General features: G+C 54.8%; 54 protein-coding genes and 1 pseudogene (1 of these 55 only partly in view). 26 read left to right on the top strand and 29 right to left on the bottom strand.

Features of this window, described 5'->3' with window-relative positions; genetic code table 11:
- Both ptsP and rppH read right to left on the bottom strand, forming a co-directional pair.
- Positions 1-724, bottom strand: the start of a protein-coding gene (gene ptsP / locus F3J29_RS18190; protein ID WP_166868201.1) for a phosphoenolpyruvate--protein phosphotransferase. It extends 1,523 nt beyond the left edge of the window; 724 of the gene's 2,247 nt are visible here — the first part of the coding sequence; its start codon is at positions 722-724; the stop codon falls past the left edge of the window.
- A 12-nt stretch (positions 725-736) separates the two neighbouring features.
- Complete coding sequence (gene rppH / locus F3J29_RS18185) at positions 737-1,267, bottom strand: RNA pyrophosphohydrolase (RefSeq protein WP_008458467.1); 531 nt, start codon at positions 1,265-1,267, stop codon at positions 737-739.
- Between the two features lie 688 nt (positions 1,268-1,955).
- On the opposite strand from rppH, the gene mutH reads away from it, so the two are divergent.
- The 3 genes from mutH (at position 1,956) to F3J29_RS18170 (ending at position 4,205) form a co-directional block, all read left to right on the top strand.
- Positions 1,956-2,642 carry a DNA mismatch repair endonuclease MutH gene (gene mutH / locus F3J29_RS18180; RefSeq protein ID WP_166868199.1) on the top strand — a complete coding sequence of 229 codons (687 nt, stop codon included), beginning with the start codon at positions 1,956-1,958 and terminating at the stop codon, positions 2,640-2,642.
- Positions 2,643-2,800: 158 nt separating this feature from the next.
- Positions 2,801-3,019 (top strand): YgdI/YgdR family lipoprotein, encoded by a 219-nt coding sequence (locus tag F3J29_RS18175; protein ID WP_008458470.1) that lies wholly within the window; start codon positions 2,801-2,803, stop codon positions 3,017-3,019.
- 142 nt (positions 3,020-3,161) lie between these two features.
- The gene (locus tag F3J29_RS18170) at positions 3,162-4,205 is read left to right on the top strand and encodes an NADP(H)-dependent aldo-keto reductase (protein WP_166868197.1); all 1,044 of its coding nucleotides are present in this window, start codon (positions 3,162-3,164) and stop codon (positions 4,203-4,205) included.
- 33 nt (positions 4,206-4,238) lie between these two features.
- On the opposite strand, the gene lplT is transcribed toward F3J29_RS18170, so the two are convergent.
- Positions 4,239-5,435, bottom strand: coding sequence for a lysophospholipid transporter LplT (gene lplT, locus F3J29_RS18165; protein ID WP_166868195.1), 1,197 nt, complete (start codon positions 5,433-5,435; stop codon positions 4,239-4,241).
- Positions 5,428-7,587, bottom strand: coding sequence for a bifunctional acyl-ACP--phospholipid O-acyltransferase/long-chain-fatty-acid--ACP ligase (gene aas / locus F3J29_RS18160; protein WP_166868193.1), 2,160 nt, complete (start codon positions 7,585-7,587; stop codon positions 5,428-5,430). The genes lplT and aas overlap by 8 nt, the downstream gene beginning before the upstream one ends.
- 661 nt (positions 7,588-8,248) lie before the next feature.
- Here aas and galR point away from each other — a divergent pair.
- A complete protein-coding gene (galR, locus tag F3J29_RS18155; protein WP_166868191.1) occupies positions 8,249-9,271 on the top strand; it encodes an HTH-type transcriptional regulator GalR in 1,023 nt (340 codons plus the stop codon).
- Here the strand turns inward: galR and F3J29_RS18150 are convergent.
- Positions 9,256-9,705 carry a GNAT family N-acetyltransferase gene (locus tag F3J29_RS18150; RefSeq protein WP_166868189.1) on the bottom strand — a complete coding sequence of 150 codons (450 nt, stop codon included), beginning with the start codon at positions 9,703-9,705 and terminating at the stop codon, positions 9,256-9,258. The genes galR and F3J29_RS18150 overlap by 16 nt on opposite strands.
- A 150-nt stretch (positions 9,706-9,855) precedes the next feature.
- Between F3J29_RS18150 and F3J29_RS18145 the strand changes: the two genes are divergently transcribed.
- Complete coding sequence (locus F3J29_RS18145) at positions 9,856-10,887, top strand: LacI family DNA-binding transcriptional regulator (protein ID WP_166868188.1); 1,032 nt, start codon at positions 9,856-9,858, stop codon at positions 10,885-10,887.
- On the opposite strand, the gene lysA is transcribed toward F3J29_RS18145, so the two are convergent.
- Entirely contained in the window at positions 10,879-12,141 is a 1,263-nt protein-coding gene (gene lysA, locus F3J29_RS18140) for a diaminopimelate decarboxylase (RefSeq protein WP_166868186.1), read from the bottom strand. The two genes, F3J29_RS18145 and lysA, sit on opposite strands and share 9 nt — an antisense overlap.
- A 301-nt stretch (positions 12,142-12,442) precedes the next feature.
- Here lysA and F3J29_RS18135 point away from each other — a divergent pair, with 301 nt between their 5' ends.
- Positions 12,443-13,366, top strand: coding sequence for a LysR family transcriptional regulator (locus tag F3J29_RS18135; RefSeq protein ID WP_166868184.1), 924 nt, complete (start codon positions 12,443-12,445; stop codon positions 13,364-13,366).
- Between the two features lies 1 nt (position 13,367).
- On the opposite strand, the gene F3J29_RS18130 is transcribed toward F3J29_RS18135, so the two are convergent.
- The 4 genes from F3J29_RS18130 to F3J29_RS18115 all read right to left on the bottom strand — a co-directional run bounded on the left by F3J29_RS18130 (position 13,368) and on the right by F3J29_RS18115 (position 17,955).
- Positions 13,368-14,534, bottom strand: coding sequence for an MFS transporter (locus tag F3J29_RS18130; RefSeq protein WP_166868182.1), 1,167 nt, complete (start codon positions 14,532-14,534; stop codon positions 13,368-13,370).
- A 204-nt stretch (positions 14,535-14,738) separates the two neighbouring features.
- Entirely contained in the window at positions 14,739-15,437 is a 699-nt protein-coding gene (locus tag F3J29_RS18125) for an aspartate/glutamate racemase (protein WP_166868180.1), read from the bottom strand.
- Between the two features lie 93 nt (positions 15,438-15,530).
- On the bottom strand, positions 15,531-16,652 hold the full coding sequence (gene wzz(fepE), locus F3J29_RS18120; RefSeq protein WP_166868177.1) for an LPS O-antigen length regulator Wzz(fepE): 1,122 nt from the start codon (positions 16,650-16,652) through the stop codon (positions 15,531-15,533).
- 352 nt (positions 16,653-17,004) lie between these two features.
- Entirely contained in the window at positions 17,005-17,955 is a 951-nt protein-coding gene (locus F3J29_RS18115) for a LysR substrate-binding domain-containing protein (RefSeq protein WP_286175436.1), read from the bottom strand.
- A gap of 242 nt (positions 17,956-18,197) precedes the next feature.
- Between F3J29_RS18115 and F3J29_RS18110 the strand changes: the two genes are divergently transcribed.
- The 4 genes from F3J29_RS18110 to F3J29_RS18095 are packed head-to-tail and all read left to right on the top strand — an operon-like array spanning position 18,198 to position 22,584.
- The gene (locus F3J29_RS18110; protein ID WP_166868175.1) at positions 18,198-19,559 is read left to right on the top strand and encodes an MFS transporter; all 1,362 of its coding nucleotides are present in this window, start codon (positions 18,198-18,200) and stop codon (positions 19,557-19,559) included.
- 26 nt (positions 19,560-19,585) lie between these two features.
- The gene (fae, locus tag F3J29_RS18105; RefSeq protein WP_353620561.1) at positions 19,586-20,089 is read left to right on the top strand and encodes a formaldehyde-activating enzyme; all 504 of its coding nucleotides are present in this window, start codon (positions 19,586-19,588) and stop codon (positions 20,087-20,089) included.
- Between the two features lie 9 nt (positions 20,090-20,098).
- Complete coding sequence (locus F3J29_RS18100; protein WP_166868171.1) at positions 20,099-21,142, top strand: aldo/keto reductase; 1,044 nt, start codon at positions 20,099-20,101, stop codon at positions 21,140-21,142.
- Positions 21,139-22,584, top strand: a complete 1,446-nt coding sequence (locus F3J29_RS18095) for an NAD-dependent succinate-semialdehyde dehydrogenase (RefSeq protein ID WP_166868169.1) — start codon at positions 21,139-21,141, stop codon at positions 22,582-22,584. Before F3J29_RS18100 ends, F3J29_RS18095 begins: the two co-directional genes overlap by 4 nt.
- A gap of 48 nt (positions 22,585-22,632) precedes the next feature.
- On the opposite strand, the gene F3J29_RS18090 is transcribed toward F3J29_RS18095, so the two are convergent.
- A complete protein-coding gene (locus F3J29_RS18090; RefSeq protein ID WP_502706569.1) occupies positions 22,633-23,760 on the bottom strand; it encodes a multidrug effflux MFS transporter in 1,128 nt (375 codons plus the stop codon).
- A gap of 93 nt (positions 23,761-23,853) precedes the next feature.
- Here F3J29_RS18090 and F3J29_RS18085 point away from each other — a divergent pair, with 93 nt between their 5' ends.
- Positions 23,854-24,627, top strand: a complete 774-nt coding sequence (locus F3J29_RS18085; RefSeq protein WP_166868167.1) for an AraC family transcriptional regulator — start codon at positions 23,854-23,856, stop codon at positions 24,625-24,627.
- On the opposite strand, the gene F3J29_RS18080 is transcribed toward F3J29_RS18085, so the two are convergent.
- Both F3J29_RS18080 and F3J29_RS18075 read right to left on the bottom strand, forming a co-directional pair.
- Complete coding sequence (locus F3J29_RS18080) at positions 24,624-25,244, bottom strand: LysE family translocator (protein WP_166868165.1); 621 nt, start codon at positions 25,242-25,244, stop codon at positions 24,624-24,626. The two genes, F3J29_RS18085 and F3J29_RS18080, sit on opposite strands and share 4 nt — an antisense overlap.
- Before the next feature lie 64 nt (positions 25,245-25,308).
- Positions 25,309-25,947 carry a TetR/AcrR family transcriptional regulator gene (locus F3J29_RS18075; RefSeq protein WP_166868163.1) on the bottom strand — a complete coding sequence of 213 codons (639 nt, stop codon included), beginning with the start codon at positions 25,945-25,947 and terminating at the stop codon, positions 25,309-25,311.
- Between the two features lie 65 nt (positions 25,948-26,012).
- Here F3J29_RS18075 and F3J29_RS18070 point away from each other — a divergent pair, with 65 nt between their 5' ends.
- Positions 26,013-27,209: a TCR/Tet family MFS transporter gene (locus F3J29_RS18070; RefSeq protein ID WP_166868161.1), complete on the top strand. Its 1,197-nt coding sequence runs from the start codon at positions 26,013-26,015 to the stop codon at positions 27,207-27,209.
- Positions 27,210-27,256: 47 nt separating this feature from the next.
- On the opposite strand, the gene F3J29_RS18065 is transcribed toward F3J29_RS18070, so the two are convergent.
- Positions 27,257-27,721 carry an Lrp/AsnC family transcriptional regulator gene (locus tag F3J29_RS18065; RefSeq protein WP_166868158.1) on the bottom strand — a complete coding sequence of 155 codons (465 nt, stop codon included), beginning with the start codon at positions 27,719-27,721 and terminating at the stop codon, positions 27,257-27,259.
- Between the two features lie 108 nt (positions 27,722-27,829).
- Between F3J29_RS18065 and F3J29_RS18060 the strand changes: the two genes are divergently transcribed.
- Complete coding sequence (locus F3J29_RS18060) at positions 27,830-28,441, top strand: LysE family translocator (protein ID WP_008458507.1); 612 nt, start codon at positions 27,830-27,832, stop codon at positions 28,439-28,441.
- Positions 28,442-28,476: 35 nt separating this feature from the next.
- On the opposite strand, the gene F3J29_RS18055 is transcribed toward F3J29_RS18060, so the two are convergent.
- Positions 28,477-30,027 (bottom strand): methyl-accepting chemotaxis protein, encoded by a 1,551-nt coding sequence (locus tag F3J29_RS18055; protein ID WP_166868156.1) that lies wholly within the window; start codon positions 30,025-30,027, stop codon positions 28,477-28,479.
- A gap of 269 nt (positions 30,028-30,296) precedes the next feature.
- Positions 30,297-31,460, bottom strand: coding sequence for a methyl-accepting chemotaxis protein (locus tag F3J29_RS18050; RefSeq protein ID WP_166868155.1), 1,164 nt, complete (start codon positions 31,458-31,460; stop codon positions 30,297-30,299).
- Positions 31,461-31,732: 272 nt separating this feature from the next.
- Here F3J29_RS18050 and F3J29_RS18045 point away from each other — a divergent pair, with 272 nt between their 5' ends.
- The 4 genes from F3J29_RS18045 to fabF are packed head-to-tail and all read left to right on the top strand — an operon-like array spanning position 31,733 to position 36,179.
- Complete coding sequence (locus tag F3J29_RS18045; protein ID WP_166868153.1) at positions 31,733-32,275, top strand: winged helix-turn-helix transcriptional regulator; 543 nt, start codon at positions 31,733-31,735, stop codon at positions 32,273-32,275.
- Positions 32,275-33,318, top strand: a complete 1,044-nt coding sequence (locus F3J29_RS18040) for an HlyD family secretion protein (protein ID WP_286175442.1) — start codon at positions 32,275-32,277, stop codon at positions 33,316-33,318. Before F3J29_RS18045 ends, F3J29_RS18040 begins: the two co-directional genes overlap by 1 nt.
- The gene (locus F3J29_RS18035) at positions 33,315-34,877 is read left to right on the top strand and encodes a DHA2 family efflux MFS transporter permease subunit (protein ID WP_166868151.1); all 1,563 of its coding nucleotides are present in this window, start codon (positions 33,315-33,317) and stop codon (positions 34,875-34,877) included. The genes F3J29_RS18040 and F3J29_RS18035 overlap by 4 nt, the downstream gene beginning before the upstream one ends.
- An 18-nt stretch (positions 34,878-34,895) precedes the next feature.
- A complete protein-coding gene (fabF, locus tag F3J29_RS18030) occupies positions 34,896-36,179 on the top strand; it encodes a beta-ketoacyl-ACP synthase II (protein WP_166868365.1) in 1,284 nt (427 codons plus the stop codon).
- Between the two features lie 227 nt (positions 36,180-36,406).
- Here the strand turns inward: fabF and F3J29_RS18025 are convergent, their stop codons facing one another.
- On the bottom strand, positions 36,407-37,303 hold the full coding sequence (locus F3J29_RS18025; RefSeq protein WP_166868150.1) for a LysR substrate-binding domain-containing protein: 897 nt from the start codon (positions 37,301-37,303) through the stop codon (positions 36,407-36,409).
- A gap of 130 nt (positions 37,304-37,433) precedes the next feature.
- Between F3J29_RS18025 and F3J29_RS18020 the strand changes: the two genes are divergently transcribed.
- The gene (locus F3J29_RS18020; RefSeq protein WP_166868148.1) at positions 37,434-38,777 is read left to right on the top strand and encodes an MFS transporter; all 1,344 of its coding nucleotides are present in this window, start codon (positions 37,434-37,436) and stop codon (positions 38,775-38,777) included.
- Positions 38,778-38,897: 120 nt separating this feature from the next.
- Positions 38,898-40,166: a chloride channel protein gene (locus tag F3J29_RS18015; RefSeq protein WP_166868146.1), complete on the top strand. Its 1,269-nt coding sequence runs from the start codon at positions 38,898-38,900 to the stop codon at positions 40,164-40,166.
- 5 nt (positions 40,167-40,171) lie between these two features.
- Here F3J29_RS18015 and F3J29_RS18010 read toward each other — a convergent pair whose 3' ends face one another.
- On the bottom strand, positions 40,172-41,113 hold the full coding sequence (locus F3J29_RS18010) for an AraC family transcriptional regulator (protein ID WP_166868144.1): 942 nt from the start codon (positions 41,111-41,113) through the stop codon (positions 40,172-40,174).
- A 161-nt stretch (positions 41,114-41,274) separates the two neighbouring features.
- Between F3J29_RS18010 and F3J29_RS18005 the strand changes: the two genes are divergently transcribed.
- Positions 41,275-42,111: an oxidoreductase gene (locus F3J29_RS18005; protein ID WP_166868142.1), complete on the top strand. Its 837-nt coding sequence runs from the start codon at positions 41,275-41,277 to the stop codon at positions 42,109-42,111.
- Between the two features lie 64 nt (positions 42,112-42,175).
- Here the strand turns inward: F3J29_RS18005 and F3J29_RS18000 are convergent, their stop codons facing one another.
- Positions 42,176-43,702, bottom strand: coding sequence for a peptide MFS transporter (locus tag F3J29_RS18000; RefSeq protein ID WP_166868140.1), 1,527 nt, complete (start codon positions 43,700-43,702; stop codon positions 42,176-42,178).
- Positions 43,703-44,223: 521 nt separating this feature from the next.
- Between F3J29_RS18000 and olsF the strand changes: the two genes are divergently transcribed.
- The 5 genes from olsF (at position 44,224) to F3J29_RS17975 (ending at position 49,206) form a co-directional block, all read left to right on the top strand.
- Positions 44,224-45,939: a bifunctional ornithine lipid synthase OlsF gene (gene olsF / locus F3J29_RS17995; RefSeq protein WP_166868138.1), complete on the top strand. Its 1,716-nt coding sequence runs from the start codon at positions 44,224-44,226 to the stop codon at positions 45,937-45,939.
- 115 nt (positions 45,940-46,054) lie between these two features.
- Positions 46,055-46,696 (top strand): epoxyqueuosine reductase QueH, encoded by a 642-nt coding sequence (locus tag F3J29_RS17990; protein WP_166868136.1) that lies wholly within the window; start codon positions 46,055-46,057, stop codon positions 46,694-46,696.
- A gap of 59 nt (positions 46,697-46,755) precedes the next feature.
- On the top strand, positions 46,756-47,175 hold the full coding sequence (locus F3J29_RS17985) for a GNAT family N-acetyltransferase (protein ID WP_166868135.1): 420 nt from the start codon (positions 46,756-46,758) through the stop codon (positions 47,173-47,175).
- A gap of 175 nt (positions 47,176-47,350) precedes the next feature.
- On the top strand, positions 47,351-48,550 hold the full coding sequence (locus F3J29_RS17980; RefSeq protein WP_166868133.1) for a tyrosine-type recombinase/integrase: 1,200 nt from the start codon (positions 47,351-47,353) through the stop codon (positions 48,548-48,550).
- Positions 48,551-48,597: 47 nt separating this feature from the next.
- On the top strand, positions 48,598-49,206 hold the full coding sequence (locus F3J29_RS17975; protein WP_166868131.1) for a hypothetical protein: 609 nt from the start codon (positions 48,598-48,600) through the stop codon (positions 49,204-49,206).
- A gap of 309 nt (positions 49,207-49,515) precedes the next feature.
- Here the strand turns inward: F3J29_RS17975 and F3J29_RS17970 are convergent, their stop codons facing one another.
- From F3J29_RS17970 to F3J29_RS17935, 8 genes are all read right to left on the bottom strand, one after another.
- Positions 49,516-50,532 carry a major capsid protein gene (locus F3J29_RS17970; RefSeq protein ID WP_166868129.1) on the bottom strand — a complete coding sequence of 339 codons (1,017 nt, stop codon included), beginning with the start codon at positions 50,530-50,532 and terminating at the stop codon, positions 49,516-49,518.
- Positions 50,533-50,550: 18 nt separating this feature from the next.
- Positions 50,551-50,895, bottom strand: a complete 345-nt coding sequence (locus tag F3J29_RS17965) for a hypothetical protein (protein WP_166868127.1) — start codon at positions 50,893-50,895, stop codon at positions 50,551-50,553.
- 605 nt (positions 50,896-51,500) lie between these two features.
- Positions 51,501-51,698, bottom strand: a complete 198-nt coding sequence (locus F3J29_RS17960) for a hypothetical protein (RefSeq protein WP_166868126.1) — start codon at positions 51,696-51,698, stop codon at positions 51,501-51,503.
- A complete protein-coding gene (locus tag F3J29_RS17955) occupies positions 51,680-52,135 on the bottom strand; it encodes a phiTE-211 family phage-derived protein (RefSeq protein ID WP_166868124.1) in 456 nt (151 codons plus the stop codon). The genes F3J29_RS17960 and F3J29_RS17955 overlap by 19 nt, the downstream gene beginning before the upstream one ends.
- Positions 52,136-52,157: 22 nt before the next feature.
- On the bottom strand, positions 52,158-52,676 hold the full coding sequence (locus tag F3J29_RS17950) for a hypothetical protein (protein WP_286175435.1): 519 nt from the start codon (positions 52,674-52,676) through the stop codon (positions 52,158-52,160).
- Complete coding sequence (locus F3J29_RS22785; protein ID WP_286175434.1) at positions 52,645-53,532, bottom strand: helix-turn-helix domain-containing protein; 888 nt, start codon at positions 53,530-53,532, stop codon at positions 52,645-52,647. Before F3J29_RS22785 ends, F3J29_RS17950 begins: the two co-directional genes overlap by 32 nt.
- Entirely contained in the window at positions 53,510-53,686 is a 177-nt protein-coding gene (locus F3J29_RS17940; RefSeq protein WP_166868122.1) for a hypothetical protein, read from the bottom strand. Before F3J29_RS17940 ends, F3J29_RS22785 begins: the two co-directional genes overlap by 23 nt.
- A 115-nt stretch (positions 53,687-53,801) precedes the next feature.
- Positions 53,802-54,230 (bottom strand): hypothetical protein, encoded by a 429-nt coding sequence (locus F3J29_RS17935; protein ID WP_166868120.1) that lies wholly within the window; start codon positions 54,228-54,230, stop codon positions 53,802-53,804.
- Positions 54,231-55,160: 930 nt separating this feature from the next.
- Here F3J29_RS17935 and F3J29_RS17930 point away from each other — a divergent pair.
- Positions 55,161-55,532: a hypothetical protein gene (locus F3J29_RS17930; protein ID WP_166868119.1), complete on the top strand. Its 372-nt coding sequence runs from the start codon at positions 55,161-55,163 to the stop codon at positions 55,530-55,532.
- Positions 55,533-55,965: 433 nt separating this feature from the next.
- Here F3J29_RS17930 and F3J29_RS17925 read toward each other — a convergent pair whose 3' ends face one another.
- Complete coding sequence (locus F3J29_RS17925; protein ID WP_166868117.1) at positions 55,966-56,511, bottom strand: recombinase family protein; 546 nt, start codon at positions 56,509-56,511, stop codon at positions 55,966-55,968.
- Between the two features lie 123 nt (positions 56,512-56,634).
- Positions 56,635-56,745 (bottom strand): annotated as a pseudogene (locus F3J29_RS17920) (integrase); the annotation flags it as partial.

The following is a 56,745-nucleotide window of genomic DNA, read 5'->3' as shown; positions in this document are numbered from 1 at the left end:
AAATCGCCGCAGTCTCTTTCTGAGCCCCGGCGGCAAAACGCTTGCTGTAGCGGCGGAACTCCCCGGAAGCCTCTTCCAGCGCGGCGGTCAAACGCTCACGCTCAAGCGCCGTGTCCAGGGTCGACGCTTCAAAAACCTGCTCCATCAGCGGGACCGTTGTGTCCATCCAGCCTTCAGCAATCGCTACCCCAGGCGATGCAGGCAGCGCACGGATACGGGTCTGGCGATACTGTCCAAACAGGGCGGTTAACTGAGACTGCGATAATATCCCGGCCATCTGCGTTGCCAGCGTAACGAGGAAAGACTCTTCGCTCTCATCGTACTGCCGGTGTTCCCGCTGCTGGACAACCAGCACTCCCAGAAGCTGACGGCGCTGGATAATAGGCACGCCGAGGAACGCGCGAAAACGCTCTTCTTTTACGGCGGGCACATATTTAAAGCTGGGGTGTTTTTGCGCATCGGCAAGGTTAATCGGCTCCGCGAGCCGCCCAACCAGGCCAACAATACCTTCATCAAAGGCAAGCGTGACGGTGCGACCACGCGGTTTCTTTAACCCGCGAGTCGCCATAAGGTAAAAACAACGGCGCTCGTGGTCGGCGAGATAAACCGAGCAAACCTCGGTATCCATCGCAAGGCAGATATCAGTCACCAAAATGTCCAGCGCCTCATTGAGGCGCGGGGCACTGGCGACCTTTTCGACTATTTCTCGCAGACGGGTGAGCATTTTTCGCGTGACTTAACCTCTTTTACGTCGCCATGCCGGCGAGTTATTGCGTGGTGGCGTAACTTCCTGCAGTGGCATCACCACGCTGGCAAACTCTTTCATCACCCGGCGATAGACATCGCGCTTGAATGAAACAACCTGACGGACCGGATACCAATAACTGACCCAGCGCCAGCCATCAAATTCCGGCGTGCTGCTGGTTTGCATGTTGATCTCACCGTCGCTGCTCAGCAACTGCAAAAGAAACCATTTTTGTTTTTGGCCGATACAAACCGGCTTTGTGTCCCAACGCACCAAACGTTTAGGTAATTTGTAACGCAACCAGTTTCGGGTCGAGGCAAGAATGCGAACATCTTTTCTTTGTAAACCAACTTCTTCGAAAAGCTCCCGGTACATTGCCTGTTCAGCGGACTCGCCAGGATTAATGCCCCCCTGGGGAAATTGCCAGGAATGTTGGCCAAAACGTCGCGCCCACATCACCTGTCCCTGCCGATTACATATTACGATCCCAACGTTGGGGCGGTAGCCATCATCATCGATCACCGGACTACCTCAAAACAAACTTAGATTGCATCGATTGTTTCATACAAGTGTCAGGCGGTAAACCACTCTCTCGGCGGCGCCTGCATGGAATAACATTTGAATAACTCACAAAAGATAGCCGGGTTATAAACAGGGGACAGTAAAAACCGGCGGTTTTATTCACTTTTTCTGTGGATATAACTGTGAAGAACTACCGAATTACATCGGGACAACTCAGAACAACTAAAATTAGGAGCAATCCTGTCACACATTAAAGCCTTTAAATTTCATAATCATAATACTATAAAAATGACACACGAGTTTCATAATGTGATGATCGTCACATATGAAGATCGCCTGCTGATGAAAGATCGAACAATGTCGTTTTTATCCACAGATTGTGCAAACAAGTTAGGCACAAATCGGCGATAAATTGTATTTTAGCGCCCCGTCAAGGCTGTAAATGGAACCAGTAGTCGCGTTTATTCCCAGTTATCCCACTTTTCTGTGGATAACATGGTGTAAGATCCTGTTCATTGCCAGTGACCAGATTTGGAAAAACCTTTTTAATGTTGCTGCAACGCAACCGCTGGCTTTAAAAATTCATTAGAAATCAGAATATTGTTAATCTTATCCTCAGAAGATTAAACTAAGCTTTCGCTGTGCACAAAGTGCGTTCATTTTTTAACCAAAAAAACATCAACGAGTTATGCAACCAATACGTCCGCTCATCACGCCCCCACGCAGTGAAGCCGAGCTGCTTCAGCAGGCGCAAAGCGTCGCCGGTTATACCCTGGGCGAACTGGCAGCCTGCGCTGGCCTAAAGACGCCGAAAGACCTGAAGCGAGATAAGGGCTGGATTGGCGTATTACTCGAGCTATGGCTGGGTGCCAGCGCGGGCAGCAAGCCCGAACAAGATTTCGCCGCACTCGGGATCGAGTTGAAAACGATCCCGGTGGATAGCCTTGGCCGTCCGCTGGAAACCACTTTCGTCTGCGTCGCGCCGTTAACCGGCAATAGCGGCGTTATATGGGAAACCAGTCATGTACGACATAAGCTCAAGCGCGTGCTGTGGATCCCGGTTGAAGGAGAAAGGCAGATCCCGCTTGCCGAACGGCACGTGGGCTCTCCGCTATTATGGAGCCCTTCAGAAGAAGAAGATCAGCAGCTGCGCCAGGACTGGGAAGAATTGATGGATTTGATCGTGCTGGGCCAGGTGGAACGCATTACCGCCCGTCACGGCGAAGTACTGCAGCTGCGGCCAAAAGCCGCCAACAGCCGGGCGTTAACAGAGGCCATTGGCGCTGACGGCTCACCTATTCTCACATTACCTCGCGGCTTCTACTTAAAGAAGAATTTCACCGCAGCCCTTCTCGCAAGACACTTCACGCTTTAAAAGCCGCTGTAGTGAATAAAATCCAGGGTTGTGTCAGTAAGTTCCGGGGAATGTTACATTTTCCTCGTCCTATTAAGAATTTACCGCTTTCTTTCCCCTGTTCATCAGGTTATTACTAAACTTATTAACAAGATCCCTTCCTGACGAGGAACATACCGATGACTAAATGGGCAGTAGCAATCTCCGCCATTGGTCTTGCCTTTGCCGTTTCAGGCTGCAGCAGCGACTACGTAATGGCCACCAAAGATGGACGAATGATTTTGACCGAAGGCAAGCCGAAGGTCGATGAAGATACCGGTCTGGTTAGCTATCGTGACCAGCAAGGTAATGAAATGCAGATCAACCGTAACGACGTTTCCCAGATTATTGAGCGCTAATCTCGCAGGGTCGGCCCCAGGGCTGGCCTGATGATTTTTCTTACTTTCCCCTCTTTCGCTTTGCGCCTGCCTCTGCCATGTTTATAGACCTTTTGTCGGGTAACGATGCCTGACGAGTCAAAAGAACAACAGGAAGCCGGCTATGCACTATCACCGTATCCCCCACAGTTCACTTGAAGTCAGCACGCTGGGGCTGGGAACCATGACCTTTGGTGAACAAAACAGCGAGGCCGATGCCCACCAACAGCTCGATTATGCCGTCAGTCAGGGCGTTAATCTGATTGATGTGGCAGAAATGTACCCGGTGCCGCCACGCCCGGAAACCCAGGGCTTAACCGAGAGCTATGTCGGCAGCTGGCTTAAAGCCCGCGGCAACCGCGAAAAACTGGTTGTTGCTTCCAAAGTCACTGGCCCCACCCGCAACAACGACGCGGGCATCCGCCCAAACCAGATCCTCGATCGGAAAAACATCCGCGAAGCGCTGGATGCCAGCCTCAAACGCCTGCAAACCGATTACCTCGACCTCTACCAGGTTCACTGGCCGCAGCGTCAGACCAACATGTTTGGCAAACTCGGCTACACCTGGAGCGACACGACCTCCCTGCCGGTAACGCTGCTGGAAACCCTTGAAGCGCTGACCGAGTGCCAGCGTGCCGGGAAAATTCGCTATATCGGCGTCTCAAACGAAACGCCGTGGGGCGTAATGCGCTATCTGCAGCTTGCCGAAAAACACGACCTGCCGCGCATCGTGACCATTCAAAACCCTTACAGCCTGTTGAACCGCAGCTTTGAAGTTGGCCTGTCAGAGATTAGCCAGCACGAAGGCGTTGAGCTGCTCGCTTATTCCTGCCTGGCCTTTGGCGTGCTGTCGGGTAAATACCTTAACGGGGCCAAACCGGCGAGCGCTCGCAACACGCTGTTTAGCCGCTTCACGCGTTACAGCGGCGAGCAGTCGCAAAAAGCCGTTGCGGCCTACGTAGAAATAGCTCAACGCCATAATCTCGACCCGGCGCAAATGGCACTGGCCTTCGTTCGCCGTCAGCCGTTTGTGGCCAGCACACTGCTCGGCGCCACGACGCTGGAACAGCTGAAAACCAACCTTGAAAGCCTGCATTTGACACTAAGCGAAGAGGTGATTGAGGAGATTGAAGCGGTGCATCGCATCTATACTTACCCGGCACCGTAAAAAACTAAGGCCCTCCAAAAGAGGGCCTTTTTGCTATTTATGTTTGATTTGCCACAGCCACAGGGCGCTAATCGCCAGCGCAAACACCGCCCCAAATCCAATGCCAATGCCAACGATGGACGCCCCGGTTTTCACCGCCAGCGAGAACAGACCCAGCATCAAAAGCATGGCCGTGTTTTCACCCAGGTTTTGCACGGCAATGGCGTTACCTGCCCCGACCGTGTGCTTGCCGCGCTCCTGAAGCAGCGCATTAAGCGGCACCACGAAGAAACCGCCCAAGAGTCCAATCAACACCAGCAAAGCGTAAGAAGGCAGCAGTGAATGCTGGAGAGCAAAAATCAGTACGCCAACGCCAATTAAAATGCCGGCGGGCATGCAGCGGGCGACGGTTTCCAGCGTCACCAGCTTCGCGGCAGCCCCAGCTCCCACCACAATGCCTACAGCAACCATCGCATTAAGGTAAGTCGGGGTCGCGTTATCCGTGATCCCTAACGCTACCGGCACCCACAGTACCAGCAGGAAGCGCAGCGTCACGCCAGCCCCCCAGAACAGGCTGGTGCCCACCAGCGAGAAGCGCGTTTCTCCGCTACGCCAGAGGCTGCGGCAGGCGGAAAAGAAGCTGTGCGTCATCGGCCTGAAACGCCATGACTGGCCTGGCCGTGCGGCCGCAAGTTTAGGGATGAATACGTTGGCAACCACCGCCCCGCCGTACACCAGCGCGCAGACCACCAGCGCCGCCGTCAGGTTCCAGTCTGCCAGCACGCCGCCGGCAACGGATCCCAGCAGGATCGCCGCAATAGTAGAGGACTCCATCAGGCCGTTGGCCTTCACCAGCCGATCGCCAGTCGTCAGCTCGCCGAGAATGCCGTATTTAGCCGGTGAATAGGCCGCTGCACCGATGCCTACCAGCGTGTAGCCGACAAAGGGATTCAGCCCCAGCGCAATCACCGCCGCACCCACAAGCTTCATACTGTTCGCCAGCATCATCACTCGCCCTTTGGCGAAGCTGTCGGCCACCTGCCCCACAAACGGCGCAAAGAGGATATAAGCGCCGACAAACACCATTTGCAGCACCGGCTGGCTCCAGTCCGGGTAGAACTGCTGCTTGAGCACCGCGAGCGTGGCGAACAGCAGCGCGTTATCGCCAAAAGCTGATAAAAACTGCGCCGCGGTGACCGCCATCATGCCCCGGGACCACAACGAACTGCTCTTGCCAGCCTGTTCAGACATGGGCTTTCTCCGCTTCATCGACCTGCGCTTTCAGAGTGACAAAATCTGGTTTTCCGCTGCCTAACACCGGCAGCTGCTTGAGGAAGCGAATATCACGCGGTACCGCCAGCTCGGGCACGCCATGTTCACGCGCATAATGCAGCAGTTTTTCGCGGGTCAGCTCGCTGTCGGTGGTAAACATCACCAACGCTTCGCCTTTGGCGGCGTCATGCTTCACCACCGTAGCGTGCAGTTTGTCAGGAGAAATGCCGATCGCCATCTGTTCGACCATCTCAAGCGACACCATCTCTCCGGCGATTTTGGCAAAGCGCTTCGCACGTCCCTGAATCACGCAATAGCCCTGCTCGTCAAAGGTCACGATATCGCCGGTGTCGTACCAGCCGGGTTCCATCTCACCCTGGCCATTATCAGCTTCAGGCTTCTCCAGCACGCCAGGATTTTCCACGCGCAGATAGCCGTTCATGATGTTTGGCCCTTTGAGCTGCAGCCTTCCACCCTGCTCAATCCCGGGCACCGCCAGCAGGCGAGCATCCATTGCCGGGAGAATACGGCCCACGGTGCCCGGCTTCGCCGCCATCGGCACGTTGATAGACACCACCGGCGCACACTCGGTCACGCCGTAACCTTCCAGAATGCGCAGGCCGAACTTGTCCTGCCACAGTTGCTTCGTGCTTTCCTGCAGCTTTTCTGCCCCGGCGACCACATAGCGCAGGCGGAAGAAATCATACGGGTTAGCAAAGCGGGCGTAGTTGCCGAGGAACGTCGAGGTGCCGAAGACCACCGTGCAATTACGGTCATAAATCAGCTCCGGCACCACGCGGTAATGCAGCGGGCTGGGGTAAAGGAACACTTCCGCCCCGGTCAGCAGCGGCGTGAAAAGCCCGACCGTCAGGCCAAAAGAGTGGAACAGCGGCAGCGCGGACATAAACCGGTCATCGGCGGTGAAATCCGCGATGGTACGAATCTGCTCCACGTTGGCCAGCAGGCTTTTATGGCTGTGCACCACACCTTTGGGATTGCCCTCCGAGCCGGAGGTAAACAGCACCATCGCCGCATCTTCCGGCTGCTGCTTCACCTGGGCCTGGCGAGGCGCAAGCAGATGAGCAAAGATCCACGCTTTATCCTGCAGGGTGATGGTGGACTTTAAATCTTCCAGATAAACCCAGCGCACCTGCGTCAGCTGTTCCGGCAGGTGCCACAATTTGCCTTTATCCAGGAACTGCCGGGAGGTAAAGACCGTCTTGATTTGCGCCGCCGTAATCGCGCTGGTCAGCCCTTTTACGCCAGCCGTGTAATTCATCATCGCCGGAATACGGCCCCGGGATGAAGCACCAAAAATCACCGCCGCGCTGATCGCCGTATTTGGCAGCATCAAACCAATGGTTTCACCCTGTTCGCTGTATTTATCGAGGATTCGTCCCACAAACAGCGTTTTTTTCAGCAGAGAACTGTAAGTATCTGGCTTGAAGTTAATGTCTTCAATACAGTTTTTACGCGAGCCGTACCGATCCTTCGCTGCCAGCAGCGCCTCAAAAAGCGTCTCGCGCGGTCGCACGGCCATGCGCGCTTCCATCATGATTTGGTGCAGCATCTCACCGGCCATTTTCCGGCGATCCCGGGCTCGTGGGGCTTCCGGCATTGCAATGGAGGTTGGCGGCAGAAGATGCAGGGTAATACGCGGGAAAGCTCGGCGTTTTACCAGCCCTTTCAGGCGGCTAAAGAAAGTCAGCTCCGCGCCGTCGATGCGTAAAGGCACCACCGTGGCCTGTGCTTTGGCCGCCACAAATCCGGCTCCGTCGTAGATTTTCATCAACGATCCGGTCACGCTGATGCGTCCTTCCGGGAAAATCACTACCGGGCGCCCCTGCTCCACCAGACGCACCAGATGTTTAATAGACATCGGTTTGGTCGGGTCCAGCGGAACAAAATCAATGAGCGGCTTAAGCCAGCGCATAAACCACTGCTGGCTTATTGAGGAGTAGACCGCAAATACGGGGCGCACCGGCAGAAAAAGTGCAACCAGGATCCCGTCAAGAAATGAGACGTGGTTTGGCACAATCAGCACTCGCTGGCGTTGAAGCACCTGCGGATCGCCGGAAAGGGTTACCCGGAACAGAATGCGAAATAGCGCACGGAAAAAAGCAAGAAGCATAGCGACTCTCTTTGTCGTCTGTCGGTCAGCATTAAGTGTAGAGTCGCAGAGTACACCAGTTGCGTTAAGTGCGGGAGGGGGCTCAAAAAATGGCAAAAAAAAACCTGCGCATCTGCGCAGGTTGGTGCAAAAGAATTGTACTCAGCAGAGTACCAGGAATTCTCACCAATCAATACCTCTGGGATCTGAATTGTCTCGTGCCGCCAGCGGTGAAACCAGCGGCAAAAAGCAAGCGAATGAGCCCAAGTGCAACCAGGTGTTTAAATTCTCGATTCTTGTTACAGGCGGCGGGATTCAGGCAAAAAAAAACCTGCGCATCCGCGCAGGTTGGTGTAATTCATAGGATCAGCAAATAATCGCTGACTTCACCTATCAATACCTCTGGGACCACAAATGTAGCAGCGGCGTCTTCCATTAAGCTATGCTGAAATCGCAACAGCCGACTGCAAAATGTAAGCAAAGATTTGGGCAGAAACGTTTAAAAATCCGCGACATGCACTAAAAAGAGGCAACCTGGTGAAGTGAGTGTAACCGTTACACGCTTTCACCTTGATTTTGCTCTACTTTGCGATATACCCATCAGTTGTTGCCTTGCAGTCATAAGGGATTTCCGTAAAACTAAACGCTATGTAAACGATTACCCCTAACAGGAAGGCTTTTCATGGCGACAATTAAGGATGTGGCTCGGCTGGCTGGTGTGTCTGTCGCCACGGTTTCACGCGTCATCAACCACTCCCCAAAAGCCAGCGATGCCTCTAAGCAGGCGGTGAATAGCGCCATGGAAGCGCTGAATTATCATCCCAACGCCAACGCCAGAGCCCTTGCTCAACAAGCCACTGAAACCATTGGCCTGATCGTGGGCGACGTTTCCGACCCGTTCTTTGGCGCGATGGTTAAAGCCGTTGAGCAGGTTGCCTACCGCACCGGCAACTTCTTGCTTATCGGCAACGGCTACCACAGCGAACAAAAAGAGCGACAGGCCATTGAACAACTTATTCGCCACCGCAGCGCAGCGCTGGTGGTTCACGCCAAAAAGCTCCCAGACGAGGAGCTGATTTCGCTGATGAAGCAAATCCCCGGCATGGTGCTCATTAACCGCATTGTGCCGGGGTTTGAGCAACGCTGCGTTGCGCTGGATGACCGCTACGGTGCATGGCTTGCTACGCGCCATTTAATTCAGCAGGGGCACACCCGCATCGGCTATATTTGCTCCAACCATCAAATCTCTGACGCAGACGACCGTATCCAGGGCTATTACGACGCGCTCCGCGAGCACAATATCCCCATCAACGAGCGCCTGGTGACCTTTGGTGAACCTGATGAAAGCGGCGGCGAGCAGGCCCTGACGGAGCTGCTGGGACGCGGCAAAAACTTCACCGCCGTGGCCTGCTATAACGACTCAATGGCCGCCGGCGCGATGGGTGTGCTGAACGATAACGGCATTGATGTTCCCGGTGAGATTTCGCTGATTGGCTTTGATGACGTGTTAATTTCACGCTACGTGCGGCCAAAGCTGACTACGGTTCGCTACCCGATTGTCACCATGGCGACTCAGGCAGCAGAACTCGCGCTGGCGCTGGCCGAAAACCTGCCGCTGCCGGAAATCACCCATATGTTCAGCCCGACGCTGGTTCGGCGCCACTCGGTAGCCTCTCCGGGCGACAACGCTTACAGCGTAAGTTGATAAAGATGCACGGGCTGGTCGGGATAATCCAGCCCGTCGCCAATGTAGCGCCAGCCAAACCGTTCATAATAGGCTTTACAGGCCGAATACAGGTACAACGCGTCAAAACCCAGCTCGCGGGCATATTCCGCAACGTGCCGCTGTAAAAGCTCTCCCAGCCCCTTTCCTCGCTGGCTTTCATCAATATACAGCGCCGCCAGCCAGGGCCAGAGATCCTGCCGGCTGATCAAATCGCAGCGCCACAGCCCCACGGTCCCCACCATCTTTTCGCCCACCAGCGCAATAAACGTCAGGGGCATTTCCCCTCCCCGCTGGCTGGCGGCAACAATAGACGCAAAAAAGCCTCGGCTTTCCTGACTGCCAAACGCCTGCCAAAGCCACTCCGTTACCTGTTCTGCGTGCTGAGGGGCCTGGTACAACGGGACAATTTTCACAACGATATACTCCTAAAAAACCACACCAAATTCTGAAAGCGTGATCCGGGACGACAATTTGCACGGCGAAACGGCAAGGCCGCTTGCGCATGAAACTCCTGTGATAAACTGCTGGAAAATCGCGACAGCGTCCAGATCGGGAAGGAAACAATGGTAACAATGTTAGATGTCTCGTTACGCGCAGGGGTTTCCAAAGCGACGGTATCTCGCGTGTTAAACGGCACCGGACAGGTTAAAGCAAGCACCCGCGAACAGGTGTTTAAGGCCATGGAAGAGCTGGGCTATAAGCCTAATTTTCTGGCACGATCGCTGGCAAACCGCAGCAGCAACAGCATCGGGCTGGTTGTCTCCACCTTCGATGGCTTCTACTTCGGTCGCCTTCTGCAGCAGGCTTCACGCCGCACGGAATTCTACGGTAAACAGCTGATCGTCACCGACGGGCATGACACGCCTGAAAAAGAGCTCGATGCAGTACAAATGCTGGCGGACAGGCACTGCGACGCCATCGTTCTCTACACGCGTTTTATGAGCGAGCGGGCGTTAATGTCGCTGATGAATGCTATTCAAGTGCCGCTGGTCGTCATTAACCGGGATGTTACCCAGGCCCGTGAACGCTGCGTCTTCTTCGAACAGCAGGATGCCGCCTTTCAGGCCACCGAATACCTGATCCAGCAAGGCCACCGGGAAATCGCCTGCATTACCGTGCCTATTTCCACGCCAACCGGCAAGGCTCGCCTGATGGGTTACCGGAAAGCACTGCAAAAGCATGGTATTGCGTGGGATGAAAACCGGGTGAAATACGGGGATTCCAGCATGACCGAAGGGCACCATCTGTGCCAGGAGCTGCTGACCAGCGGCGTGACCTTCAGCGCGCTGTTTTCCTGCAACGACGATATGGCGCTGGGTGCCTCTAAAGCGCTGCACCAGGCCGGGATCCGTATTCCACAGGATATTTCGCTGTTCGGCTTTGACGACGCGCCGAGCGCCCAGTGGCTGGAACCGGCGCTGTCATCCGTCTATTTGCCCATCGACAATATGATCATTACCGCCATCGATCAGGCCATTAAGCTGGCGAGCGGCGAACCGTTAGCCCCCATCCCGCCATTTGTGGGGACGCTGGTACTGAGGGACTCCGTTGCGCCCGGCCCCTTTTTCGAGGCCGGACGGAAGGTATCAAAGTAGCTCGAGCGCCAGCAGCTCCTGAATCGTCTGGCGGCGGCGAATCAGGCGGGCGCTGCCGTTATCAAACAGCACTTCCGGCAGCAGCGGGCGGCTATTGTAGTTAGAGGACATAGAAGCCCCGTATGCGCCGGTATCGTGCAGGACCAGGTAATCACCCGGTTTGACCGGCGGCAGCAGGCGGGTTTCTACCTTGCCGCCTTCCTGCTGGGTAAACACATCCCCGGACTCGCACAGCGGCCCCGCCACCACGGTTTCTTTCGGCTCTAATGCAGCCAGATCCCGCCCGTCGCCCGCCAGCGCAGAAATATGGTGATAGCTGCCGTACATAGATGGACGCATCAGATCGTTAAATCCGGCGTCGATCAGCACAAAGTGGCGGGATCCCATATCTTTCACCGCCCGGACCTGCGAAACCAGCACCCCGGCTTCGGCCACCAGGAAACGCCCCGGCTCGATCTCCAGCTTCACCGGGTGCCCCAGATGAGCGGCAATTTTTTCACGCGCGCTATTCCACAGGCCGTAATAATGATCGGTATTGATCGTCTCCTCACCTTCGCGGTAAGGAATGGACAGACCACCACCCGCAGAAATCGCCTCAAGATCCTGGCCGAAGTCGATCACCTGCTGCACCATCGCGCCGCAAACCTGCTCCAGATGGCCATAATCCACGCCGGAACCAATGTGCATATGAATACCGACCAGGTGAATGCCGTAGCGCTGCATAGCTTCCAGCGCCTTCGGCATATCGCTCAGCCAGATGCCGTGCTTGCTGTTCTCGCCGCCGGTGTTGGTTTTCTGGCTGTGCCCGTGCCCAAAGCCCGGATTAATACGCAGCCAGACGCGGTGCCCCGGCGAGACTTCGCCGAGCTGATGCAGCATATCCACAGATCCGATATTGACCGGGATTTTCTGCTGGGCCACCAGCGCCAGCGTGGCATTGTCGATCACGTCAGCGGTAAAGACGATATCGTCCGGGTTTTCCAGCGGCTTGTAGCCTGCCGCCAGCGCGCGCTCGATCTCCCCCTGCGACACCGAATCCACCTTCACGCCCTGCTCACGCATCAGTTTCAGGATGTGGATATTCGAGCACGCCTTTTGGGCAAAACGAATGACATCGAACTGGCGCAGCTGGGCAATTTGCTGGCGAATGATCTCCGCGTCATATACCCAAACCGGGCAGCCGAATTCAGCGGGCAGGGTCAGCAGATTTTGCGCGTTCAGCGCGGTGGTGGTGTCGTGCAGCGAGCGTGGCATGGTGAACTCCGGGTAAACGTCATTTCCTCTATTACGCCACAGAGAATGAGGGATAAAAAATATCGTTTTCTAGCGAGTCTATTCAAATATGATATGGTTTAGACAATTCCCCTCACCCTAACCCTCTCCCCAGAGGGGAGAGGGGACAGTAAATTGCCCCGATGCAGTTTCTGTTTCCCCCTTCCAGGAAGAGGGCCAGAGTGAGGATGAACGCACCCAGCTTCAGGCAAACTAGTTTTCCCCCTCGCCCTTCCAGGGAGAGGGTCGGGGTGAGGGTAAACAACATCAGCGGAACAAAGCCATGCCAGCCATCAACCTGCGCCACATCGAAATCTTCCACGCCGTGATGACGGCCGGCAACCTCACCGAAGCCGCAGGCCTGCTGCACACCTCCCAGCCCACGGTCAGCCGGGAGCTGGCGCGCTTTGAAAAGCTTATCGGCCTGCAGCTGTTCGAGCGCAGCCGCGGCCGTCTTTATCCCACAGTTCAGGGGCTGCGGCTGTTTGAAGAAGTTCAGCGCTCCTGGTACGGGCTGGATCGCATTATTAATGCCGCCGAAAGCCTGCGTGAGTTCCGCCAGGGCGAGCTGTCCATCGCCTGCCTGCCGGTTTTTTCTCAATCTTTTTTACCGCGCCTGATGCAACCGTTTCTGGCCCGCTACCCCGATCTCAGCCTGAACATCGTGCCGCAGGAATCCCCGCTGCTGGAAGAGTGGCTTTCTGCCCAGCGCCACGATCTCGGACTGACGGAAAACATCACCACGCCTGCCGGAACGGAACGCCAGACTTTACTAACGCTGAATGAGGTTTGTGTGCTGCCCGCCGGGCACAAGCTTGCCGTGAAAGCAGAACTCACGCCGCAGGATTTTGCCGGGGAGAATTACATCAGCCTGTCGCGGACCGACAGCTACCGGCAACTGCTGGATTCACTGTTTCAGGAACATGACGTAAAGCGAAGAATGGTGGTGGAAACACACAGCGCCGCGTCCGTCTGCGCGATGGTTCAGGCGGGGGCCGGCGTGTCTATCGTCAACCCGCTAACCGCGCTGGATTACCACCAACGCGGCGTGGTGGTACGCCCGTTCAGCGTGACGGTGCCTTTTACCGTTAGCCTGATTCGGCCCCTGCACCGCCCGGCTTCAGCGCTGGTCAGCGCGTTCAGCGACCATTTACAGCACAACATGCACCTGTATAGCGATCCGCTCAACGCGCTGCTCAACCGCTAGCTTATTGGCCGGTCACCGGCTGCTGGTGCCCCGTGCCGTTGCTAAAGTTAATCAGGCAAAGTATCAGGCCCACAATGGCCAGCGCAGCCGCGGCGACCGGCACCGCCGTCAGGCCGAAGCCACGGTCAATGACCGTGCCGCCCACCCAGGCACCGAGCGCATTGCCCACGTTAAAAGCGGCAATATTCAGCGTGGACACCAGATTCGGCGCATCTTTACCGTGCAGCACCACGTTGATTTGCAGCGCCGGTACGGTGGCAAACGCCGCCATCGCCCACAGGAACAGCGTAATTTCCGCCAGCCATGCGCCGTGGCTGGTCCAGCGGAATAGCAGTGAGAAGACGGCAATAAGACTAAAACTAAGGATCAGGCTGAAAGACACCCGCCAGTCCGCCAGGCGTCCGCCCAAAATGTTCCCCACCGTCAACCCCGCCCCCATCAGGAAAAGCGTCCAGCTAACGCCCTCTGGCGTAATGCCCGTCACCTGCAGCAGCATCGGCGCCACATAGCTGAACAGCGCGAACATCGCCGCAGAGAAGAACACCGTCATACTGAGCGATAGCCAAAGCTTGCCGTGCGCCAGCGCTTTGATTTCGCTTTTTAAGTCGGTAGCCTCTTCATCTTTCTGCGACGGCAGGCTGACCACCAGCGCCAGGAATGCAATCACCCCAATAACGGCCACGCCCCAGAAAGTAGCCCGCCAGCCGTAAAGTTGCCCGAACCAGGTGCCAATCGGCACGCCCAGCACATTAGCCAGCGTCAAGCCGGTAAACATCAGCGCCACCGCCGAAGCCTTGCGCCCGGCAGGTACGAGGCTTGCCGCGACGACTGCGCCAATCCCGAAGAACGCACCGTGGCACAGCGCCGTAATAACGCGCGCCAGCATCAGGAAGTTGTAGCTCAGCGCGAGGGCACACAGCAGGTTACCGACGATGAAAATCACCATCAGCAAAATTAACGACAGCTTGCGCGGCAGTCGGGCGGTCAACAACGCCATGATGGGCGCGCCGATGGCGACCCCCAGCGCATAGCCGCTGATTAGCCACCCGGCGACGGGAATGGAGACGTGGAGATCCCCTGCCACTTCGGGCAGCAGCCCCATAATCACGAACTCCGTCGTGCCGATGGCGAACGCACTCATCGCCAGCGCCAGTAAGGAAACAGGCATTGTATAACTCCCGGTTACGAACATGATGAAAGGCCAGTGCGCTACGCACCGGCCTGCAAGGTGAGGATTTCAGAGGAGCAGCTTTTTGGAATAATGTGCGCTACATAACAAATTTATAACACATGAGCGGCCGGGCATGACCCGGCGCATCGTAGGGGTAAAGTGGAGAATTCGCTTATTTCATTGATATAAAAAGATAAAACCTTACGCCTCACCGCACATAAAGCGAACTGCATCGGCGGCGTGGATCGCGGCAGTGTCAAACACCGGCAGCGGGCAGTCCTGCTGGCTGAGCAGCAGGCCAATTTCGGTACAGCCGAAAATAACCCCTTCAGCCCCCTGTGCCTGCAGCGCCTGAATCACCTGCTGGTAGTAGCGCTTCGACTCAGGGTTAATCACCCCGAGGCACAGTTCATCGAAGATTATCTGGTTGATACGCTGGCGCTGGGATGCGTCCGGAATAATCGAACGGATACCAAACTGCGCCTGCAGGCGGCCACGATAGAAGTCTTGCTCCATGGTGTAACGCGTGCCGAGCAGCGCGACCTGGCTTACCCCCTGAGCGGCAATTACCCGCCCGGTGGCGTCGGCAATGTGCAGAAACGGCAGCGAGCAGCGGGATTCAATATGCTCCGCGACTTTATGCATGGTGTTCGTACACAGCACAATGCCCTCGGCTCCGGCCTTTTGCAGCCCCAGCGCCGCGTCGGCCAGTATCTCACCGGCTTTGTCCCACTCGCCGGCAGACTGGCAGGCCTCAATCTCGTGAAAATCGACGCTGTGCAGCACAATTTTGGCCGAATGCAGCCCGCCCAGGCGCTGTTTAATCCCTTCGTTAATTAACCGGTAGTAGGGAATAGTGGATTCCCAGCTCATGCCGCCCAGCAGCCCAATCGTTTTCATTGTCATCCCCTTTTGCCATTTCCCTTCGGTTATAACCCTTATTCCCACAAGAAAAAAGCCTCCGAAAGGAGGCTTTAAAAGGAATGCAGCGCGCTAAACAATTTCCAGCTTTTTCTGTCTATCGGCCATGACATTGCGCAATAACACGTAGCCACAGGCGCCAATCAGGCCAAGCAAAGCGGCCAGCACGACGATGAGGGATTTCCCCGGACCTTCTTTTTTCAACGGCAAAGAAGGATTCATTTGATAGCGGAAGGGCTGGAAGTCAACGTCGTTAACCTTGACCTGCGCCAGTTTAGTTAGATAGTACTCCCGGTTTTGAACGCTGGCGTTTAATTGCGCCACATCTTTAAGCGCGGATTCAATCTTCAGTTTTTCGGCCAGCCCATCAGCCCCCAGCGCAACCGAGTAATCAGGGTCGTCTTTTACCGCTTGCCCATTGCTGTATACCGGCTTTTTAATTCCTGCCGCGTTAGCAACTTCAAGCGAGTAGCCCAGACGCTGAATATTCACTTTATGCTGGTTTTCGAGGTTTCTCTTATCCAGCTCGAGTTTATCTTTCTCTACTGCGCTTTTTAATTCAACGTTATAGCGTAAATTTTGCACAATATCCTGATTAACTCGCTGCGCAATAAAGTGAATATAACCGCTCAGCACGTCCCTGGCCTCTTCTGGATTCGGTCCAGTGAAGCTTAAAGACCATGAGGTATAGGGGGTGGCATCCGGCAGTTTAGAATCTGCGGTATTTACCGATTTGAATTTTGCAGCCGTTTCCTGAATAGCCTGGTGTAGTTTTACGCTATCGTCCGAGTTAACAGCATTAACAAGCTTTTTAACATACTCAGAATTGGCCAAATACTCTTCACGCAGCGCCTGCGAGTCAAAGTCTTTCAGGAAGGTTTGATAAACATGCCCGGCGTCGACATTAGGCGCTGCATCCAGAACCGTCAGCTCAACCATCGCGCGGTGCAACTCGATGAGCTGAGAGGATTCTGGCGGCGTAATAACGGCCTTGCTTGACCATTTCTGCGGCATCAAAAAGCTAACGCCCAACCCGGCTAATGCAGCAGCAAATGTGATGGCAATTATCGTTTTTTTTGCCGCGAAAAGGGTACTTAACAGGTGAATCAAATCAATTTCCTGATTCGATTCAGTTATCACCGAAAACGCACGGATATCTTCCACAGGAGCATTTTTTAATTCAATTGCGGACATGTTAACCAACTCATAATAGATGCCAGACGAAACTATACCGACAGGAAACCAATGGATTGAGCACAGAGCTAAATAACAACAAAATAATCAATGATATTTAACACCACGCATTCATAGAACCGAGCATGGTTGAAGAGAAGCAAAGCGTTGCGCCATTATTCCCAAGAATAATCCTAAAAACAACCACCAAATATTGAGGTTTGTTTTTTTTTCAGAAATAGAAATGCGATCCAACTCACTTTTCATGGCGTGTCGGGTCAGAGAACTGCGCTGAGTTTGGCGCAGCATACTCTCAGCATGTTGAGGAAATTAATCGAATAAAAAATATATGTTAACTCTCGTTGAGATCACATTAGAGAGAAAGGGCTATCGGTTCTTCACGGGAAAAAATCAGCTTTGCCCGGGAAGATTCCCCCTCTTCCTCCCCCCAAAAACGGGCGATCTCGGCCTGAACCCAGTCGCTAAAATAGCCGACTCGCGGTAACTCCCGCTTGCCCTGTGGGATCTCCAGCCAGTAACCATTTCCGCTTTCAAGCTCCAGCTCCGCCAGCGGCACCAATAATCCGCCCCGTAGCTCATTGCGGATCATCATCCTGTCGAGCACCGCATAGCCTGCCCCGGTCACGCAGGCGTTGATCACCTGATCCTCGGTGCTGAACTCAAGCCCGCCGGAAAGCAAGCTGTCCTTTTCTCCCGTCGCGGCAAGCCAGCGCGACCAGTTATCCAGCCGGATCTCGCCATTCAGGATATGCAGCTGCGGCTGTGAAGCCAGCGGCGGAAAAACACCGTCAACCATCAGCAGCGGGCTGGCCACCAGCAGCAGTTTTTCATGGCAAAGCCACTGCCCCCGCCCTTCACTTTCCTGGCGGGTACCGAAACGGATGGCACAGTCAAAATCGCTGTATTTCTGCCGGGTTTCACTGATGAGGGCAATTTGTAGCTGACCGTTGCGCTGGCGAAGCGCTACCAGCCGCGGAGCCAGCCAGCGCGTGGCGAAGGTCGGCGCGACCTGCAGGCGCAGGTGCTGCAGGGGATTGCGAAGCTGAACGTGGCACAAACCCTCTTCAAGAATATCCAGCGACTGGCGCACTACCGGCAGCAGCAGTATCGCGTCCTGGGTCAGCTCCAGCCCGCTGTGGGTACGCACGAACAACAGTTTGCCGAGAAACGCTTCGAGCTGCTTGATCTGCCGGCTGGCCGCGCTCTGAGTAATACACAAGGCCTGCGCCGCCTTGCTAAAGCTAAGCGTCCGGCAGGTCTCTTCAAAGACTCTTAACATACTGAGTGACGGAAGTTTTCTCATTGTTGTCATTATCCGCGGGCGAGCGCCAGTCATGTTAATAATATGTTTCTAACCTGCCCTGAAACACCATCCCCCGCCGTACCTATTTCTGTAAAACAGGAGGAGGATCACATGCGTTTTTCGCCTGGGGGTATGACTAAAACGCACTCGCCTGCTGATGCGTTTTGCTGCCACATTGTTAACGAACATGAAGCATAAAAAATACAAATACCCTACAAAACCACCTCACAGGAGGAGGCATCATGTCCCACCTGACACAACAGTACACCCGTATGGATGACGTGCCGTTAAACCGTTTCCATATCAAAATCGCCGGCCTGACCTTCGGCGCGCACTTTACCGACGGCTACGTGCTCGGCGTGATCGGCTTCGCCCTGGCCCAGATCAAACCTCAAATGGGATTAACGCCCTTCTGGGAAGGGATGCTCGGCAGCTCGGCGCTGATCGGCCTGTTTCTCGGCAGCCTGGTGTTGGGCTGGATCTCCGATTACGTTGGCCGCCAGAAGATCTTCTGTTTCAGTTTTGTGGTGATTACGCTCGCTTCGGCGCTGCAGTTTTTCGCGACAACGCCAGAACAGTTGTTCTTCTTGCGGGTAATGGTCGGCATCGGCCTCGGCGGCGACTTCTCCGTCGGCCACACTATGCTGGCAGAGTTTTCCCCCCGTAAACACCGCGGCGTCCTGCTTGGTTCCTTCAGCGTGATCTGGACCTTTGGCTACGTCGCCGCAGGTTTTGCCGGGCATTTCCTGACGGCGCTTGGGCCGGACGCCTGGCGCTGGCTGCTCTCTTCTTCCGCCCTGCCCGCGCTGATTATTCTGCTGATGCGCATCGGCACGCCGGAATCCCCGCGCTGGCTGATGGGCAAAGGGCGACGAGAACAGGCGATGGCGATTGTCCATAAACACTTCGGCCCTAACGTGCTGCTGGTAGATGAAGCACCGGTCGCCTCGAAACAGCGCTTTATGTCGCTGTTCGGGCCGAAATACCGCCGCCGCACCGCCTTCAACAGTCTGTTTTTTGTCTGCCTGGTGATCCCGTATTTCGCCATCTACACCTTCCTGCCGTCGATTCTGCAGGTGATGGGGCTGAACAATAACTTCACCACCGACCTGCTGCTGAACGCCCTGCTGATCGTCGGCGCGCTGCTCGGGATCCTGTTGACGGTGGTCTGCTCGCGTCGCGGCTTCCTGATCGGTTCATTTGTCTTCCTCGCCGTCTGCCTGGTAATGCTCAGCATTATTCCGGTCGGCCAGTCCGGCTGGCTAATTCTGTTCTTTGCCGCCTTCACGCTGGTGATGTCGGCGGTCAGCAACCTGGTGGGCGTCTTCCCGGCAGAAAGCTTCCCGACGGAAGTGCGCTCGATGGGCGTCGGCTTTGCCACCTCCATGAGCCGCCTCGGCTCCGCCATTGGCACCGGCTTACTGCCGCTGGCCATTCTGAATTACGGCATGCAGGCCACCACCGGCATGCTGGCGCTGATCCTCATCATCGGGGCCGTTGTCTCTCTCGCCTGGGCGCCTGAAACCAAAGGGTTAACCCTGGTCGATGCCGCTCACGATCCGGCCCAGCGCCACGGCAATGCCGCCGCTGAACCGGCTAAATAACGCTCATGCTTAACAGGAGAAGTCTCGTGGAAATGTATATCGGAGAAGGGTTTGAAGGTAACGGCGTTAACGCCTCGCACATCAACATCATGATTGGCCCACGCAGCGGCGTGGTTGGCCAGGCGTTTTCCAGCAGCCTCGCTTCGCCAAGCCAGGGTCATTGCCCGTTTATGGTGGTGATCAAACCTAACGTTCCGGCCAAACCGATGACGCTGTACGTCAACAAAGCGGAAATCAGCGGCGAACTGCACGGCAATGCCACCTGGGGAGCCTCTCAGGCCGCCATCGCCAAAGCGGTCACCGAAGCGCTTCTGGACGGCACGCTGCCGCCGGAAGCGGAAGACAACTGGTGCATCGTCACCGCCAACTGGGTCAATCCCGGCTGCAACGATATCGACGCGGTGTACCACAACAATTACCGCGCCTGCCGCCAGGCCATCCGCGCGGCGATGGGCAAACTGCCGCAGCGCGGCCAGATTGCCGACGCCCTGCCGCAGCTCGGTAACCCTTTCTACACCCCAAAAGCCTGAGGAGGCGAAATGGAATACGTCAATCTGGGCCACAGCGGCCTGAAAGTCTCTCGCCTGTGCCTCGGCACCATGAACATGGGCAGCAAACAGTGGAAACCGTGGATTTTTGACGAGTCCCAAAGCGAGCCGCTGATCCGCCACGCGCTGGAATCCGGCATTAACTTTATCGACCTCGCGGACTTCTACTCCAGCGGCGCGGGGGAAGAAGTGGTCGGCAACGTGTTAAAACGCATTGCCCGCCGCGACGATCTGGTGCTGACCACCAAAGTCGGTTACCCGATCGGCACCGGCTTTAACAATCAGGGCCATTCCCGCAAGCACATCATGGAAAGCATCGACGGTAGCCTGAAACGCCTCGGCACCGACTACGTCGATATCTACATGCTGCACTACTTCGACGTGAATACGCCTGTCGAAGAGACCTGGGCGGCGATGAACGACATCGTGCGCAGCGGCAAAGCACGCTACGTCGGCGTTTCCACCATGTACACCTGGCAACTGGCGAAAATCCTTTGGTGCTGCGAGCGCTACGGCTATGCGAAGCCCATCAACATGCAGCTGCAGCTGAACTGCGCCTACCGCGAAGAAGAGCGGGAAATGATCCCTTTCTGCCGCGACCAGGGGCTTGGCGTGTCAGTCTTTAGCCCGCTGGCTCGCGGCCTGCTGAGCTGTGACTTTACCTCCGTGCGCAACCAGACCGACTTCTTCACCCAGGAGATGTATGCGGACATCACTTCCCGCAACGTCGCGCAATCCGTCAGCCATGTAGCCCAGCTGCGCGGCCTGCCTCCGGCGCAAATTGCTCAGGCGTGGGTCCTGAACCATCCGGGCGTGGACTGCATGCTGGTTGGTGCCGATTCCGCACAGCAAATTGACAGCGCAGTTGCTGCGCTCGGTACAACGCTGGATGAAGATGAGCGTTACGAACTGGAGCGTAACTACACGCCGTGCGACGTCATCAACGACTACACCGCTGGCAAACGTATTGCGCGTGAGAGCCGTGCCGCTCGCGGCCTGTTTATCGACAACGTAACCACAAGGAATATCGCATGAGCAGCTTTGACGCACTGGTTCGTACCGGCTGGTACTGCAACGGTGAATGGCGGGATGAAGCCGAGCGCTATGCCGTATTAAACCCGGCAACAGATGAAGTGGTGGCTCTGGTCGCCAACGCCGGAACAAAGGAAACCGAGGCGGCCATCGCTGCAGCGCACGCCGCCCTGCCCGCCTGGCGCGCATTAACCGCCAAAGCCCGCTCGCAGATCCTCCAGCGCTGGTTCGCGCTAATCATGGAGCATCAGGCCGAACTGGCGGAACTGATGGTCACCGAACAGGGCAAAGTGCTGGCTGAGGCCAAAGGTGAAGTGGCCTACGCCGCCAGCTTTATCGAATGGTTTGCCGAGGAAGCCAAACGCGCCAACGGCAAAACGATTCCTTCCCCGAAAGTCGGCAACCAAATCCTCACCTTCAAGGAGCCCGTCGGCGTGGTCGCGGCTATTACCCCGTGGAACTTCCCGCTGGCGATGCTGACCCGCAAACTTGGCCCTGCGCTGGCGGCGGGCTGCACCGCCGTGATTAAACCGGCGAATGAAACGCCGCTTTCGGCCTTCGCGCTTATCGTGCTTGCCGAACGGGCAGGCGTCCCGGCGGGCGTGATTAACGCCGTCACCGGTGACACTGTGGCAATCGGCAGCGCGCTGATGGCAAGCCCAACGGTACGTAAAATCTCCTTCACCGGCTCCACGCCAACCGGCAAGCTGCTAATGCGCCAGGCGGCGGATACCGTGAAAAAACTGTCGCTGGAGCTGGGCGGTAACGCGCCGTTTATCGTCTTTGACGATGCGGACATTGACGCTGCCGTCGAGGGGGCGATGGCCGCTAAGTTCCGCAACAGCGGGCAAACTTGCGTATGCGTTAACCGCTTCTACGTTCAGGCCGGCGTGTATGAGCAGTTTGTTGAGAAACTTGCCGCCGCCGCACGGGCGCTGAAAGTTGCCCCTGGCCTGACGCCAGGCGCTCAGCAGGGGCCGCTGATTCACCAGAAAGCGGTTGAGAAAGTGGAAGCCCATGTAAAAGACGCTCTTGAGCACGGCGCACGCCTGCTGTGCGGCGGCGAGCGTCACGCCCTCGGCGCATCGTTCTACCAGCCTACCGTGCTGGCCGATGCTACCGAGGCCATGCTGCTGGCCCGCGAGGAAACCTTCGGCCCGCTGGCGGCCTGCTTCCGCTTCAGCGATGAACTGGAGGCGATTGCACGCGCCAATGGCACGCCGTTTGGCCTTGCAGCCTATCTTTATACCCGCGATCTGGCTCGCGCCTTCCGGGTTACACAGCAGCTGGAAAGCGGCATGGTCGGCGTTAATGAAGGGATTATCTCCACGGAAGTCGCGCCTTTCGGCGGCGTGAAGGAGTCCGGCCTGGGCCGCGAAGGCGCCGACTGTGGACTAGAAGAGTACCTGGAAACCAAGTATGTGAATCTGGGTGGACTGCTGTAACTGTTGCCTTAGCGATGCGCCCTCTCCACGAGGAGAGGGCGCATCATATTATCTCCGTAAATGTTTCCAACCGATAAGCGTAATGCCCACGGCGCATACGATCAGCGTCATATCCAGCCGTTGTCCCCAGCCGGCAACGAAAAGCCCGGCGCCAATCAGCACATAATAGACCAGGCCGAAAAGTGCGCCAGCCGTGCCCCGGCAATCCGTGTAGGCGCTGAGCGCAGTGCCAAGCACCACCGGAATTGCCATCGAAAAGGCCAGCATCACCATAAACATCGGTGCCAGAAACCACGGGCTGGCCGACAGCAGGCCAACGCCCAGGCTCCCGATCAGGCCCCAGATACAGGCGATGCGTAAAAGCGTGGCTGAACTCGTGCCGCGCTGGATGAGTTGATGGTTAAGCTGCGCGCCAGCCAAAGAGCCAAGCGCCAGCAGGACACCGCTCAATCCAAATGTACCGGGCTCCATGCCAAACCGCTCAAACATAAACGGCGCCAGGCCGTAATAGCTGAACAGGCTCACGTTAAACAGCGCGACCAGCGCCGTAGCACGCCAGATCTGCATATCTTTCAGCATTCGCACCGCGACGCTGGCGATGGACTGACTCTGATGCTGCGCAGAGCGAGTTTCTTCCAGCCGCCAGGCGCTCCAGATAAAGAGCAGCAGGGCAAGCGCCACAAGAGCATCAAACACTCCCCGGAATCCGCCCCAGGAAACAAGCATCCCGCCCGCCCACAGGCCTATTGCCGGGCTTACCGCCAGCGCAATGCCCATAAAAGCGAAGATCTTTGCCAGCGTCTGCCCGCTAAAGCGGTCCCGGAGTATCGTCTGGGTAACAACCGATCCGGCCGCCGCACCAAAGGCCGCGATAACGCGTGCCGCGAGCAGCAGTCTGAAATCGTGCGCCAGCAGCGCAAGGACCGACCCTACTGCGTAGCATGCCAGGCCCAGCAACAGCGCTGGCTTACGGCCGGCCAGATCGCATACCCGCCCCCAGACCAGAACGCCGAGGGCAAAGCCCGGGAAATAAATGGACAGCGTCCAGGATGCATCCTGCGCGCTGACCGCGAAATACCCGGCAATATCGGTCAGTGCCGGGCTATAAAAGGTTTCCACAATCTGCGGAAACATCAGTAGCGCCGTTAAGAGCGCCATACCGCGATGTGTTTTCACAATACATCCTCCTCAAAAAGAGGCGCTATTGTAGGAGAACGTCAGATGAATCATTATAAACATCAGGTCATTTAATATCGGAAATCAGACATTATGGGCTGGCTAAGTGCCGACGCAGAATTTAACCCCGATATGCTGAATAACAGCGTGATTGGCGTGCAGGCCGAACTGGGGGATCATGACTCCGGGCTGCATCTGCACCGAATGGGGCAACTGCTGTTTACCCGGGAGGGCTGCGTGAAGTTGACGCTGCATCAGGGCCGGATGCTGTCTTTGCTGCCGCCGGGCAAAGTCGCCTGGCTCCCCGGCGGCGTAAGCCATCGGGCCGAAATGAAAAATAGCGTGGCCTACCGTTCAATCTGGTTCGACCCGGTACGCTACCCTACGCTGCCCGCCGACGCGCAGGTGCTGAACGTCACGCCGTTGCTCCGCGAGCTGCTGGAAAGGATCTCGGCCAGCCCCTGGGAAACAAGCTGGGAGCAGGGTGCGGCGATGCACATGGCCGGCCTGTGCGTCGCCGAGCTACAGGCCGCAAGGGAAGAACCGATGACGCTTCGCTTCCCGCAGGATAAACGATTACGCCACCTGACCGGCGACACGCTGCCGCCGCTGCTTCACGAACTGGCCGCCGTAGCCGGCGCAAGCGAGCGCACCATTGGCCGTATCTTCCGCCGGGAAACGGGTCTTTCCTACCAGCAATGGCGGCAGCAGTGGCGCCTGATGAAAGCGGTTGAAATGCTGGCCAGCCACGCACGCCTCACCGTGATTGCCGGTGAACTCGGTTTTTCAAGCGACAGCGCCTTTATCTATTTTTACCGCAGCATGACCGGACACACGCCGGGCGCGCTGACGGCAAAACAGGCTTAACGTCGGCTGACGGCCAGCCTGGCGGCAAAAAGCAGGAACACGCAGCCGGTAAGGCGATCCATCCACTTTACGACCCCAGGCTTTCGGAGCACGCCGGAAGCGTAGCGCGTGGCAAGAATCAGCGTCAGGGACCAAAGCGTACCGAGCACCACATGAATAGAAACCAGCAGGAAAGTCCAGAGGATCGGGGAGTGGCCGGAGGGGATAAACTGCGGCAGGAAAGAGACGTAGAACACGCCCATTTTCGGGTTAAGCACGTTACCTAACATGCCGCGTAAAAACCAATTATTGGCCCGGGTTGATTCCGCGGAAGCGAGGCTATAACTCTGGCGAGGACGCAACAGCAGCTGAATACCCAGCCAGCATAAATACGCGGCGCCGCACCACTTCAGCAAAGTGTAGGCAAATTCAGACACAGCCAGTAGAGCACCGAGCCCGAAGGCAACCAGTGCCCCCCAGACAAAACAGCCTACGTCGATGCCCAGCGCGGCATGAAAGGCTTTTTTGCCCCCTTCAGCAGCGGCGGTTCGCAGGATAAGCGCGGTATCGAGACCAGGGGTAAGCGTGAGCAGAGTGGCAGCTAGCGTGAAAGCAAGAAGCGCATCGGTGACGGACATTTTTCTAACTCCGAAAACGATAAATCTACTGAAATTCAGCTCAGCCGACAATGCCCTGATGCCGTTATTTTTCGCCGTAAACTGTCCCGTTCATTGCCGCGATAACGCCCGCGGTTCCCCTGTCGATCAGGTCAAGAAACACGGCGGCGGCGGCGGCATTGCTCAGCGTCTGGCTAAAAGTTCGATGAGCCTGAATCAGCGCCGCGCTCCACGTGGCCAGCACCAGGCCCGCCGCCAGTTGAGTGTGTGGGTCGCTTTTTTCAAGGCCGGCCCCGGCGGCCAGCTCATGCGCCAGCGCCTGGGCAAATTCATCCCGTATCTCTCTGGCTCTCGCTTTCAGTGCCGGGCTGTGCTCAATCGTCGAGACAAACCCCTGCCCCGCCACGGAGAAAGCCACCACCGGGCTATTCTGCTCCACCAGATGGTGAGCAAAGCGACGCAGCGCTTCCAGCGGCCCCGTGTTTTTATCCCGCTGACTCAGCGCACGGCGCAGCATCTCCAGCCCCTCTGCTTCGCGGTCGAAGAACATCTCCTCTTTGCGCGGAAAGTGGTTGAACACCGTCATTCTCCCCACCTCTGCCGCCGCGGCGATTTCATCAATTGTCACTTGCTCAAAGCCCTTCTCCAGAAAAAGACGGGTGGCGACGTTAGATATTTTCTGACGGGTGGCGAGACGATTAAGCGTTCGGCGATCGACGGACATTGACAGGATCCTGCGGAATGGATAATTATGTACTGAGTATATATTGGTACTTGATACAGGTAAACATGAACAAAGCGCTGGTTGTCATTTTCTCCACCATTTGCCTGGATGCCGTCGGCATCGGCCTTATCTTTCCGATTCTGCCACGCCTGCTGGAAGAGGTGACGCACACGCCGGATATCGCCCACTGGATCGGCATCATGACCGCGCTGTATGCCCTGATGCAGTTTGTTTTCGCCCCGCTGCTGGGGGCGCTGAGCGACAACTATGGCCGCCGCCCCGTGCTGCTCGTTTCCCTTGTCGGAGCCGCCGTGAATTACTTGATCATGGCCTTCGCGCCGCACCTGTGGATGCTGCTGCTGGGCCGCGCCATTGCCGGGCTGACCAGCGCAAACGTCTCGGTGGCGATGGCTTACATCACCGACGTCACCCCGGCGGATAAACGCGCCCGTCGCTTCGGACTGTTTAACGCCATGTTTGGCGCCGGATTTATCATCGGCCCGGTGCTGGGCGGCCTGCTGGGTGATGCCTGGGTGCGGCTGCCGTTTATTGCGGCTGCCGGGCTAAACACCGTTAACCTGCTGATGGCGCTGTGTATGCTGCCGGAATCACGCAACCCCGCCCGCCAGCGGTTCAGTTTTGCCACGCTTAATCCCCTGCAGCCTCTGCGCCGCATTTTCACCCTGAAAGGGCTTATTCCTATCGCGATGGTTTTCTTCATTTTGAGCGCAACCGGCGAAGTGTATGGCACCTGCTGGGCGCTTTGGGGGACCGATACTTTCGGCTGGAACGGGCTGTGGATTGGGCTTTCTCTGGGGGCCTACGGTATCTGCCAGACGCTCACACAGGCGCTGCTTCCCGGCCCAATAACGCGCTGGCTGGGGGAACGCGGCGCGGTACTGTTTGGCATTTTTAGTTCGTGTATTGCGCTGACGATGCTGGCCTTTGTGCAGGCAGGCTGGCAGGTGTTTCTGATTATGCCGCTGTTCGGGCTGGGCGGCGTGGGCACCCCGGCCCTGCAGGCGCTGGCCACCCGCAGGGTAGATGAAGCGAGCCAGGGCCAGCTGCAGGGTATTTTGGCCTCGGCGATCAGCCTCGCCTCTATCATTGCCCCACTGGGCTTCTCAAGTTTCTATTTTGTGGTGCAGGATTCCTGGCCCGGCGCTATCTGGCTGTCGGTGATTGTGGTATACGCCATTGCCGTGCCGCTGGTGTTATTCAGCACCCGCGGCAAAAGTGAAATACAACCGATAAGCCCATAAAGCAGCCAGAGAGCGATGGCGGAAAAATCACATCGTAACATGCAGGCCTATTTTAACTTCTCCAGCGGAAAGGGCCTGTCCTGTACCACGGTCTTCATCACCAACGTCGAGCGGAGATGCTGCACGCCAGGCATGGCCGATAGTTTTCTGTCATACAGCGCCTGGAACGAAGGCAGATCCCGGGTGACGACCTGCATCAGATAGTCCGGGTCGCCAAACAGTCTCTGCGCCAGCACAATTTGCGGGATATCTTCCACGGCTTCTTCAAACGCGCTGACGGCCTTTCTGTCCCCTTCTTTGAGCGTCGCAAAGACCAGAGCCACAAAATTAAAGCCCATCTTGCCCGGGTCGAGGTTAGCCCGATAGCCCGTAATGACCCCCTCTTGCTCCAGCGCTCTGAGCCGACGATGGCACGGCGAGAGGCTGAGGTTAACCCGCTCAGCCAGCTCGGTAATGGACAGACGCCCATCGGCCTGGAGTTCAGCAAGAATTTTTCTGTCTACGCTATCCATTTGGAATATTCTCTCTTTTAACCAGAGTTTTGAGCATAACATTGAAAGCCCATTGCCGGGGATTAACCGTATTCTTTCTTTCCCGTTATCCAAGAGAGAAATACCATCATGGCGATGAGCCTTGCCGCAGGATTCTGGCTGGTTTCGTTCCTGCTCATCATCACCCCTGGGGCTGACTGGGCTTACACCATCAGCGCCGGAATCAATGGCCGCAGAATTATTCCCGCCGTGGCCGGACTGATGTCGGGCCATGCTATCGCGACAATCATTGTTGTTGCCGGCGTGGGGGTTCTGCTCGCCGGGCATCCGCTCGCTTTATCCGTCCTCACGCTGCTGGGTGCGCTCTATTTGCTCTGGCTTGGCCTCACGATTTTGCGCAGCCCTCCCGGGCTGAACGCCGCCGCTCAGAACAACGGCAACTGGCAACAGTGGGCCATCAAAGGGATGTGTATCAGCGGCCTGAATCCAAAAGTGTTTCTGCTTTTTCTGGCCCTTTTACCGCAGTTTACCGATCCACAGGGGAAGTGGTCAGTGGCGCAGCAGATGTCCGCTCTGGGTGCGATGCACCTGGTGACCTGTACCCTGATTTATCTCTTGATCGGTTACGGTTCAAGAGCGCTGTTAAGCACCCGCCCACAGGCCGCCCGCAGGGTGAGTATGCTTTCGGGTGTCCTCATGGTAATCATTGCGCTGCTGCTGATTTACGAGCAGTTGAAATAGCGAAAAAAGGAGGCAGGATAGCTGCCTCTGATGAACTACGCCTGATGTAGGGTGAAGGCACGAATACTGTTGAGCAACAAGCCGGACTGCTCCTTCAGAGAACCGCTGGCCGCGGAGGACTGCTCAACCAGGGAAGCGTTTTGCTGAGTGGTGGTATCAATCTGCCCCATTGCAGCATTAATTTGCGCGATGCCGTCGCTTTGCTCATGACTCGCTCTGGCAATTTCATCCACCAGTTGCTGCACGCGGGCAACGTTTTCAACAATGTCCTGCATCCCCTCATCCGCTTCTGTGACCAGCTTACGGCCATCGGTGATTTTGTTCACGGACGCGCTAATGATGTCACGAATCTCTTTCGCGGAAGCCGAACTTCTCTGGGCCAGCGTTCTCACTTCCCCGGCCACCACGGCAAAACCGCGTCCCTGCTCTCCGGCTCTGGCAGCCTCAACGGCGGCATTTAATGCCAGGATATTCGTCTGGAAAGCAATCCCTTCAATGGCCGTGATGATATCGGTCATCCGGCCTGCATCAGCATGGATTTCGCCCATTGCATCGGCGACGACATGCATACGTTCGCTGTTAGCCTTGACCATTTCTCCGGACTCGTTAAACAACGCATTCACCCGATGGGCATGACTGGCGGTGCTCTTGATCGTCGACGTTAGCTGCTCTAAGGTCGCGGCAGTTTGTTCGACGCTCGCCGCCTGTTCCTCTGTTCGTGAGGCGAGATCCTGGTTCCCGGCATCAATTTCATCCGCTGCCAGAGCGATACTTTCCGCACCGGCGCTGACGTTCCTCACCGTCCCCCCAAGCGAAGTAATCATTTCCTTCAATGAATGCATGAGTTGCCCCAGCTCATCCTTCGCATGCACATGCACTTTGGCGGTGAGATCGCCCTGCGCCACTCTGGCTGCAACGTTAACCGCCTGCTGCAGCGGGTGCGTTATACTGCGGGTTATGTACCAGGCCGTTGCCGCCCCCAGCGCCACACCCAGCGCCACGAGTAGCAACATGAGCAGCTCATTATTACGAGAGTTTTTCTGAATACTGGCATGCGTGTGGTCGATAAGCTGCTTCTGGAAATCCAGCAGGGCCTGCAGCGCCTGCCGGTATTCTTCGCTTACCGGGATAAAACGTTCCGAGATATAGGTATCCATGCCCTCAAGTTCATTCCGCTCAGTCCGGGCTAACCCCTCGGAACGAACCTGCAGGTACTTTTCTCGCACGGGCACAAGATTCGCCAGTAGATGCTTACCGGTTTCCAGTGCGATCAGAGACGTGAGCTGCGCCTGAACCCGGGTTGTTATCGCCGAATTCTGAGCAATACTGGCGAGCAGTTTTTTACGCAACAGCACATTTTCAGTCCCCATTGCCGCGATAGCGTTCCCGCTGCTCTTGTCGACCTGCGCCAGCCATTCCTCGACCAGCCTTTCCTTCAGCAAATGCTGGTTAATCATCTCATCGACGGCGTGAACATTGTGCCGACTGAACAGGCTGGCGCCGATACCCATCAGAATCATCAAAAACAACAGCAGGAAAAAACCGCCGCTCAGCCTGACGCCTACGCGCATATTAGTTAGTTTCATTCTTGTTCCTTAGAAAACCACATCCCAGAGAGATCCCCGGCGGCTGGCGCGAGGGAGTGGCGTGTTTTGTAACCACGTTGTTAACCGATATCGGAGGTAGCGGTTATTTCTGCAGGCAAAAACCAGGGGGGAAAGGTCGATAAAGCAGCATTTTGACCCAAAGCGATGCTTTAATGTGATACAAGTCACAATAAAAAGTTATTGAAAAATAAAAAGCTCCGGCATATTCATGCGAAGGAGCCTTTTATTGTTTGTTCTGAAATTAAATATTAAAACGCCTGCCAGTGTTCCTCTTCTTTTTTTAACGTCCTGCGCGGTGCCCGCTGAGGCGATAATATTACGCTTGCCTCATCGTTTTCCCCCAGGTGCAGGCTGCTGGTCCTTTTTTCCAGTTCGAACACTTGTTTATTCAACACTTCTGAAGATCCGGCCAGCTCTTCCACCACCGCCACGTTCCCCTGGGTGACTTTTTCCAGCTCGGAGAGCGCCGTGGTAATTTGCTGAATACCTTTTTCCTGTTCGTTGGTGGAGATAAAAATATGTCCCATCAGCGTGTCGATATTTTCTGAACCGGAAACAATATCCTTCATATTTTTTTCCGCTTCGGAGACCAGGCTTGCGCCCTGCAGCACATTTTGGTTGGTGATATCAATTAACGACTTAATGTTCTTGGCCGACTCCGAGCTTTTATGCGCCAGGTTCCTGACTTCACCGGCCACCACCGCGAAGCCTTTGCCGTGTTCCCCGGCACGAGCGGCTTCCACCGCGGCGTTCAGCGCCAGGATATTGGTCTGGAAGGCAATGCTGTCGATGATGGTAATGATCTCCGTCATTTTGTTGGCGCAGTCGGTGATTGAGGTCATGTTGCTGGTCAGCTTCTGCATCAGGTCGCTGCCGTGGTTGGCCGAACGGTGTGCGCCGCTGGTGATGTCACTCAGCTCGCGGGTACTGTCAGCATTGTTTTTGGTCCCGGCGGAAATCTGTTCCATGCTGGATGCCGTTTGAATCAGCATCGCCGACTGCTGTTCGGTTTTCACCGACAGCGTGGCGCTTTGGTGCGCCAGGCTTTCCGAGAGCGCTTTGGCCGACTGGGACGACCTGCGAATATCCATTACCAGGGTAGTAATCTCAGCGGAAAGCGTATTGATGCCCGGAATTAATCGTCCGGCGCAATTATTACCAAACTCAGGAATATGGACCGATAAATTTCCTGCGTTAATTTCGTCAATGCTTCGCTTAACGTTATTAATGGGCCGTACAAGATATATCGTCATATACGTCCACAGGGAGAATATTAAGACAACCCAGGCAATATTAAGCATGGCTAAAACAAGCACGCTGGCTGATAAAGCGAATGCTAAGAAATCTATAACTAAAAAGGATATTGCCAAAAAATAGACAATAACGCTTCGAACGCTGGCATTCTTAAGCATAGGTAATCCTGTGCGAGACTTGGGCGGGTATATTATTTATTACCTGGATTTATGGAAAAGCCATCCCATAAAATAAATCAGATTTTAATTTCGACAAAAGTCCACTAAAAAGATTTTAAATCCGCACTTTTCGTTTAAGAACGACGCCTTTCTGAATATATCCGTGACGTTACGACCGGGTCACTTTTGCAAGCGCTGAACTTAGTGACTTGCATTTTGAAAGTCACTGTGCCAATTTGTCGCCAAACGCTAACCCGTAACCGGATCGATCCATGAAAAACGAACCTTTGTGCAGCGCTTCTTGCCCCATTGCCCGCAGCCTCGGCCGTATCGGCGACAGCTGGAGCATCATGATCCTGCGGGATGCCCTGGCCGGTTTTACCCGCTTCGATGAATTTCAGAAGAGCAGCAACGTGGCGCCCAATATTCTTTCACGCCGACTGAAAGAGCTGGTTGATGACGGTTTGCTGGAGAAGGTGTGCTACAGCAGCTCGCCAACGCGCTACGAATATCATCTCACCCAAAGCGGGCGTGATTTCCGCATGGTGATTCTGGCACTGGCGGAATGGGGCAACCGCCACTTCGCGCCCGAAGGGCGTCAGATGCAGCTGGTTGAGCGCGAAACCCAGCGCCCGGTAGAGCCCATTCTTACCGATAAAGAAACCGGCGAGCCGATTGTGTCGGGAAAATACGCCATGGTGCCGGGCCCGGCAGCTTCTCCGATGATGAAATACCGCCACGACTATCTGCAGCGTAAACACGCCGGCGATGCCGGGCTTAAATTCCAGCCAGAACCCTACAGAGAACCCCAGTGATGAACGCCGCCCATAAGAAAAAATTGATTACCCTCACCGTACTCGGTGTCGCGGTACTGGCGGCCGCTGGCTATGGCGCCTGGTGGTGGCATAGCGGACGTTTTATTCAGTCTACCGACGACGCGTACATAGGTGGCGATATCAGCGCTATTTCAACCAAAGTCTCCGGCTATATTCAGCAGATTGCGGTGCAGGACAACATGACGGTGAAAAAAGGCGACCTGCTGATCCGCATTGATGACCGGGACTACCAGGCCGCGCTGGCCAAAGCTCTCGGCGAAGTTGCCGCCCAGCAGGCTGCACTGGCGGATATCGCCGCCACACGCCAGCTCCAGCAGGCGACGATTGAAGGTTCTGCCGCTTCCTTAGCGGCAGCGGCGGCGGCAACGGACAAAACGGCCAACGACAACCGCCGCTATAACGCTCTGGAAGCCTCGAGCGCCATTTCAGCCCAGATACGCGATAACGCCTCGGCGGATTATCGCCGGGCGCGAGCGGAACAAAGTAAAGCCCTGGCCGACAAAGCCGTGGCTCAGCGCCAGCTCGCGGTGCTTGATGCCCGTGAAAAACAAACCCAGGCCGCGCTGGAGCAGGCGCAGGCTAACCTGGCGATGGCGAAGCTGAATCTCAGCTATACCGAAATTCGCGCCCCGTTCGACGGCGCGATCGGCAACCGCCGCGCGTGGACCGGCTCCTTCGTGACCAGCGGCACGCAGCTACTCTCGCTGGTGCCTTCCCAGGGGCTTTGGGTCGATGCCAACTTCAAGGAAAACCAGCTGGCGCACATGCGAGCCGGTTTACCGGTGACCGTGGTGGCCGACGTGCTGCCTAACCATACCTTTAAAGGCCACGTTGCCAGCGTCTCTCCAGCGACCGGCTCCCGGTTCAGCATTCTTCCGGCGGAAAACGCCACGGGGAACTTCACCAAAATCGTTCAGCGAGTTCCGGTGCGGATTGCCCTGGAAGGTGACGGCGCAAAACTGGATGTGCTTCGTCCGGGGCTGTCGGTGATCGTTACCGTCGATCAAAAGAGCACGCGATGAGCACCGCCCAGGCCGCACCGATGCCGCAGGGCATCTCTATGCCAATGGCAAAAAAGATCTTCGCTTTTGCCAGCATGTGCGTGGGGATGTTTATTGCGCTGATTGATATCCAAATCGTCTCCGCGTCCCTGCGGGACATCGGCGGCGGCCTTTCGGCGGGGGATGATGAAACCGTCTGGGTGCAGACCAGCTACCTGATCGCCGAGATCATTATTATTCCGCTCTCCGGCTGGCTGGCGCGGGTGATGTCTACCCGCTGGCTGTTTGCCGCCTCGGCGGCAGGCTTCACCCTGATGAGCCTGCTGTGCGGCTGGGCGTGGAATATTCAAAGCATGATTGCCTTCCGTGCCCTGCAAGGGCTGGCGGGCGGCTCAATGATCCCGCTGGTGTTTACTACCGCCTTCGCTTTCTTCCAGGGCAAACAGCGCGTTATTGCCGCCGCGACCATCGGCGGCCTGGCCTCACTGGCCCCGACGCTTGGCCCCACCGTCGGCGGCTGGATCACCGAGAATTTCAACTGGCACTGGCTGTTCTTTATTAACGTCATCCCTGGGATTTATATCGCCGTCGCCGTGCCGCTGTTGGTGAAGGTAGATAGCCCGGATTTCTCGCTGCTTCGCGGCGCGGACTATTTCAGTATTTTGCTGCTGGCGGCCTCGCTCGGCTGCCTGGAATATACCCTGGAAGAAGGCCCCCGCTGGGGCTGGTTTGACGATAACACCATCGCCACCACCGGCTGGATAGCGCTGCTGTGCGGCATCGCCTTTATTGTTCGCACGCTGCGCCACGCCCAGCCGGTGATGGATCTGCGGGCGCTGAAAGACAGAACCTTTAGCCTCGGCTGCTATTTCTCGTTTATGGCCGGGGTGGGCATTTTCGCCACGATCTATTTAACGCCGCTGTATCTCGGCAGCGTACGCGGCTTTAGCGCGCTGGAAATCGGCCTGGCGGTGTTTTCCACCGGCCTGTTCCAGGTGATGTCGATTCCGTTTTATTCCTGGCTGGCGAACCGCGTGGATCTCCGCTGGCTGCTGATGGCCGGGCTGGTCGGCTTTGCCATTTCCATGTACAGCTTCGTGCCGATTACCCACGACTGGGGCGCGGACCAGCTGCTGCTGCCGCAGGCGTTTCGCGGCCTGGCGCAGCAGTTCGCCGTCGCGCCTACGGTGACGTTAACGCTGGGCAGCCTGCCGCCCGCGCGGCTTAAGCTTGCCTCCGGCCTGTTCAACTTAATGCGTAACCTCGGCGGGGCTATCGGCATTGCGCTGTGCGGCACGGTGCTGAATGACAGAACCAACCTGCACTACAGCCGCCTGGCCGACCATCTCAATACCGCTAATCTCGCGATGACGGATTTTGTCCAGCGCAGCGCCGCCAGCCTGGCCGCGCAGGGCTTGTCCCCGGATGCCGCCGCCAGCGGGGCGCTAAAAAATGTGTCCTCTCTGGCGCTGCGCGAGGCACGAACTCAGGCATTTTCGGATGCTTTTTACCTGATCATGATAGGTTTTTTGATTGCTGCGATGCTGGTTCCGTTAATGAAGAAGCCGCAGCCACACTGATATTTCAGGAGAATAATGATGGGCGTTTCAGTTAAACGCATTGTGGTTACGGGTATGGGCATCGTCAGCCCGCTGGGCTGTGGCGTGCAGCATGTCTGGCAGTCGCTACTGGCGGGAAAATCCGGCATTTCGGCGCTGGATGAAAACGTCGTGGAGGATATTCCCTGTAAAGTGGCAGGCCAGGTGCCGTCTGTTGAACAGGATCCTCAGCATGGCTTTGATCCGTTGGCCGTGATCCCCGCCAAAGAGCGTAAAAAGATGGATCGGTTCATCGAGTTTGCACTGGTTGCCGCCCATGAAGCGCTCGCCCAGGCGGGCTGGTCTCCAGCTTCGCAGGAAGAGAAAGATCGTACCGCCACGGTGATTGCCACCGGGATCGGCGGCTTTAGCGAAATAGCCAATGCCGTGCGCACCACGGACGAACGCGGCCCGCGCCGCCTGTCGCCGTTTACTATTCCCTCTTTCCTCGCCAATCTCGCCGCCGGGCATGTGTCCATCGCCCATGGCTTTCGCGGGCCGATTGGTGCCCCGGTCACCGCCTGCGCCGCCGGAGCCCAGGCCATTGGCGATGCCGCCCGCCTGATCCGCAGCGGCGAGGCCGATATTGCTATTTGCGGTGGTGCAGAGGCAGCCATTCACCGCGTCAGCCTGGCCGGCTTTGCCGCCGCGCGCGCGCTATCTAGCGCCTCCAGCGACAATCCCGAAGTAGCGTCACGCCCGTTCGACCGTGATCGGGACGGTTTTGTGATGGGTGAAGGCGCCGGGCTTATCGTGATTGAATCCCTGGAGCACGCGCTGGCGCGCGGCGCAACGCCGCTGGCTGAGCTGGTCGGCTACGGCACCAGCGCGGATGCTTATCATCTGACCGCCGGGCCGGAAGACGGCAACGGCGCAAGGCGAGCAATGGAGGCGGCCCTTCGCCAGGCCGGTGTCACCACCACGGAAATTGATCATATCAACGCGCACGCAACGTCGACTCAGGTAGGCGACAAAGGCGAGCTGGCGGCAATTAAAGGGCTTTTCGGCACGCATCCGGTGGCGGTGACTTCGACCAAATCAGCCACCGGCCACCTGTTGGGGGCCGCAGGCGGCATCGAGGCTATCTTTACTATTCAGGCACTGCGCGATCGGGTTGTGCCGCCGACGCTGAATCTGCATCATCCCGATGAAGAGGCGGCCGGGCTGAATCTGGTGGCGCTTACCGCCAGGCCACAGGCGCTGCGCTACGCGTTGTCGAACGGGTTTGGTTTTGGCGGCGTGAATGCCAGCCTGCTGTTGAAACGGTGGGAATCCGGGGAATAACAGGACCCTCACCCCGACCCTCTCCCTGGAAGGGAGAGGGGGAAAAACTGACGGAAAATCTCTGCTCGATCCAGCCCACTCATCCCTCCTGTACGTTCCGGGGAGAGGGGGAAAACTAAACTCGATCCAATCCCCTCGGCCCTCCTGTACGTTCCTGAGAGAGCGGAGAAACTATACTCGATCCAGTCCCCTCTCCTCTTTGGGAAGAGGGTTAGGGTGAGGGACAATCATCCCCCGTCTGCCTCAAACGCCCGCTGCAGCCACGCCCTGACCTGCCGCACATCTTCTCTCCGGGCCTTTTCATGGCTGCTCACAAAGTAATAGTTCGCCCCAGGCAACGCGCCCGGCAGCGCAATATGCAGCAGACCCTGCTGTAACGCCCGGCGAATCAACAGCTCGCTTGCCAGCAAGATCCCCTGCCCGGCTATCGCGGCCTGAATCGCATGGGTTTCGTCGTCAAAATGAATACCGCTCTGCACATCCAAATCTTCAGGCCCAAAGACGGATTTCCAGTGCTGCCAGCTGGGTTCAGGGCTGGGAACATGCCGGTTATCTATATGAAAAAGCGTCATCCCCGCGAGATCCTTCACGCTTTGAAGCTTTAGCTGCGGGCTTGCCACCAGCACAAAGCTGTCGCAGTGCAGCAGCGTGCTGTCGAGAGCTTCATCGGCCTGCATGCTGTAACGCACGGCACAGTCCGCCATTTTGCCGCGGAGATCGGCCAGGGCTACGCCGCTGTGAAAACGCAGCTCCAGCGAGGGATACTGCCGATGTAAAGACGGTAAACGCGGCACCAGCCAGTTAGTCAGGAAGTTCGAGGTAGTACTGAGCGTGAGCGTGCCGGGGTGAGATATCGTTTCTATGGACTCAACGGCCTCGCGCAGCGTGGTGAAAATATTCCCGGAGGCACGGAACAGGATCTCCCCCGCCGCAGTCAGCGCTACGCTGCGAGCGGAACGGATGAATAGCCGCTGCTCCAGTGAATCCTCCAGCAGGCGAATTTGGTGGCTGATGGCGGTAGGCGTCACGCCAATTTCTTCTGCGGCCGCTTTAAAGCTGGCGCGGCGTGCCACGGCATCAAAGGCCCGAATGGCCGCGAGTGGCGGGAGTCGTCGATTTTTCATGAATGAATTTAACTCATCCTTTGCTGAATAATATGATTTTGATTGCACCATAAATAAAGGCGTAGCCTGTTATTCACGCTCATCAAATGATGAAAATGATTCATCACAGAGAAAATAGCAGGAAACGTCGATGACACAAACTTATGCGATACCCGCCGCCGGGTCCTGGCGCGCTTTATCCGCGCCCGGCATTGCACAGGCGCTGATTGCGCTGGACTACGCGATTGTCTACGTCGCGCTCCCCACGCTGGCGCAGAGCCTGAATCTTTCTCTCAGCGAGATGCAGTGGGTGGTTTCCCTGTATGGCCTGACGTTTGCCGCCCTCTTGCTGGCGGGCGGCAGCCTCTGCGACCGGCTAGGGGCACGCCGGATGTTCAGCCTCGGCATGGCGCTGTTTTTGCTTTCATCGGTAGCTGGTGGGCTGGCGCAGAGCGGCACGCTGCTGCTCATTGCCCGCTGCGGACAAGGGATGGCGGCGGCGTTGTTGCAACCTGCGGTACTGGCGCTGATGGCGCAGCGGTTTCACGGCGAGGCGCACCGGCGGGCGCTGGCGATATGGAGCGCCATCGGCGCGCTGGGCCTGGTTGCGGGCGTGATGTTGGGCGGCGTCCTGGCCGCGCTGGACTGGCGAACCATTTTCTTTATTAACATTCCGCCGGGGCTGCTTGCCCTGTGGCTGGTTCGCCGGGATTATCTCTCGCTCAGCCCGCAGGGAGAAAAACGGCGGGCGGGCATCGGGTCACTGGTCGGCTGTTTCGCTGCCGGGACGCTGGTCTGGGCGCTGATGCGCTATGGTGAAACCGGGCAGCCTGACTACGTTGCCAACCGCTTCGCCGTTGCCATGGGGATTTTGTTTCTTCTGCATGAACGCTTCGCCCCGCAGCCTTTACTGACCCGCTCGCTTCGCGCTCTGCCGGGCCTGCAAACGGGCTGGCTCAGCAGCGCCTGCTATATGGCAAGCGTGGGCAGCCAGTTTTATGCCATGACTCTGCTCTGGCAGCAGACGCTGCAGCAGGATGCCGTTACCACCGGGTTGATGTTCGCGCCGCTCGCGCTATTAATCGTCGCGGGCAATACGTTATTTACCCGCCTGACGACCCGTTACGGCAGCGCCGCAGTTTTGGCCGCCGGATTTGCCTGTTCGGCGCTGGGGCTATGGCTGCTCTCCGTTGGGTTAGCGTCCCCGCTGTCTGCAGTATTTATCAGTGGTATCGCGTTAAGCGGGCTTGGCCACGGGCTCATCTTCCCGGCGATGTTCGCCGTGGGGCTGTCATCCACCCCGCTTAATCAACAGGGACGCGCCAGCGCCCTGATGGCCACCAGCCAGTATATGGCCGGGGCAATGATGCTGGCGGTGCTGTCTGTCGTGCTCGGGCAGGCTCCCGATATAGCACAGTGGGCAACGGCCTTCCGGCTGCTGGGCGCTGCCGCTGTGGCCGGTATGCTGATTGCGGCATGTCAGAAAACGGGCTAAATCAGGGGAATCAGCGCGGGGAAAGGTGAGAGGGATTCGGGCCGGTTGAATGCTACATTTATACTAACTGTTTAATTCTTCTCCCTTATCATCGAGTTTTCCCGCGTTAAGGATCCCGATATGACCCAGCAAGCTGAACAGGCTGACGCTAAACACTACCTTGTGCGCCTGATTGCGGTCGTACTTACCGGCATTCTTGCCGGCATCGCGGGGATGCTTCTCGCGCTGATTTTACACGCCATTCAGCACCTGGCTTTTGGCTACAGCATTGACCAGTTAGTTGGCAGCGAGACATTCCTTGAGGGCGTGACGGACGCTACGCATCTGCGCCGGATAGCGGCGATTCTTGGCGGCGGGGCCGTCGCCGGGTTTGGCTGGTGGCTGCTCGCACGCTACGGCAAGAAAAGAGTGTCTATCGCTGCCGCCGTGGCAAATCCCGCCGTGCCGATGCCGACAGGCACCACCACGATTCATGCTTTGCTGCAAATCATCACCGTTGCGCTGGGTTCCCCGCTCGGGCGTGAAGTTGCCCCCCGGGAAATGGGCGCGCTGGCGGCCGGGCTTCTCGCCAGGAAATTCAGCCTGCAGCCCGATGAAACCCGGACGCTGATTGCCTGCGGCGCGGGTGCGGGCCTGGCGGCGGTGTATAACGTGCCTCTCGCCGGGGCGCTGTTCACGCTGGAAGTATTACTGATCTCGTTTAGCTGGGAGAAAGCGCTGGCGGCGGTCATTACTTCGGCAGTGGCGGCCTGGGTGGCTACGCTTGGGCTGGGAGATGAGTCGCAGTATCACTTCGCTTCTTTTGCGCTTCCCCACGCGTTTATCGGCTGGGCCATTGTTGCCAGCCCGCTGCTGGGCTATGCAGCCTGGCTGTTCCGCAAGGCGACAACACGCGTGAGAACGCAGGTAAAAACTAACTGGCAGATGCCGGTATTTTGCCTGCTGGCCTTCGCGCTGCTGGCCGCGCTTAGCCTGTGGTTCCCGCAGCTGCCGGGCAACGGCAAAGGCCCGATGCAGCTCGCCATCAGCAACGACCTGAACGTTAACTTCGCTGCGATTCTGCTGGCGCTGAAAATGCTGGTGATCCTCGCCGTCCTGCGAGGCGGCGCTGAGGGTGGGCTACTAACGCCGGGCTTAACGGTGGGCGCTTTGCTAAGCCTGCTGCTGGCGGTGGTCTGGCAGTTTATCTTCCCTGGCGGGGACGTGGGCAGCTTTGCGCTGGTCGGTGGCGCGGCGTTTTTAGCCGCTTCGATGCAGATGCCAATCACCGCCGTGGCGCTGGTGATGGAGTTTACCCATATGGATCACGGCTATTTTGCTCCCGCGCTGCTCTGCGCCGCCGGCGCTTACATCACCTGCCGGATTCTGGATAAGAAATACCGGTACTAACTTCTTCAGTGGGAAGAGATAAATGCCGACTCTGCGAGCGGGGCCGGCATGGAAAAATGCTGCCGCATACGCGCCACCTCGTTAAGCGGCGTGAGTCCAAAAAGACGCTTAAATTCGCGGCTGAACTGCGACACACTTTCGTAGCCCACGCGGGCGCTGGCCGCCGAAGCGGTCAGATCGTTTCGCAGCATCAACAATCTCGCCTGATGCAGCCTTGTGGATTTGAGATATTGCATGGGGGAAGTGTTGGTCACCGCTTTGAAATGGCTGTGGAATGTGGGCACGCTCATGCCCGCTTCTTTTGCCAGAGCGTCAACGTCCAGATGCGCATCAAATTCAGCATGAAGCTTGCGCAGCGCCTTCGCCACTTTGCCAAACTGTCCCTGCATCGTCAGCGCGCTGCGTAACGTCTGCCCCTGCGCGCCCGTCAGTACCCGGTAATAAATCTCCCGCATCATAGCCGGCCCCAACAGATCGGCATCCAGCGGCGTCGACATCACCTGGAGGAAACGCAGTACGGAGGCGCTCATCGCTTCGTCCATCGGGCTGGACATCATGCTGCGTGGCTCGCAGGCCAGCTCAGTGCCTCGCCCATCGAGCGCCAGCATCACCTCCGCAGCCAGCGTGAAGTCTAACCTCATGTAGATAGCCAGCATGGGTTCTTCGGCGCTGGCTTCCGTTTCCATGGTGAACGGTACGGGCACGGAAACCATCAGGTAGTGCTGGGCATCATATAAATAGACATCCTCACCTAAAAAACCCCGCTTACGCCCCTGAACCACAATCACAATGCCGGGCTCATAAAGAACCGGGGTTCGCATCAGCGGGCGATTAGAGCGTAAGAAACGGACTTCGTTCAGCGCGGTGAGATTGTAGCCTTCATGCGGGGTTAACCGATCCAGAAGCTCAACCATTTGGTTACTGGCCTGAAGGCTGGCGTTTGTCATAGCGATTCATCTGGCTAAGGGAAATGTTGGCAGAGTCTGGCAGTGAAACCTCACCTCGTCCAGACGCCTCATAGAAATAGGCAAACATCAGAGAGGATCCAGGCTACTCACTCAGTCCTTCCGGCCCTACGATTTACCTCCCATTAACGGAGGACATCATAATGAACAAGTCGAAGTTATTTTTAATTACCGGCGTCAGCAGCGGCTTTGGCCGTTCGCTGGCAGAAGAAGCCCTGAAAGCCGGACACCGCGTGGTTGGAACCGTGCGTAATCACCAGGCGAAGGAAGCCTTTGAGGCGCTGGCGCCCGGCAAGTGTTTTGCCCGAATTCTGGACGTCACCGACTTTGATGCCGCAGCCCCGCTGGCGGCGTCGGTGGAACAGGAGATTGGCGCTATTGATGTACTGGTCAACAACGCAGGCTACGGGCACGAGGGGGTGATGGAAGAATCCCCGATGAGCGAACTGATTCACCAGTTCAACGTCAACGTATTTGGCGCCGTCGCGATGATAAAAGCCTTTTTGCCTGGGTTCCGCACTCGTCGTACGGGCCATATTATCAATATCACTTCGATGGGCGGCTTCATTACCCTGCCCGGTATCAGCTACTACTGCGGCAGCAAATTTGCCCTGCAGGGCATCTCCGAAACGCTGAGCAAAGAGCTCCAGCCTTTTAATATCGCGGTGACCGCCGTGCAGCCCGGTTCCTTCAGAACCGACTGGGCAGGGCGATCTATGGTGCGAACCCCTCGCAGCATCAGCGATTATGACCAGAGCTTCGGCCCGATTCGCGACGCGCGCCAGAAACGCAGCGGGCAGCAGCCGGGCGATCCTATCAAAGCCGCCAAAGCAATTTTGGCGCTTATCGACAGCCCTCATCCACCGGCAACCCTGCTCCTGGGCAGCGACGCGGTTACCTTCGTCAAAGAGAAGCTTGAGCGAATGGAATCAGATATTGAGGCGTGGGAAACGGTAAGTCGTTCGACTGATGTGCAGTAGCGGCCCACAAAATAAAAAAGCCCGGTACCCCATAAAGGCTACCGGGCCGGGTGCTTAAAAACCGTTATTTGGCTTCGTTGGCGTCCGCGTTTCTCAGCATGTTTCTGACCGGAATAATCAGCGCGGCCAGCACAACGGCGCAGATAACCAGGGCGATAGAGACGTGAGAGAACAGCTCCGGCATCGAGCTAAGCTGATCTTTTTTGATGTGCCCGCCCATAATACCCGCCGCCAGGTTACCCAGCGCGCTGGCGCAGAACCACAGCCCCATCACCTGGCCGCGCATTTTCTGCGGTGCCAGCAGGGTCATGGTCGCGAGGCCGATTGGGCTCAGACACAGCTCACCGAGGGTCAGCAGCAGAATGCTCCCCACCAGCCAGAACGGGGACACGCCGCTCTGCGTCGCTAGCACCTGGTTTGCCGCCGCCATCATCACCGCGAAACCTGCCGCCGCAAACAGAATGCCGATAACGAATTTCGTCATGCTGCTCGGGTTCAAATTACGCCTAGCCAGCGACGGCCAGAACCAGCTGAACACCGGGGCTAACAGGATAATAAACAGCGCGTTGATCGACTGGAACCAGATCGTCGGGATTTCAAAGCTGCCCATCTGGCGGTCAGTATAGTCACGCGCAAAGATGTTGAAAGAGGTCGGCTTCTGCTCAAAGGCAGACCAGAAGAACGCCGCCGCAATCAGCAGGATCAGGCAGGCCAGCAGACGCGAACGCTCGCTGCTGGTTAAGCCCGCGAAGAAGAACATAAACAGGAAGTAGAGGCCCACGCAGGTAGAAATGATGTAGGCGGAGCTTTTCGCAATTACCGTCGGATTGAACGGAATCGTTCCGTTGGCGATCAACACTACCAGCCCGGCAAGCAGCGCCATGGCAAGGGTCACCCATTTACCAACGTTTTTACGCTCGGTCGTCGGACGGTTCCAGGTGGAATCCAGGCCAACTTCTTTGTCGTAGCGGCGCATTTGCGGAATGGCGTAGAAGCGGAAGATGAACAGCGCAATCAGCATCCCTAAGCCACCCAGGCCAAAGCCCATATGCCAGCCGTATTTCTCATGCAGCGGGCCGATGATCAGCGGGGCAATAAACGAGCCCATATTGATGCCCATGTAAAACAGCGAGAAGCCCCCGTCGCGGCGGGTATCTTCTTTTTTGTACAGCGTCCCGACCATCACGGTAATACAGGTTTTAAACAGCCCGGTTCCCAGGACGATCAGCAGCAGGCCGACAAAGAAGAAGGTGTTGCCCACGAATGCCGACAGGGCAATCGAGAGGTGACCGAGCGCAATAATCAGCGAGCCATACCATACGGCGCGGCGCTGCCCGAGCCAGTTATCGGCCAGCCAGCCGCCCGGTAAAGACGTGATATACACACCGCCGGCGAAAATCCCGACAATGGCGGATGCCTGCTCAATCGGCAGCCCCATCCCGCCCTGAAGCAGCGCGGCGCTCATAAACAGAATGAGCAGCGGGCGAACCCCGTAGAAAGAAAAACGTTCCCACATTTCGGTGAGGAAGAGCGAACTTAACGGGTACGGATGCCCGAAAAATGTTTTTGTTTTCGTCGCAGAGTGACTCATCTGTGAACTCCCATAGGTTATCTCTTTTTGATGCGGTGTTGATAAAACGCCGTTCCCGGCGTTCAGTTGCAGATTTTTAATCATAGGCTGGTCGTTAGCCAGCGGCGGCTACTTTAGCGTAGATCGTTGAAAAATCATCAGGACGAAGAGTAACTTTAATGTCTAATAGAGGGTTTTTAGATTAAAAATCGACTTAACTCTCATTTTTCATGATAAAAATCTCATTAAATGCGCTTTTATCTTGACAATAAAATCTCAAACAACTAAAAACAAAACTCATTAAAAACAATATGTTAAATAAAAATCACGCTTTTTCACGAACCACTCGCCATTAACCTACAACTCATCAGGGTTTACCCCATTACCTAAGCCAAAAATCGCGTAAACCGCCCATCGATGTATCACTGGGGAATAAAAAATCGGCACCGCTTCTGCGCGTATCCCTGAAACATCACCTCACTGACACGAAAACTTCATCTTTTGCTTATACTTTCACCAACAGGAAGTTAGGAGGAGATGACATGTTTAGTATCGATAACGTACTTGACGATCTTTGGCCTCAGGCTAAGCCTGCACCCTGGCAAAAAAATCTGTTAAGACGCCTGCTGCATGAGGAAGAGTTTCAGGCCTTTGCCGGGCAATACCCTCATCTTCGTGGCCTCGACATGGTCGAACAGGTACTGGACCACCTGCAAATCCGCTGTAATATCTCTCCCCGTGAATTAGAAAATATCCCTGAAAGTGGCCCTGTGGTGATGATGTCCAATCACCCTACGGGCACGCTTGATGGACTGGCGCTGCTGTATGCCGTTTCCCGCGTCCGCCGCGATGTTAAAGTTGTCACCAATCGCCTGCTCAATCACCTCGAGCCGCTGAGTTCTCTGTTTATCCCGGTCGACAATATCAATGGCCGCACGCCTAAATCATCGCTTGTGCAGATGGAACAGCAGCTGCAAAACGGCGGCGTGCTGATCTTCTTCCCGGCGGGAGAAGTGTCTCGTTTGTCCCGCGAAGGCATTGCCGACGGGCACTGGCACACCGGCTTCATTAAGCTTGCCGCGAAGTACCGCGTGCCGCTTCTGCCGGCCTTTATCCACGCGCGTAACAGCGCCCTGTTTTATGCTGGCGCGATGGTTTCCCCTGCGCTGCCGTTGCTGCTGCTGATGCAGCAAATGTTCCGCCGCCGCAACTCCACTTTGCCAATCACGCTTGGCCAGCGCATTCCCTGGGAAAGCTGGCACAGCCCACAGCAAATCCCGCGCGAACTGGCTAAAAAGTGCCGCCAGCACGTTCAGCGGCTTGGTAAAGGGCTTTCCGGCAAATTCACAACGGAAAGCGCCATTGCCCGGGCGGAAGACCGGGCCACGCTGCGCCGGGAGCTGGCTAAAGCCGAGTGTCTGGGCCGAACCGCCGACGATAAAGTGATTTATCTTTGGCAGCGAAACGACACCAAAGAAGAGGCTCCGCTGCTGCGCGAGCTTGGTCGACTGCGTGAGATAGCATTTCGTGCCGTGGGTGAAGGCTGCGGCAAACGTCGGGATCTCGACAGGTATGATGACGATTATCTGCATTTGATCCTTTGGGACGAGCAGGACCTGGAGATTGTCGGCGCATACCGCTTTATGCCTACCGCTCAGCAGCTTGAAAAACGTGGCGTTACCGGGCTGTACAGCTACAGCCTGTTCCACTACGACGAAAAGATGGACGATGTGCTGCAGAGCGGCATCGAGCTGGGGCGCAGCTTTATTCAACCTCGCTACTGGGGCCGCCGTGGCCTGGACTATTTATGGTCGGGGATTGGCGCTTACCTGGCCCGTTACCCGCAATATCGCTACCTGTTCGGCCCGGTATCTATTTCCGGTGGCCTGCCGCCGGATGCGCGCGACCTGCTCGTCGCCTTTTACCGGCTGTGGTTCCCGGCAAGCCATCCGCTGGCCTCGTCCCGCAGCCCCTACCCGGCAAGTCTTCCAGACGTGCTGGCGCAGTTCAAAGGCGAGGATTACGGCGAAGATCTCACCCGCTTAAAATCCCTGCTCAGCAATATGGGTTGCGGCATCCCGACGCTGTATAAGCAATATTCGGAACTCTGCGAGCCGGGCGGCGTGCAGTTCATTGATTTTGGCAGCGACCCGGCCTTCAACAACTGCGTCGATGGGCTGGTGCTGGTGGATTTAACGTTCCTGAAAAAGAGCCGCTATGAGCGGTATGTTGGAATGCATTTATCAGGGCAGGAATAACGGTTAGCTAAGGCGGGAGAAACAGTCTCCCGCCTCATCCTAAGCTGGCAAAGCCCATTGACCACAATTTTAGTGGTATAATTCTCGCCGTTTTCCTTCTTTCCGCCAACATATCATGACAACCACCGAATTTAAGCGCCCGAAGCTCACGCTGCCTGACGGTGCAAACAAGCTGTTATTGCATACCTGCTGCGCACCCTGCTCTTCCGAAGTGATTGAAGCTTTGCTTGCCTCGGATATCGACTTTACGATTTTTTTCTACAATCCCAATATCCATCCGCAAAAGGAGTATCTCATCCGCAAGGAGGAGAATAAGCGGTTTGCAGAGCAACACGGCGTGCCCTTCATCGACGCGGATTATGACGCCGATAACTGGTTTGCGCGCATGAAAGGTATGGAGTGGGAACCCGAGCGCGGCGTGCGCTGTACGGCCTGTTTTGATATGCGTCTGGAGCGCACCGCGCTGTACGCGGCTGAACACGGCTTCGGGGCGATTTGCAGTTCGCTGGGCATTTCACGCTGGAAGAATTTTCAGCAGGTTTGCGAATGCGGCCAGCGAGCAGCGGCGCGTCATCCGGGAATGTTTTACTGGACCCACAACTGGCGTAAGCAAGGTGGCTCCGCGCGCACGGTAGAGATCTGCAAACGCGAGCAGTTTTATCAGCAGGAGTATTGCGGCTGTGCTTATTCTTTGAGGGATGCCAACGCTTATCGAACATCGCAGGGCAAAGCGTTAATCAAGCCTGGGAAATCATGATTGTGCCGTGACTGATTCAATGTTAGTGATAATAAGCTCCCCTGAGAATGAGGTTAACAATGGACTCAAAATACACGCTGATTAACGCGGTTCCATCCCCCGAAGATTTCTGCCGCCTGAGAGTTATTTCCGGCCTGAGTCCCCGCCCTTTAGAAGCTGCCCGGAAAGGGCTACCGGGAAGCTGTTACGGCGTTCATATTGAGTATTTCGGACGTGTTGTCGGCATGGGCCGAATTGTCGGTGATGGTGCTTTAAATTTTGAAATCGTCGATATTGCCGTCGATCCCGATTATCAGGGACAAGGTCTTGGGCGCGCGGTCATGGAGAGTTTGATGGCATGGCTTGAGCAGCATGCTCCCGACGGCGCGTATATCACCCTCGTCGCTGACGTGCCTGAGCTGTATGAAAAATTCGGTTTCAAAAGCGTTCGCCCTGAAAGCGAGGGAATGGCGCTTGTCTGGGGAAAGCAGACGCAGTGATTTGCTGACGGGCTAAATTCGTCTTCCAGGGAATAAAAAGGGGATATATCAGCGTTTTTTTGGAGCGGGCGAAGGGAATCGAACCCTCGTATAGAGCTTGGGAAGCTCTCGTTTGTCCATCTCAACATTGTACATATGGCTGTACCTGATAGCGTGATTTTAGAGGATCAAAATCATGACTATCAAGAACAATCAGTATCTTTTTCAAAGTCATTCGGGCGTATGGATCTTTCAGGTATTTGTACCTGCGTACATGCGTCACCTGTTCGACAATAAACGAGCCTGGCGAAAATCCACAGGGACAAAGGACATACTTAAGGCTCGACACTTCAGAAATCACATGTTGATTGAGTTCAACAACCTGAAAGCCCTGTTGAATCCTGATCGGGAAGACATTCGCATCCAGAATGCGATCACCACACTCCACACTACAATAAAACAGGCAAAGAGTGCGCCAGTAGCAGTATCTCCGCTCCCAACGCTGGCAGTCATACGTGATGAATACATGACGGTTTATAGTGAACGTCGGGCATTCTCTACCCTAAGCAAATCCGCGCGGGCCGTAGAAGTGTTTCTACAGAGTATTGGGAAGGTTGATATTGGACTTAACAAAATCGGACGCAGAACGGTTACAGACTTCATAGAAGACCAACAGAAAAAGGCGGCACCGCAGACCGTCCAGAACTGGCTAACCTCTTTGGGGAGCCTGTACGAGTTCGCTAAACGTCGATATGACTCGATACCAGACAGCAATCCTTTTCACGGTCACAATCTCGAAGCACGGCGCACCATTGAAAGTTATCAGCCGTTTGAACCTGAACAATTGCAAGTCCTTATTAGAGAAGCGGATGACGTTCTACGAGATGTCATATTGATTGGGCTGTATTCAGGAATGCGACTTGATGAGATCGCCAGCATCAAGCGGGATGAAATTGTAATGATGGAGGGTCTGCGGTGCTTTTTCGTTAGCAAATCTAAAACGTTCGCCGGGGTGCGATACGTTCCTATTCACTCTCTTCTGATTGGCATTATTGATAAACACCTGGCAAATAACAGCGGTGAATATCTTTTGGCACAGTCAAACAAGATCATTCGCAAAGATGGTAAACGGGGGCCGTGGTACAGCCAAAAGTTCACCCGGCTGCGTGATAGCGTTTTGCCAACAGCTACAGATCGGCAGTGCTTCCACTCTTTGCGAGGGATGTTCATCACCAGCCTGGACCGTGCAGGAGTTCCCGAACAACGGATCGGAGCCATCACTGGACACACGGAACAGAAAGCGAAAACCGAAGCATTCAGGACGTATAGCAAAGGCGCAGGGATGCTAGAGTTATCAGGATATGTAGAGTTGGTAAGTTACGGTAATATAGAGTAAACCTCTGGGGCAAATCAGCCCCCATTGACTTCAGGAGAGCGCCAAAAATGGATCTACAATCATGGGATAATGTTATCTCCATCGCATCGAATTCTGTAACAGCGTTAGGTGTGGTTGGTGGGATAGTTTTTGGCGGGTCAAAATTGAAAGACTATCTTGATGTAAAAAAGAATGATGTTGCTTTTCATACAGCGTTAGCATTATATGATGAGATAACAAATACACGGGCCAAGTATATTCAAATACGGATCTCCCTAAATTATGTGATGAACATATTGGATGAATTATATAAAAATAATATCAATATCTCTCCAAACTTATACTTTCAAATCCAAGAGGTAGGTTCTAACGCCTTTCAGAACTCCATGAGCATCGGTAATTTATTTATTAAAACTAACAATTTCAACATAATATTCAAAAGTGAATCTTTTTCTAAAGTGCAAGATATTGTTAGTATCACAAATAAGATATCAGTTAACCTTACTAACTTCTTCGCATGTGCAATCAACTCTTCAAAAGGGAAGTTAATCTCAAAAGAAGATCTTTCAGAATTATTTCAACATTATAGAGACTATGAAGCACTTACAACTGAATATCTTGATAAATGTTCTGAAATACAAAAAACAAAATTTGAAGACTTCATTACATTCAAATAAAAACCGGGGTTAATCCCGGCTCTTATGTTTTCAGTTTTCTTTGTCTCGGTTCGTTAAGGTAGTAGTACCTCACTGCACTCTCAAATCCATAATTTTGGATGCGATCTAGCAGGCTACTACGTGAACATGACAGTCGACGCGCCAGCGCGGCTATATTTAAAATGCTATCATCAGAGCAACCATCCAGGATAAAAGTCAGTAATGGTAAGTTGCCTTTGCCAATGAGTTGCAATTTCATTTCGTGTATCTCCTCTTCTTTGCCTCGCCACGGTGGGGACAAATCGCCCCCAATACAGTTAAGTGAATTGCTTACGCCGCATCGTCCATAGTGATCTTCAGAACGAAGTCCGGACGCATTGGGATCTGAATCTGTGATAGCTCACTGACCACTTCATAGTTCATGAACTTGTCACGCAGAACGTAATGATAGGACGGGTAAACCGGACCATTAGCAACTTCAGCATGACGGCTCGCCGGTGTCTGATAAGTCATGTATGGAGACAGGTCGCCTTCGACGATGTTGGAGAATGTCGCCAGCATGTAGCCTTCACCATCTGCAATGCCGTATAACGGATCGTCTACCTGAACAACGGTTACACGCCCTAAATTAAATCGGTCGTAAGCGCCCAAAGTGTCCGGGAAAATGATATCACGGGTCGTAGCACCAAATAGGGCCGCTTGGTATGCGGTCGGGTTACCTTGAATGGCAGTGAACAGACTCGGACTCGCCAGCAGATAAACCTGCTTAATACTGGAAGACCAGCCGCCAAGGTTTTTCTTCAGCATAGTCACCGCGTTTTGCATCTCTGTGATGACGCTAGCGTCAGTACCAGTTTTCACCATAGTAGATGGTTGGTTAATACCCCAGAACTGGTCCCAGTGAATGGTTGGGCCTTCACGTAGGTGTGTCGCCTCTACAATATTGTGAAGCAAACTCTTCGCCATTGCATATTCAACATCACGGCGGGTTTGCAGGTAGTGCTTCAGTGCATGATTAGCAACTACATCTTCAGCGGTCATCTGGCGATTTGTTCCCGGCTGACGTTTCCCCTGCCAATCCTGGCTGGTGATGGTTGAGCTGTAGACATGCAGTGGAGCCTGAACGGTCACGTTAGCCGCTTTAGGGAAATTTAGACCGGACATTTCAGAACCATAACGGGCAACTGATTTAGTTACTTCACGCTGCACATCTTCCAGTGTGTCGAGCGCGATGATTTGCGTGTCACTTGGACGGCTGGTAAAGATCCCTAGGCTGGACAGAAGGAACCCCTCACCGCTTGGCTTCACGAACTGACCGGAAAGGTTAGTAAAATCGCTTAATTTCATATTGTTATCTCTCCTTGATTAGATTGCGATGTTTGCATCAGCAATGCGGTTGCCTTGCTTAACAAGGGCAGCGTAAGCAGCATCTTTTGCAGCAGCAGCTACAACCAGACCTGATGGATTGAACACACACTGGGTATCACTGATAACAAGGCTACGTGCCCCACCTGCAAGTTGGTTTTGCAGTGCAACAGCACAGTTATCAGCATCGGCTGCAACGTATGCCGCGCCAGTAGTCGGGTTAATAACATCACCACAAGTCACGTCAGCAGCCAGATTAAGAATCACGGTGCGCTTATGAAAGATGGGAGAATCGGTATAAACCAATACATCCTGAGGGGTTTTGCTTTCGTGTTCGAATGCCATATTTTTGTATCTCCATGCAGTTATGTCGCCAGGGCGATTAACGGTTTCCCGTTAACCTGCACAACTGGCAGTTTTTTTTATAATCCGGCGAATATGCCGGGTTGAGTTGAAAAAATACCGTCCATAGGACGGCATTCTTTTACTCGTGTTCCCAACAGAAAAAGAGCCGGAGGCAGGAAAGCGCCTGCCCCGGTTGAGAGATCATCGGAGAGATGAATTTATTCTGATGGAGAGATTATGCCCGTTCACGGGGGAACCTTTAGTTCATTGCCTCGCAACCGGAGAGATTTGGATAGCGCGGTGGGTAGACCACGCTTAAGAAATAAGAGAGCGCGACAGCGGGAGACCTCATATCTTCACTGTCGCGCTCAAGGCCAGTTTACATCAGGCAGGATGCCAACGAGGAGGCGTTGGGTTGGCAAACCCTCTGTTTCACAACAGAGAATTTAGAGCGAACAACAATTGGCTGTAGTATTATCGCTTATATATATTTTATCACGTTACTATTTCATTTGCAATCAATACCCTGGCATATTTGCCGAAATAAATTGACTTAATAGCAATTTTGTTGTAATGCCTGACGAATTTGCCGCCCGTCATTTTTATTAATAAGGAGCCCCCAGGAGGAGGTTAGTCTGCGCCATCTGGTGGTCTCCCAGCTTTGCATCAATCAGGCCGTTGATAGCACCATCATTCACAGTAATATCATCGTAATACCAACCGGACTCATTGAGTTGCTCGTGTTGGTGATTTGGATTAACAGAGCCGAGCCATGATGCAATTGTCAGGACGATTGAATCCATTTCCCCATTTTATAGCCAAGTTTTTCTAACGAAAGGAGATCTTCAGGAGTTAGCATCACTGACTTATTTACATCCATCGAAAAACCGGGCTTGGCTTTTTTCATTAATAACGGAACGTTTCTATTGTTAGCCGCGCCCCCCTGAAGTGCCATGTGCGTGATCGCTATACCCTTCTGTTTTTTAGTTGGTTCACTGGCTGATGTAGTCGGAGTGGCTAAGTAATTGGCGATAGCATCAGCAAGGACCTGATCGTCGCTTTTATTCAGATTTCTACTCTCCGGTTCGGCAGCGGCCTGCATTGCGGCGAGAATATCAGCGCGGATATCGTTTAAGTTTTTCATTTTATGGTGTCTCCAAAGCAGAAACAGCCCATCACGGGCACAGCGATACGCCAGCCAGTAAACGGGCAGGTAAGAAGTGATTGTTTCAAGGTCCATTGGCCGCCGATGTGGGGTTGGGTCAGTAGTGCAGGCGGGGTGATCGCCGTTGTGGTGTTGTCTGCTTTCTGGAAACTATTTCATGATAGGCCACTACCAACGGGTCATTATGGTCAGGCCAGCGGGCTTGCATCTCCTGGAACGTGATTCCGTCACGCTCCAGGAATAGCACAACGCTATAAAGTGGCAATTGCAGGTCAATACAGATTTTTTCAAGCATCGCCCCGCTGTCGAAATACTCTCTAACAGTACGTTTTGTAGTCCATTGGGATGTATGCGTTACACGTCTGAACTTGGGGTTCCAGGTCTTAGCGAGTTCAGCAACAAATTCAGAATCAAGACGCCGTAGCAAGGCTACTTTGTTGGGGGTCATACCGTGGACAAGTAGCGTTTTTGCGGCTTTAACAACTGATTCATTACGGCGGCGCACCTTGAAGAGGCGTTTTAAATTTTGGTTTGTTTTTTCAGCCGTCAAACTGTTGGCAGCATCACACAATTTTCCTCCAGTATTAAAAAGGGATCTCAGGAGCGTCTTCATCATAGTGATATACATTCGGCCCATTAACTTGTTGCTTTGTCAGCGCTGGTTCTGGTGCGGGTATGTCATCAGGCCGCATATGCTCTCCAGGCTCGCCCATATTGGTTTTGCCTTTCAGTTTCCACACCAATTTAATCTCTTCCCGCCACGTTGCAGCCCCATGGGATTGTGCCCAGCGTCGCGCCTCTGGAACCAAATCCCCACGAGAGGTAAACGGGTTGGCGATCCACGGTATCCCGACAACATTTTCCCCGACAGGCTCACTCAGTGATGGATCATCACTACCGGATAAATCAACATTGTCACTAGCATCCACAAAAGATAAAGGTCCGGTTTGTTCAGCAACAGGCGCGGCAGGTTCCACCACGGAAGATTCCACAACAGACTTTTGGTCATTATTACCGCTCTCCTCGGTTTCAACTTTCTGTTTTTTTGTGATGGTAACGACTGCCTCACCCTGCTGGGACAATCCGGCGTTAAGTTCAGCCATGATGACTTCAGGATCTTTAACGGTGTAGGTGGTATGAGAGATTTCTTTACTACCGGGTTTACGGACCGAGGTTGCAGTAATCCATCCCATTTTCACGAGTAGCTTCACCTTCTTCTGAACAGTGGAAAGCCCAAGAAGGCAACAATCTGCAATGTATTGTTGAGAAGGGCGGATCTCACCAGTCGTTTTCTTCCATCCAAGCAGGTGACTGTATACAGCCATAATCTCAAGGCTGTTTACTACGCCATTGAAGCGTTTGATACGAGCAACCGGAATCGACCAGTATGAAAATGTATCGATGGTAATTGGCTTGTCTTGGTTCGGCTGCGATAGGGATTCGTAGAGTTTAGTTTCTGTTGTCTCTGTCATTTTTATCTCCTTCAATGGAATTCTTCATATTGGTTTGGATGCGGTCGGCTTCTGCATCCACGAGTCTGTTGATAAACGTTGCAACAGGTGTCCCGGTGCGTCGGCACTCGCTCATAATCACGTCCATAGTTGAACTGCTAAATGTCAGTTTCATGCATCTTTTCTCCTGTACGTCAGATATGCGGATTCGACCCTTTGATCATGAAGTGATCAGGGTTAATGCCGTAAAACGACACATTCAGTTGGGGTTGGCTTTCGCCGGATAATGCTTAGTGAATAGCGACCATATCCAGAATGGATTGTCCGGTGATCTCTTCAAGTTCGCCTGCGGCCTCAATCATTTTCAACAGGAGGAGCTGTTCATTCATAAGTCCAATGCCTTGAGAGGCGTAGTACAAACGATAAGCGGCTAATACCGGTTCGATCACATCGAGAACATTACGGCCTGCGGCGAGTTCAGCTGAGTATGGCTTCAGAATATTGCGGATTGTGTTTGCGTCTTTCGCCTGCTTCTTTAACTTCTTGAGAAGTTCGAGAGCTTGCCGGGTAGCGGGATAAATCTTGTCAGCTTTCTTTGCACCACCAATACGGGTGCGGAAAGCACGAAGGTTGATTGCAGAAGTAATTTTGCTGTCGATTGCGGCAACGATTTCTGAAGCGGACGCGGTTGTAAAGTCAAAGAGTGCAGGTTTTGCCATTTAGTCTCCTATGGTCAATTGATATTAATTCCTAGCTGTATTATTACATTATGTCATAAATCGCACTTTTTGTCAAGTTTTTTATTGCTTTATACAAATGAATGTGATAGGAACATCACAACGACCGACCTTATAACACAATTTAAAATATAATGTAAAGCACATTTTGTGCCATTTATCTATCAGAAGCTCTGTAAGCGCCTGCATAAGTGAAATGGTAGGTGATTGCAGATATGTTGAGAAAGCGGCTCAGAACGCCGGAGAGAGCGTTACAGCACCATAATGAAGGATATTGCTGGAGATACTCGCGCCGCCCCAGTGCAAGCCGTTCGAATACGTCTCACGCTGCGCCGTGCTCGCATCACATAGGCGAACAGGTTCGCATTTCCCACACATGCTGGCAGAGCCAGTGAACCGGAGGTTCATTGCGTAGCAACACACAGAGCAGCGTTTAACGCTGTTGGCGTAGGCCGTCGGGTTACCCGAATCCATGATTGGGATATCCACACACAGAAACAGGCTGTAGGCCTGTTGATGGGTTGGTTATCACAGAATGGTGAATGAGGGTTATAGGGCTGACTGTTTACAGGCATGGCCTATTACCACACAGATAGTCTGAAGTGGCTGACCAGCCATTCCAGAGCGAAGCGATACAAGAGCATCACTCTTTAACTTAACACTCACAATTGAACGCATGTTCAACCAGTCTTTGACCTGAAGTCTTTAAGATCTTATAGGTTCTTTTATTATTGTTTTTATAATGCTTTTATACCACGTCTCCTAGAAGACACCTCCCCTCCAGTGGAAGACACCCTCCCCTCTGACAGAAGACACCTCAACTACTGTATACAAGGCCGAAGATAACCATTTGCTGGTGCTTCATGCCGTAACTGAGTAACCTCGTTCAATCAGCGAACAAAAGGAAACAATATGGAATTCGTCCAAGGCAAAGACAGCTTTAACGAGATGGCAACTGGAATCCTGGTGAAACTGTTTGCGGACTATCCATCTTACTCATCTTTCGATTTTTCAGACTTCGGTTGGAAGCCCAGAGCAGACAGAACTCAGATTGACCTGCTGTGCCACACGTTCCAGGCGCTAAGCAATATGGGTTATACGGATATAATCTCTTCAACCGACATGGACATCGCCGCCAAGTTAACACCTCGTGGTTTGAATTTACTTCAACAACAGGCACCTGGTACAGGCGATGCTATTATTAACGTTCTCAAAGGAGCAGCAGGTGAGACCCGCTCTGCGGTAATCGGTGCCGTCATCGGTTGGATTTTTGGCGGGAAATAATTAAGTTTAAATACCTGATAAATTTGGTTAATCTTACCTAAATTGGACCTTACCTAACTAACTCGCCTGTGGGATGTGGTAACCGCTAAGGTGTAAGGTATACAGCGAAGCCAGTAATGGTAAGGCCTCGGCAGATCTGCCATTTATAGTGGCGTTTAACGCACTATCGATCCGCCCTTCCATACAGAAAAAAATAAATTTTCTTCACAACCTTCTGAAAATCCGTCCATTTCATGATGCATTGAGCCGCCTGTATAACGCTGTCAGATGTCGTGGATTCTCGGTTTATCAGTTCACATTGTGCGGGGATAACGCGTTGTAGCGCTTCTGGTGGAGCCAGGGAGGGATCGGTGGGATTGCTTGCGCTGGTGTAGATTTCAGGCAATAAAAAACCCCGCCTGAGCGAGGTCAAAGAGAGGTGTCTGGGGGGTGATCAGGCTTCGGCCTTGATGTTCATAACTGTTCTGGTGCTCACTTTGTGGCCTTCTGCGATTGCACGAATGGTTTTCCCTGTTGCGAGTTCTGCCTTGATAGCGTCGCGGTCAATAGAGCGACCTTTACCCCGTCCGGTGATCCTGCCTGCGGCTTTTGCTGCTTCGTACCCTTCACGCTGGCGCTCAAGCATCGTTTCACGTTCCATCTGTGCGACTGCTGCCAGTACGGTCAACATCATATTACCTGCTGGAGAGTTCTTCCCGGTCTTAAAGTCTTCTTTATGGAACTGAACAACCACGCCGCGCTCTGTTAAACGCTCAACTGTTGCCAGCAGGTCAGCGGTGTTACGGCAAAGGCGATCAATGCTGTGTACATGCAAAACATCACCTTCACGAATGTAGTTCATCATGGCTTCAAATTGTGGTCGCTGAGTGTTCTTTCCTGAAGCCTTATCTTCAAAGACCTTATCCAGCGCCACACCAACCAATTGGCGGTCTGTATGCTGTTGTGTGGTCGATACCCTCATGTAACCAATGTTCGCCATTCTACACTCTCTTGTTGTAAAATAAATCTCACAATCAAATTACAACAACGTATTACTTTAAATCAAGGCTTTTTACTACAAAAAGACAGCGTTTCATCCGTTGTAATTGTAAGTACACCCGTTTTAGTTCCACGCACTTTTTGAGATTTCCGGGTTTTCAGTTATCAGCCGGTATTCTTCCGGCGTCAGGTTATTCAGGGATTCATGAGGGCGCTCGTTGTTATATTCAGCCAG

The sequence above is a fragment of the Enterobacter sp. Cy-643 genome, assembly GCF_011752815.1.
In the GTDB taxonomy this organism is placed as follows: domain Bacteria; phylum Pseudomonadota; class Gammaproteobacteria; order Enterobacterales; family Enterobacteriaceae; genus Cedecea.
Note: the sequence above shows the minus strand (reverse complement) of the source record. Positions and strands in the feature narration are given on the sequence as shown.

Bases quoted from the DNA above. Each gene is read 5' to 3' on its own strand.
- F3J29_RS18020 (WP_166868148.1), top strand. From the start codon at position 37,434: ATGACACAAACTTATGCGATACCCGCCGCCGGGTCCTGGCGCGCTTTA.
- F3J29_RS18145 (WP_166868188.1), top strand. From the start codon at position 9,856: ATGGTAACAATGTTAGATGTCTCGTTACGCGCAGGGGTTTCCAAAGCG.
- F3J29_RS17985 (WP_166868135.1), top strand. From the start codon at position 46,756: ATGGACTCAAAATACACGCTGATTAACGCGGTTCCATCCCCCGAAGAT.
- F3J29_RS17925 (WP_166868117.1), bottom strand. From the start codon at position 56,511: ATGGCGAACATTGGTTACATGAGGGTATCGACCACACAACAGCATACA.
- F3J29_RS18110 (WP_166868175.1), top strand. From the start codon at position 18,198: ATGTCCCACCTGACACAACAGTACACCCGTATGGATGACGTGCCGTTA.
- F3J29_RS18070 (WP_166868161.1), top strand. From the start codon at position 26,013: ATGAACAAAGCGCTGGTTGTCATTTTCTCCACCATTTGCCTGGATGCC.
- aas (WP_166868193.1), bottom strand. From the start codon at position 7,587: ATGCTTCTTGCTTTTTTCCGTGCGCTATTTCGCATTCTGTTCCGGGTA.
- F3J29_RS17970 (WP_166868129.1), bottom strand. From the start codon at position 50,532: ATGAAATTAAGCGATTTTACTAACCTTTCCGGTCAGTTCGTGAAGCCA.
- lplT (WP_166868195.1), bottom strand. From the start codon at position 5,435: ATGTCTGAACAGGCTGGCAAGAGCAGTTCGTTGTGGTCCCGGGGCATG.
- F3J29_RS17930 (WP_166868119.1), top strand. From the start codon at position 55,161: ATGGAATTCGTCCAAGGCAAAGACAGCTTTAACGAGATGGCAACTGGA.
- F3J29_RS18055 (WP_166868156.1), bottom strand. From the start codon at position 30,027: ATGAAACTAACTAATATGCGCGTAGGCGTCAGGCTGAGCGGCGGTTTT.
- F3J29_RS18100 (WP_166868171.1), top strand. From the start codon at position 20,099: ATGGAATACGTCAATCTGGGCCACAGCGGCCTGAAAGTCTCTCGCCTG.
- F3J29_RS22785 (WP_286175434.1), bottom strand. From the start codon at position 53,532: ATGACAGAGACAACAGAAACTAAACTCTACGAATCCCTATCGCAGCCG.
- fabF (WP_166868365.1), top strand. From the start codon at position 34,896: ATGGGCGTTTCAGTTAAACGCATTGTGGTTACGGGTATGGGCATCGTC.
- F3J29_RS18060 (WP_008458507.1), top strand. From the start codon at position 27,830: ATGGCGATGAGCCTTGCCGCAGGATTCTGGCTGGTTTCGTTCCTGCTC.
- F3J29_RS18040 (WP_286175442.1), top strand. From the start codon at position 32,275: ATGAACGCCGCCCATAAGAAAAAATTGATTACCCTCACCGTACTCGGT.
- F3J29_RS17935 (WP_166868120.1), bottom strand. From the start codon at position 54,230: ATGGCAAAACCTGCACTCTTTGACTTTACAACCGCGTCCGCTTCAGAA.
- F3J29_RS18115 (WP_286175436.1), bottom strand. From the start codon at position 17,955: ATGAGAAAACTTCCGTCACTCAGTATGTTAAGAGTCTTTGAAGAGACC.
- F3J29_RS18125 (WP_166868180.1), bottom strand. From the start codon at position 15,437: ATGAAAACGATTGGGCTGCTGGGCGGCATGAGCTGGGAATCCACTATT.
- galR (WP_166868191.1), top strand. From the start codon at position 8,249: ATGGCGACAATTAAGGATGTGGCTCGGCTGGCTGGTGTGTCTGTCGCC.
- F3J29_RS18010 (WP_166868144.1), bottom strand. From the start codon at position 41,113: ATGACAAACGCCAGCCTTCAGGCCAGTAACCAAATGGTTGAGCTTCTG.
- F3J29_RS18065 (WP_166868158.1), bottom strand. From the start codon at position 27,721: ATGGATAGCGTAGACAGAAAAATTCTTGCTGAACTCCAGGCCGATGGG.
- F3J29_RS18050 (WP_166868155.1), bottom strand. From the start codon at position 31,460: ATGCTTAAGAATGCCAGCGTTCGAAGCGTTATTGTCTATTTTTTGGCA.
- F3J29_RS17965 (WP_166868127.1), bottom strand. From the start codon at position 50,895: ATGGCATTCGAACACGAAAGCAAAACCCCTCAGGATGTATTGGTTTAT.
- lysA (WP_166868186.1), bottom strand. From the start codon at position 12,141: ATGCCACGCTCGCTGCACGACACCACCACCGCGCTGAACGCGCAAAAT.
- F3J29_RS18015 (WP_166868146.1), top strand. From the start codon at position 38,898: ATGACCCAGCAAGCTGAACAGGCTGACGCTAAACACTACCTTGTGCGC.
- F3J29_RS18075 (WP_166868163.1), bottom strand. From the start codon at position 25,947: ATGTCCGTCGATCGCCGAACGCTTAATCGTCTCGCCACCCGTCAGAAA.
- F3J29_RS18045 (WP_166868153.1), top strand. From the start codon at position 31,733: ATGAAAAACGAACCTTTGTGCAGCGCTTCTTGCCCCATTGCCCGCAGC.
- olsF (WP_166868138.1), top strand. From the start codon at position 44,224: ATGTTTAGTATCGATAACGTACTTGACGATCTTTGGCCTCAGGCTAAG.
- F3J29_RS17980 (WP_166868133.1), top strand. From the start codon at position 47,351: ATGACTATCAAGAACAATCAGTATCTTTTTCAAAGTCATTCGGGCGTA.
- F3J29_RS18135 (WP_166868184.1), top strand. From the start codon at position 12,443: ATGCCAGCCATCAACCTGCGCCACATCGAAATCTTCCACGCCGTGATG.
- F3J29_RS18080 (WP_166868165.1), bottom strand. From the start codon at position 25,244: ATGTCCGTCACCGATGCGCTTCTTGCTTTCACGCTAGCTGCCACTCTG.
- F3J29_RS18000 (WP_166868140.1), bottom strand. From the start codon at position 43,702: ATGAGTCACTCTGCGACGAAAACAAAAACATTTTTCGGGCATCCGTAC.
- F3J29_RS17975 (WP_166868131.1), top strand. From the start codon at position 48,598: ATGGATCTACAATCATGGGATAATGTTATCTCCATCGCATCGAATTCT.
- F3J29_RS18025 (WP_166868150.1), bottom strand. From the start codon at position 37,303: ATGAAAAATCGACGACTCCCGCCACTCGCGGCCATTCGGGCCTTTGAT.
- F3J29_RS17950 (WP_286175435.1), bottom strand. From the start codon at position 52,676: ATGATGAAGACGCTCCTGAGATCCCTTTTTAATACTGGAGGAAAATTG.
- F3J29_RS18130 (WP_166868182.1), bottom strand. From the start codon at position 14,534: ATGCCTGTTTCCTTACTGGCGCTGGCGATGAGTGCGTTCGCCATCGGC.
- F3J29_RS17940 (WP_166868122.1), bottom strand. From the start codon at position 53,686: ATGAAACTGACATTTAGCAGTTCAACTATGGACGTGATTATGAGCGAG.
- F3J29_RS18095 (WP_166868169.1), top strand. From the start codon at position 21,139: ATGAGCAGCTTTGACGCACTGGTTCGTACCGGCTGGTACTGCAACGGT.
- F3J29_RS18175 (WP_008458470.1), top strand. From the start codon at position 2,801: ATGACTAAATGGGCAGTAGCAATCTCCGCCATTGGTCTTGCCTTTGCC.
- mutH (WP_166868199.1), top strand. From the start codon at position 1,956: ATGCAACCAATACGTCCGCTCATCACGCCCCCACGCAGTGAAGCCGAG.
- F3J29_RS17990 (WP_166868136.1), top strand. From the start codon at position 46,055: ATGACAACCACCGAATTTAAGCGCCCGAAGCTCACGCTGCCTGACGGT.
- F3J29_RS18005 (WP_166868142.1), top strand. From the start codon at position 41,275: ATGAACAAGTCGAAGTTATTTTTAATTACCGGCGTCAGCAGCGGCTTT.
- F3J29_RS17960 (WP_166868126.1), bottom strand. From the start codon at position 51,698: ATGGATTCAATCGTCCTGACAATTGCATCATGGCTCGGCTCTGTTAAT.
- F3J29_RS18085 (WP_166868167.1), top strand. From the start codon at position 23,854: ATGGGCTGGCTAAGTGCCGACGCAGAATTTAACCCCGATATGCTGAAT.
- F3J29_RS17955 (WP_166868124.1), bottom strand. From the start codon at position 52,135: ATGGACCTTGAAACAATCACTTCTTACCTGCCCGTTTACTGGCTGGCG.
- F3J29_RS18170 (WP_166868197.1), top strand. From the start codon at position 3,162: ATGCACTATCACCGTATCCCCCACAGTTCACTTGAAGTCAGCACGCTG.
- F3J29_RS18035 (WP_166868151.1), top strand. From the start codon at position 33,315: ATGAGCACCGCCCAGGCCGCACCGATGCCGCAGGGCATCTCTATGCCA.